This is a genomic window from Aeromicrobium panaciterrae (assembly GCF_039537165.1).
GTDB lineage: Bacteria > Actinomycetota > Actinomycetes > Propionibacteriales > Nocardioidaceae > Aeromicrobium > Aeromicrobium panaciterrae.
Window position 1 is genome coordinate 1,351,803 of sequence record NZ_BAAAZZ010000002.1, and the last position, 56,599, is coordinate 1,408,401.

At 66.4% G+C, this 56,599-nt stretch carries 55 protein-coding genes and 2 tRNA genes (2 of these 57 only partly in view); 33 read left to right on the forward strand and 24 right to left on the reverse strand.

What is annotated here, in order from left to right; all coding sequences use genetic code 11:
* Positions 1–182: the start of a siderophore-interacting protein gene (locus ABD683_RS07440; protein ID WP_344768690.1), read on the reverse strand. 715 nt of this gene lie to the left of the window's left edge; the window shows 182 of its 897 coding nt (coding positions 1–182); its start codon is at positions 180–182; its stop codon lies off the left edge, out of view.
* 73 nt (positions 183–255) lie between these two features.
* Here ABD683_RS07440 and ABD683_RS07445 point away from each other — a divergent pair, with 73 nt between their 5' ends.
* Together ABD683_RS07445 and ABD683_RS07450 are read left to right on the forward strand one after the other, a co-directional pair.
* Complete coding sequence (locus tag ABD683_RS07445; RefSeq protein ID WP_344768693.1) at positions 256–1,374, forward strand: lipid II:glycine glycyltransferase FemX; 1,119 nt, start codon at positions 256–258, stop codon at positions 1,372–1,374.
* Complete coding sequence (locus ABD683_RS07450) at positions 1,371–2,408, forward strand: alanine racemase (RefSeq protein WP_344768695.1); 1,038 nt, start codon at positions 1,371–1,373, stop codon at positions 2,406–2,408. Before ABD683_RS07445 ends, ABD683_RS07450 begins: the two co-directional genes overlap by 4 nt.
* Here the strand turns inward: ABD683_RS07450 and ABD683_RS07455 are convergent, their stop codons facing one another.
* Positions 2,409–4,811 (reverse strand): transglycosylase domain-containing protein, encoded by a 2,403-nt coding sequence (locus ABD683_RS07455; RefSeq protein ID WP_344768697.1) that lies wholly within the window; start codon positions 4,809–4,811, stop codon positions 2,409–2,411.
* Positions 4,812–5,043: 232 nt separating this feature from the next.
* On the opposite strand from ABD683_RS07455, the gene ABD683_RS07460 reads away from it, so the two are divergent.
* A complete protein-coding gene (locus tag ABD683_RS07460; RefSeq protein ID WP_344768699.1) occupies positions 5,044–5,619 on the forward strand; it encodes a PadR family transcriptional regulator in 576 nt (191 codons plus the stop codon).
* A 23-nt stretch (positions 5,620–5,642) separates the two neighbouring features.
* The gene (locus ABD683_RS07465; protein WP_344768701.1) at positions 5,643–6,722 is read left to right on the forward strand and encodes an inositol-3-phosphate synthase; all 1,080 of its coding nucleotides are present in this window, start codon (positions 5,643–5,645) and stop codon (positions 6,720–6,722) included.
* 153 nt (positions 6,723–6,875) lie between these two features.
* On the opposite strand, the gene ABD683_RS07470 is transcribed toward ABD683_RS07465, so the two are convergent.
* Positions 6,876–7,484 carry a TetR/AcrR family transcriptional regulator gene (locus ABD683_RS07470; RefSeq protein WP_344768703.1) on the reverse strand — a complete coding sequence of 203 codons (609 nt, stop codon included), beginning with the start codon at positions 7,482–7,484 and terminating at the stop codon, positions 6,876–6,878.
* Between the two features lie 88 nt (positions 7,485–7,572).
* On the opposite strand from ABD683_RS07470, the gene ABD683_RS07475 reads away from it, so the two are divergent.
* Genes ABD683_RS07475 through ABD683_RS07495 form a run of 5 tightly spaced genes read left to right on the forward strand, consistent with a single transcriptional unit; the run spans position 7,573 to position 12,356 of the window.
* Positions 7,573–8,370, forward strand: coding sequence for an ABC transporter ATP-binding protein (locus ABD683_RS07475; RefSeq protein WP_344768705.1), 798 nt, complete (start codon positions 7,573–7,575; stop codon positions 8,368–8,370).
* Positions 8,370–9,089, forward strand: coding sequence for an ABC transporter ATP-binding protein (locus ABD683_RS07480; protein WP_344768706.1), 720 nt, complete (start codon positions 8,370–8,372; stop codon positions 9,087–9,089). The genes ABD683_RS07475 and ABD683_RS07480 overlap by 1 nt, the downstream gene beginning before the upstream one ends.
* Position 9,090: 1 nt before the next feature.
* Entirely contained in the window at positions 9,091–9,969 is an 879-nt protein-coding gene (locus ABD683_RS07485) for a branched-chain amino acid ABC transporter permease (RefSeq protein ID WP_344768708.1), read from the forward strand.
* Position 9,970: 1 nt separating this feature from the next.
* The gene (locus tag ABD683_RS07490) at positions 9,971–11,077 is read left to right on the forward strand and encodes a branched-chain amino acid ABC transporter permease (RefSeq protein WP_344768710.1); all 1,107 of its coding nucleotides are present in this window, start codon (positions 9,971–9,973) and stop codon (positions 11,075–11,077) included.
* Complete coding sequence (locus ABD683_RS07495; RefSeq protein ID WP_344768712.1) at positions 11,070–12,356, forward strand: ABC transporter substrate-binding protein; 1,287 nt, start codon at positions 11,070–11,072, stop codon at positions 12,354–12,356. The genes ABD683_RS07490 and ABD683_RS07495 overlap by 8 nt, the downstream gene beginning before the upstream one ends.
* Positions 12,357–12,433: 77 nt before the next feature.
* Here the strand turns inward: ABD683_RS07495 and ABD683_RS07500 are convergent, their stop codons facing one another.
* Entirely contained in the window at positions 12,434–13,906 is a 1,473-nt protein-coding gene (locus tag ABD683_RS07500) for a CCA tRNA nucleotidyltransferase (RefSeq protein WP_425548489.1), read from the reverse strand.
* Between the two features lie 6 nt (positions 13,907–13,912).
* Here ABD683_RS07500 and ABD683_RS07505 point away from each other — a divergent pair, with 6 nt between their 5' ends.
* From ABD683_RS07505 to trxA, 5 genes are all read left to right on the forward strand, one after another.
* Positions 13,913–15,979 (forward strand): DUF6049 family protein, encoded by a 2,067-nt coding sequence (locus tag ABD683_RS07505; RefSeq protein WP_344768714.1) that lies wholly within the window; start codon positions 13,913–13,915, stop codon positions 15,977–15,979.
* On the forward strand, positions 15,972–17,606 hold the full coding sequence (gene murJ, locus ABD683_RS07510) for a murein biosynthesis integral membrane protein MurJ (RefSeq protein ID WP_344768716.1): 1,635 nt from the start codon (positions 15,972–15,974) through the stop codon (positions 17,604–17,606). The genes ABD683_RS07505 and murJ overlap by 8 nt, the downstream gene beginning before the upstream one ends.
* A gap of 61 nt (positions 17,607–17,667) precedes the next feature.
* Positions 17,668–19,239 carry a protein kinase domain-containing protein gene (locus ABD683_RS07515; protein ID WP_344768718.1) on the forward strand — a complete coding sequence of 524 codons (1,572 nt, stop codon included), beginning with the start codon at positions 17,668–17,670 and terminating at the stop codon, positions 19,237–19,239.
* Between the two features lie 81 nt (positions 19,240–19,320).
* The gene (gene trxB / locus ABD683_RS07520) at positions 19,321–20,292 is read left to right on the forward strand and encodes a thioredoxin-disulfide reductase (protein ID WP_344768720.1); all 972 of its coding nucleotides are present in this window, start codon (positions 19,321–19,323) and stop codon (positions 20,290–20,292) included.
* A gap of 48 nt (positions 20,293–20,340) precedes the next feature.
* Positions 20,341–20,673, forward strand: coding sequence for a thioredoxin (trxA, locus tag ABD683_RS07525; RefSeq protein ID WP_344768722.1), 333 nt, complete (start codon positions 20,341–20,343; stop codon positions 20,671–20,673).
* A gap of 84 nt (positions 20,674–20,757) precedes the next feature.
* Here the strand turns inward: trxA and ABD683_RS07530 are convergent, their stop codons facing one another.
* From ABD683_RS07530 to rpmH, 8 genes are read right to left on the reverse strand one after another with little or no spacing between them, the layout of a single operon-like run.
* On the reverse strand, positions 20,758–21,648 hold the full coding sequence (locus ABD683_RS07530) for a ParB/RepB/Spo0J family partition protein (RefSeq protein WP_344768724.1): 891 nt from the start codon (positions 21,646–21,648) through the stop codon (positions 20,758–20,760).
* On the reverse strand, positions 21,648–22,595 hold the full coding sequence (locus tag ABD683_RS07535; RefSeq protein WP_344768726.1) for a ParA family protein: 948 nt from the start codon (positions 22,593–22,595) through the stop codon (positions 21,648–21,650). The genes ABD683_RS07530 and ABD683_RS07535 overlap by 1 nt, the downstream gene beginning before the upstream one ends.
* A 43-nt stretch (positions 22,596–22,638) precedes the next feature.
* Complete coding sequence (gene rsmG, locus ABD683_RS07540) at positions 22,639–23,274, reverse strand: 16S rRNA (guanine(527)-N(7))-methyltransferase RsmG (protein WP_344768728.1); 636 nt, start codon at positions 23,272–23,274, stop codon at positions 22,639–22,641.
* 2 nt (positions 23,275–23,276) lie between these two features.
* Entirely contained in the window at positions 23,277–23,750 is a 474-nt protein-coding gene (locus ABD683_RS07545; protein WP_344768730.1) for a Jag family protein, read from the reverse strand.
* The gene (yidC, locus tag ABD683_RS07550; RefSeq protein WP_344768732.1) at positions 23,750–24,790 is read right to left on the reverse strand and encodes a membrane protein insertase YidC; all 1,041 of its coding nucleotides are present in this window, start codon (positions 24,788–24,790) and stop codon (positions 23,750–23,752) included. The genes ABD683_RS07545 and yidC overlap by 1 nt, the downstream gene beginning before the upstream one ends.
* 31 nt (positions 24,791–24,821) lie before the next feature.
* Positions 24,822–25,058, reverse strand: coding sequence for a membrane protein insertion efficiency factor YidD (gene yidD / locus ABD683_RS07555; protein WP_344768734.1), 237 nt, complete (start codon positions 25,056–25,058; stop codon positions 24,822–24,824).
* Positions 25,058–25,393, reverse strand: a complete 336-nt coding sequence (gene rnpA, locus ABD683_RS07560) for a ribonuclease P protein component (RefSeq protein ID WP_344768736.1) — start codon at positions 25,391–25,393, stop codon at positions 25,058–25,060. Before rnpA ends, yidD begins: the two co-directional genes overlap by 1 nt.
* A gap of 4 nt (positions 25,394–25,397) precedes the next feature.
* Positions 25,398–25,535, reverse strand: a complete 138-nt coding sequence (rpmH, locus tag ABD683_RS07565; RefSeq protein WP_309965974.1) for a 50S ribosomal protein L34 — start codon at positions 25,533–25,535, stop codon at positions 25,398–25,400.
* Between the two features lie 350 nt (positions 25,536–25,885).
* Here rpmH and dnaA point away from each other — a divergent pair, with 350 nt between their 5' ends.
* From dnaA to ABD683_RS07590, 5 genes are all read left to right on the forward strand, one after another.
* On the forward strand, positions 25,886–27,343 hold the full coding sequence (dnaA, locus tag ABD683_RS07570) for a chromosomal replication initiator protein DnaA (protein WP_344768740.1): 1,458 nt from the start codon (positions 25,886–25,888) through the stop codon (positions 27,341–27,343).
* 385 nt (positions 27,344–27,728) lie between these two features.
* On the forward strand, positions 27,729–28,871 hold the full coding sequence (dnaN, locus tag ABD683_RS07575; RefSeq protein WP_344768742.1) for a DNA polymerase III subunit beta: 1,143 nt from the start codon (positions 27,729–27,731) through the stop codon (positions 28,869–28,871).
* 25 nt (positions 28,872–28,896) lie between these two features.
* The gene (gene gnd, locus ABD683_RS07580) at positions 28,897–29,802 is read left to right on the forward strand and encodes a phosphogluconate dehydrogenase (NAD(+)-dependent, decarboxylating) (RefSeq protein ID WP_344768743.1); all 906 of its coding nucleotides are present in this window, start codon (positions 28,897–28,899) and stop codon (positions 29,800–29,802) included.
* Between the two features lie 5 nt (positions 29,803–29,807).
* Positions 29,808–30,932, forward strand: coding sequence for a DNA replication/repair protein RecF (gene recF, locus ABD683_RS07585; protein WP_344768744.1), 1,125 nt, complete (start codon positions 29,808–29,810; stop codon positions 30,930–30,932).
* Positions 30,925–31,413 (forward strand): DciA family protein, encoded by a 489-nt coding sequence (locus tag ABD683_RS07590; protein ID WP_344768745.1) that lies wholly within the window; start codon positions 30,925–30,927, stop codon positions 31,411–31,413. Before recF ends, ABD683_RS07590 begins: the two co-directional genes overlap by 8 nt.
* Before the next feature lies 1 nt (position 31,414).
* On the opposite strand, the gene ABD683_RS07595 is transcribed toward ABD683_RS07590, so the two are convergent.
* Positions 31,415–32,209 carry a phosphatase PAP2 family protein gene (locus ABD683_RS07595; RefSeq protein WP_344768747.1) on the reverse strand — a complete coding sequence of 265 codons (795 nt, stop codon included), beginning with the start codon at positions 32,207–32,209 and terminating at the stop codon, positions 31,415–31,417.
* 225 nt (positions 32,210–32,434) lie between these two features.
* Between ABD683_RS07595 and gyrB the strand changes: the two genes are divergently transcribed.
* The 5 genes from gyrB (at position 32,435) to ABD683_RS07620 (ending at position 38,230) form a co-directional block, all read left to right on the forward strand.
* Positions 32,435–34,432: a DNA topoisomerase (ATP-hydrolyzing) subunit B gene (gyrB, locus tag ABD683_RS07600; protein WP_344768749.1), complete on the forward strand. Its 1,998-nt coding sequence runs from the start codon at positions 32,435–32,437 to the stop codon at positions 34,430–34,432.
* A 135-nt stretch (positions 34,433–34,567) separates the two neighbouring features.
* A complete protein-coding gene (gene gyrA, locus ABD683_RS07605; protein WP_344768751.1) occupies positions 34,568–37,117 on the forward strand; it encodes a DNA gyrase subunit A in 2,550 nt (849 codons plus the stop codon).
* Complete coding sequence (locus ABD683_RS07610) at positions 37,114–37,893, forward strand: DUF3566 domain-containing protein (protein ID WP_344768753.1); 780 nt, start codon at positions 37,114–37,116, stop codon at positions 37,891–37,893. The genes gyrA and ABD683_RS07610 overlap by 4 nt, the downstream gene beginning before the upstream one ends.
* Before the next feature lie 54 nt (positions 37,894–37,947).
* Positions 37,948–38,022: transfer RNA gene (locus ABD683_RS07615), tRNA-Ile, on the forward strand.
* Between the two features lie 135 nt (positions 38,023–38,157).
* Positions 38,158–38,230, forward strand: a tRNA-Ala gene (locus tag ABD683_RS07620).
* 206 nt (positions 38,231–38,436) lie between these two features.
* Here ABD683_RS07620 and ABD683_RS07625 read toward each other — a convergent pair.
* Positions 38,437–38,712, reverse strand: coding sequence for a DeoR/GlpR family DNA-binding transcription regulator (locus tag ABD683_RS07625; protein ID WP_344768755.1), 276 nt, complete (start codon positions 38,710–38,712; stop codon positions 38,437–38,439).
* 47 nt (positions 38,713–38,759) lie between these two features.
* Between ABD683_RS07625 and ABD683_RS07630 the strand changes: the two genes are divergently transcribed.
* On the forward strand, positions 38,760–39,155 hold the full coding sequence (locus ABD683_RS07630; RefSeq protein WP_344768757.1) for an alpha/beta fold hydrolase: 396 nt from the start codon (positions 38,760–38,762) through the stop codon (positions 39,153–39,155).
* Here the strand turns inward: ABD683_RS07630 and ABD683_RS07635 are convergent.
* Both ABD683_RS07635 and ABD683_RS07640 read right to left on the reverse strand, forming a co-directional pair.
* Positions 39,152–39,436 (reverse strand): hypothetical protein, encoded by a 285-nt coding sequence (locus ABD683_RS07635; protein WP_344768758.1) that lies wholly within the window; start codon positions 39,434–39,436, stop codon positions 39,152–39,154. The genes ABD683_RS07630 and ABD683_RS07635 overlap by 4 nt on opposite strands.
* A 72-nt stretch (positions 39,437–39,508) precedes the next feature.
* Positions 39,509–40,168, reverse strand: coding sequence for an FMN-dependent NADH-azoreductase (locus ABD683_RS07640; protein ID WP_344768759.1), 660 nt, complete (start codon positions 40,166–40,168; stop codon positions 39,509–39,511).
* 102 nt (positions 40,169–40,270) lie between these two features.
* Here ABD683_RS07640 and ABD683_RS07645 point away from each other — a divergent pair, with 102 nt between their 5' ends.
* Positions 40,271–40,747 (forward strand): MarR family winged helix-turn-helix transcriptional regulator, encoded by a 477-nt coding sequence (locus tag ABD683_RS07645; RefSeq protein ID WP_344768760.1) that lies wholly within the window; start codon positions 40,271–40,273, stop codon positions 40,745–40,747.
* A 12-nt stretch (positions 40,748–40,759) separates the two neighbouring features.
* On the opposite strand, the gene ABD683_RS07650 is transcribed toward ABD683_RS07645, so the two are convergent.
* A complete protein-coding gene (locus tag ABD683_RS07650) occupies positions 40,760–40,969 on the reverse strand; it encodes a dodecin family protein (RefSeq protein ID WP_344768762.1) in 210 nt (69 codons plus the stop codon).
* 112 nt (positions 40,970–41,081) lie between these two features.
* On the opposite strand from ABD683_RS07650, the gene ABD683_RS07655 reads away from it, so the two are divergent.
* Entirely contained in the window at positions 41,082–41,927 is an 846-nt protein-coding gene (locus ABD683_RS07655; protein ID WP_344768764.1) for an oxygenase MpaB family protein, read from the forward strand.
* A gap of 126 nt (positions 41,928–42,053) precedes the next feature.
* On the opposite strand, the gene ABD683_RS07660 is transcribed toward ABD683_RS07655, so the two are convergent.
* From ABD683_RS07660 to ABD683_RS07670, 3 genes are all read right to left on the reverse strand, one after another.
* The gene (locus ABD683_RS07660; protein WP_344768766.1) at positions 42,054–44,741 is read right to left on the reverse strand and encodes a dipeptide ABC transporter ATP-binding protein; all 2,688 of its coding nucleotides are present in this window, start codon (positions 44,739–44,741) and stop codon (positions 42,054–42,056) included.
* Between the two features lies 1 nt (position 44,742).
* Positions 44,743–45,828: an ABC transporter permease gene (locus tag ABD683_RS07665; RefSeq protein ID WP_344768768.1), complete on the reverse strand. Its 1,086-nt coding sequence runs from the start codon at positions 45,826–45,828 to the stop codon at positions 44,743–44,745.
* Positions 45,829–45,899: 71 nt separating this feature from the next.
* A complete protein-coding gene (locus ABD683_RS07670; protein WP_344768769.1) occupies positions 45,900–47,513 on the reverse strand; it encodes an ABC transporter substrate-binding protein in 1,614 nt (537 codons plus the stop codon).
* A 263-nt stretch (positions 47,514–47,776) separates the two neighbouring features.
* Between ABD683_RS07670 and glyA the strand changes: the two genes are divergently transcribed.
* Genes glyA through ABD683_RS07685 form a run of 3 tightly spaced genes read left to right on the forward strand, consistent with a single transcriptional unit; the run spans position 47,777 to position 50,116 of the window.
* On the forward strand, positions 47,777–49,054 hold the full coding sequence (gene glyA / locus ABD683_RS07675) for a serine hydroxymethyltransferase (RefSeq protein ID WP_344768771.1): 1,278 nt from the start codon (positions 47,777–47,779) through the stop codon (positions 49,052–49,054).
* A complete protein-coding gene (locus tag ABD683_RS07680; RefSeq protein WP_344768773.1) occupies positions 49,051–49,776 on the forward strand; it encodes an SURF1 family protein in 726 nt (241 codons plus the stop codon). The genes glyA and ABD683_RS07680 overlap by 4 nt, the downstream gene beginning before the upstream one ends.
* 4 nt (positions 49,777–49,780) lie before the next feature.
* Entirely contained in the window at positions 49,781–50,116 is a 336-nt protein-coding gene (locus tag ABD683_RS07685; protein WP_344768774.1) for a DUF3817 domain-containing protein, read from the forward strand.
* A gap of 17 nt (positions 50,117–50,133) precedes the next feature.
* Here the strand turns inward: ABD683_RS07685 and ABD683_RS07690 are convergent, their stop codons facing one another.
* Positions 50,134–50,907 (reverse strand): enoyl-CoA hydratase/isomerase family protein, encoded by a 774-nt coding sequence (locus ABD683_RS07690; protein WP_344768776.1) that lies wholly within the window; start codon positions 50,905–50,907, stop codon positions 50,134–50,136.
* Between the two features lie 194 nt (positions 50,908–51,101).
* Between ABD683_RS07690 and ABD683_RS07695 the strand changes: the two genes are divergently transcribed.
* Entirely contained in the window at positions 51,102–51,617 is a 516-nt protein-coding gene (locus ABD683_RS07695; RefSeq protein ID WP_425548529.1) for a peptidylprolyl isomerase, read from the forward strand.
* Entirely contained in the window at positions 51,614–52,441 is an 828-nt protein-coding gene (locus tag ABD683_RS07700; protein ID WP_344768780.1) for a rhomboid family intramembrane serine protease, read from the forward strand. Before ABD683_RS07695 ends, ABD683_RS07700 begins: the two co-directional genes overlap by 4 nt.
* Positions 52,442–52,508: 67 nt before the next feature.
* On the opposite strand, the gene ABD683_RS07705 is transcribed toward ABD683_RS07700, so the two are convergent.
* Entirely contained in the window at positions 52,509–52,742 is a 234-nt protein-coding gene (locus ABD683_RS07705) for a cell division protein CrgA (protein ID WP_344768782.1), read from the reverse strand.
* A 94-nt stretch (positions 52,743–52,836) separates the two neighbouring features.
* Between ABD683_RS07705 and ABD683_RS07710 the strand changes: the two genes are divergently transcribed.
* Positions 52,837–53,565: a DUF881 domain-containing protein gene (locus ABD683_RS07710; protein WP_344768784.1), complete on the forward strand. Its 729-nt coding sequence runs from the start codon at positions 52,837–52,839 to the stop codon at positions 53,563–53,565.
* Position 53,566: 1 nt separating this feature from the next.
* Here the strand turns inward: ABD683_RS07710 and pknB are convergent, their stop codons facing one another.
* Both pknB and ABD683_RS07720 read right to left on the reverse strand, forming a co-directional pair.
* Positions 53,567–55,297 (reverse strand): Stk1 family PASTA domain-containing Ser/Thr kinase, encoded by a 1,731-nt coding sequence (pknB, locus tag ABD683_RS07715; protein ID WP_344768785.1) that lies wholly within the window; start codon positions 55,295–55,297, stop codon positions 53,567–53,569.
* Positions 55,298–55,358: 61 nt separating this feature from the next.
* Positions 55,359–56,599 carry the 3' portion of a peptidoglycan D,D-transpeptidase FtsI family protein gene (locus ABD683_RS07720; protein ID WP_344768787.1) on the reverse strand. 229 nt of this gene lie beyond the right edge of the window, so only the last 1,241 of its 1,470 coding nucleotides appear in the window; its start codon lies beyond the right edge, outside the window; its stop codon occupies positions 55,359–55,361.

Sequence of the window (56,599 nt, forward strand, 5' to 3'; positions counted from 1 at the left end):
TCGATCTCGGGCAGCGTCAGCGTCGCGCCCGCGGGCGGGATCAGCACCCGTACGTACTCGTCGGGGATTCCCGTCGACTCATATCCCTCGAGCTGGCCCCCCAACGTGACCGTCACGAGATGAGCAGACAGGCGGGCCGTGCGCAGCACCTCTGCATCGAACGTTTTCACTCCGGAAGCCATGCAAGTTAGGTTACCCTAATCTGGTCGCACCCCAAATCGCGGGTGACTGCGCCCGCGTTGGTAGCGTGGAGCGGTGACGTCATCGCTCCGGGTCAGGTCCATCAGCGCACCCGAGCACCTTGAGTTCGTACGCGGCCGCCCGTCCGTGAGCTTCCTCCAGACACCGGCGTGGGCCACCGTCAAGAACGAGTGGCGCGGCGAATCGATCGGCTGGTTCCGCGGCGACGTCCTCGTCGGCGCGGCGCTGGTGCTCTATCGGAAGCTGCCCAAGCTCGAACGGTTTCTCGCCTATCTCCCGGAGGGCCCGGACATCGACTGGGTCGGCGGAGATCTCACGGACTGGCTGACGCCCATGACGGCCCACCTCAAGAGTCAGGGAGCCTTCGGCATACGCATGGGTCCGCCCGTCGTGACGCGCCGATGGAATGCGTCGACGATCAAGGCCGCCATCGCCGACCCCGTGCTCACGACACTGTCTGACGTGCCAGCCGACGCCAGCGATGACGCGGCGATCGCCGTCGGCAAGGAGCTCAAGCAGCTCGGCTGGAAGGAGCTCGATGCCAGCGGCGGGTTCACCGCGGGGCAGCCGAAGTTCAACTTCCAGATCCCGCTCGCCGATCGCAGCGAGGACGACGTGCTCGCCGGGATGAACCAGCTCTGGCGCCGCAACATCAAGAAGGCGGCCAAGCTCGGCGTCGAGGTGACCACCGGTTCCAGGGCCGACCTTGCGGCGTTCCACGAGATCTACGCCGAGACCGCCCAGCGCGACCACTTCACCCCACGACCGCTCTCGTACTTCGAGCGCATGTGGGATGCCCTCGGCGCAGAGGAGCCCGACCGGCTGGTGCTCTATCTCGCGCACCACGAGGGCGACCTCGTCGCGTCGACCACGATGGTGCGGGTCGGTCAGCACGCGTGGTACTCCTACGGCGCGTCCACCACCGCCAAGCGTGAGGTCCGCGGGTCCAACGCGATCCAGTGGCAGATGATCCGCGATGCGATGGCCGCCGGTGCGACGATCTATGACATGCGCGGCATCACCGAGACGATCGACCCCGACGACTCCCACGCCGGGCTGATCCAGTTCAAGGTCGGGACCGGTGGCGAGGCGGTCGAGTACCTCGGCGAGTGGGACCTCCCGCTCAATCGCGCGCTCTACCTGGGCTTCGTTCAATACATGAAGAGGCGATGACTGTGTCTTTCGAGCTCCGCGTCGATGCTGCGCGTTGGCGCCGCGGCCTCCGTGCGCTGACCGAACATACACCCGGCATCGTCCCGGTCATCAAGGGCAACGGCTACGGATTCGGCCGCGACCTCCTCGCAGCCGAGGCGGCTGACCTGGGCGTCAGCGCGATCGCCGTCGGTACGTACGCCGAGGTGCCCAGTGCGCTCAAGGCGTTCCCGGGCGACGTCATGGTGCTGTCGCCGTGGCGCCCGTTCGACGGCGATGTCGTGTACGACGCGCGCCTGATCCACACCGTAGGACGGGTTGAGGACATCGCCGCTCTTGCGGCTGACCACTCCGACAGCCGGGTGATCATCGAGGGCGAGACCTCGATGTCGCGGCATGGCTTCGACCGCCACGAGCTCGCGGCAGCCGTCGCCGCCCTGGGCGAGCTGCAGGTCGAAGGCTTCGCGATCCACCTGCCAATGACCGGTCACAACCTCGCCGAAGCCGAGAGCTGGGCCGCCGCTCTCGCAGCATCCCAGGTCGAGACCACCACGTTCTTCGTCTCGCACCTCACACCCGACGAGCTCGCCACGATTCGCGAACGTCGGCCGCACCTCGACGTACGGCCACGCATCGGCACGTCGCTGTGGCTCGGCGACCTCGGGGCGCTGTCCGTACGCGCCACCGTGCTCGACCGGCACCAGCTGGCCCGTGGCGAGAAGGTCGGCTACCGCCAGCGATCGATGCCGCGTGACGGCCATCTGCTGATCATCGCGGGAGGCACGAGCCACGGCATCGGACTCGAGGCTCCCAAGGCGTCGGCGGGTGCGATCCAGCGTGGCAAGTCACTCGCCAAGGGCGGTCTGGAGGCGGCGGGATTCTCGCTGTCACCGTTCACGATCGACGGAAAGCAGCGCTGGTTCGCCGAGCCGCCTCACATGCAGGCGAGCATGGTCTTCCTGCCGGCCAGCGCAGCGGTGCCCGAGGTCGGCGACAGCGTCGAGGTGGCGGTGCGGTTCACCACCGCCACGTTCGACGCCGTCACTCTGGACTAGCTAGGACCGGGGTACGGCCAGGACTGGCTCGACCTCGTCGTTCCAGCGCGTTCGCACCCACAGGCCGGCGAGAATCAACGGGATCGCACCCCATCCACCGCCACCGGACTGACCCGGGAGGTCCTTGCAGGGCTTGTTGACCGGGGGTTCCAGCGGCCGCCAGTCACCGCCCGCATCCATGCAGGCCGCAAAGCTGGACTGCGGATCCACCGGTGGGGTCACGGAGCTGCAGTCCGTGCCGTAGGGCTGGTCGCCGGGAATCTCCGGACAGACGTCCTTCGGTGGGTTGATGCAGTGCTTCTTGTCCGGGCTCAGGATTCTGCCCGGGTTGCACGTCGGCGGAGGCGGCGTCACGCACTTCGTCCTGGAGCCGTTGAGCACCTGACCGTTGTCACACTTCGGCGGCGGCTTCTTGTAGGTCGTGCCCTTGGTCGCCTTGATGTTGGCAGGCGGCGGGAACGAGCCGCAGTCGCTCGGGTCGAGTGCCGCGTTCATGAACGCACGGAACGTCATGGCGGGATAGGTGCCGCCATAGAACGGGTTGAGGAAGCCCTGCAGCTGCTCGTTGCCGACGCCGCGGTTGTACATGACTGCGGTGGCCAGCTTCGGCGTGATGCCGGTGAACCACGACGACGAGACGCGTGACGACGTGCCCTGGCCGGCAGTTGCGGTTCCAGTCTTGCCACCGGTCGGACACACCGTACGGCCGCGTGTTCCGGTGCCCTTGTTGACGACGCCTCGCAGGGCGGCGATCGTGTCGGCCGCGACGTCCTCGGGGATCGTCTGCTCGGTCGCCACCTTGTGCTGGTGGAGCGTGCCGCTCTTGTCGGTGACCTTCTCGATGACGTACCAGTCGGCCCTCTTGCCGCTTGCCGCGATCGTCGCGTAGGCGTTGGCCATGTCGACGGGCGAGACCGGAGCGTAGCCGAGCGGCGTGCCCAGCACATCGGGCTTGTAGTTGTCGGCCCAGCGGTCTGAGACGCCCGCCTCCTTGGCCGCCTCGATGACCTTGGCGTTGCCGTCCTTCATCTGCGTCGTCAGGTCGACGAACGCGGTGTTGATCGACTCCTCGGCCGCCTTCTCCAGCGGGACCTTGCCGAACGACCGTCCGCCGCTGTCGCCCTGGTTCTCGATCTCGTCGGAGCCGAAGCGCTGGGGCGAGTCACCGTTGAGCTGGGTCTTGAGGCTGTAGCCGTCCTCCAACGCCGCGATGATCGCGAACACCTTGAACGTCGACCCGGGCTGGGTTCCCTCCGTCGCCCAGTTGAGCTGGCTCTTGAGGTAGTCGGGGCCGCCGTACATCGCGCGGACAGCACCCGTTCCGGGCTGCACCGCGACGACGGCGTTGTGCAGGCCCTTGCCGCCGGGGCTGATTTGCTTGACGGCCTTCACGGCGTCGGCCTGCTGGTCGTAGTCGAACGTCGTGACGATACGGAGACCGCCACCGTCGATCTGGTTGTCGGTGAACTCCAGCGTCTTCATCTTGCGCTTCACCAGATCGAGGAGATAGCCCTTGGTGCCCTTGTAGCGGTTGTTCTCCTTGAGCTTGGCAACCGGCGGAAGCTTGTCCTGCCAGGCGGCGTTCTGCTCGGCGGTGATGGCACCGGCCTTGAGCATGCCGTCCATGACGTAACGGAAGCGCGGCATGATGCGCGACTCGGCACCCTCGGCGTAGGGGTCGTAGAACGACGGGCTGTTGATGATCGTCGCCAGCAGCGCCGACTCGGCGTACTCGAGCTCCGAGGCAGGCTTGTTGAAGTAGGTCTGCGACGCGACCTCGAGGCCATAGGCACCGTTGCCGAAGTAGATCGTGTTGAGGTAGCCCTCGAGGATCTCCTTCTTGCTCAGCTGGTTGTGGATCTTGATCGAGAGGATCGCCTCCTTCACCTTGCGGGTGTAGGAGCGTTCTTGGTTGAGGTAGAGGATCTTGACGTACTGCTGCGTGATGGTCGAGCCACCACCCGTGATCTGTCCGCTGGTCGCGTTGTCGCGGGCCGCGCGGATGATGCCCTTGAAGTCGATGCCGCGGTTGGAGTAGAACGTGCGGTCCTCGGCGGCGATCGCGGCGGCCTGCATCGTGGCCGGCATGTCCTTGAGCGGGATGCTCTCGCGGTCCTGCGTCGCGAACGTACCGATCACGTGCTTGCCGTCGGAGTAGTAGACCTTGGTCGTCTGGGTCTGGAAGTCGGCGTTGGGGTCGGGGATCTTGATCGCCTGGTAGAGGACGAAGAACGTCAGCGCACCCAGGAGGGTCCCGAGGACACCGAGGAACACGATCCACCGAAGGGTCGCGAGATACCAGGGGCCGTGACCACTGATCTTCCAGGTGAATGCCTTGAGCTTGCCGGGCTTGCCGGCGGCCTTCTTGCTGGCCTTCGTCGCTGCTCGCTTGCGTGTTGCCAAGTCTCCGTCAACCTCCGTCGGGACCCCAGGAGCGGATCCGTCATCGACCAAGTGTGCCGAACGTACCTGAGAGATCTCTAATCGGCCGCCGTGGCAAGTGTCGAGCATCACCCTACGGCGTCGAAGGGGACCCATTGGCATGACATGCCGATGCGATGTATCGTTCCGATATAACGTGTCTGAACAAACATCAGGCCAACGCAATTCAAACAGACTGACCTGGAACGAGACGATGACCAAACGCGGCGCGGCACTCGAGGTGGCAGTTCTCGGACTGCTCCACGATGCCCCCATGCACGGATACGAGCTGCGCAAGCAGGTCAACGTCCTGCTCGGCTGGACCCGCGTCCTGTCCTACGGCACCCTCTATCCCTGCCTCAAGGCCCTCGGCAAGTCCGGCTACATCGTGGCCGACGAATCCGGTGACGTGGCAGGACGTGGACGCCGCGGTCGCATCGTCTATCGCCTCACCGCCGAGGGCAAGGAGTTCTTCGCGCAAGCGCTCGAGGAGTCCGGCCCCGCCACGTGGGACGACGAAACTTTCGGCGTACGGTTCGCATTTTTCTCGCGTACCGACTCGCCGACGAGGGTTCGCATCCTCGAGGGGCGGCGCAGCCGTCTCGAGGAGCGTCTCGAGAACGTCCGTACGGCAGCACAGCGCGGACGCGAACGGGTCGACTCCTACACGTTGGAGCTGCAGAAGCACGGGCTCGAATCGGTTGAGCGTGAAGTCAAGTGGCTGACCGAGCTGATCGAGCGCGAACGTTCCGGCGGGTACGACACGACAGAGAACACGACAGAGAAGTGAACACCACTAATGGAGGAGAACCCATGGGTTCGGTACGCGTAGCAATTGTGGGTGTGGGCAACTGCGCCACGTCCCTGATCCAGGGCGTCGAGTACTACAAGAACGCTGATCCCGAGGGCAGTGTCCCCGGGCTGATGCACGTGATGTTTGGCGACTACCACGTCAAGGACATCGAGTTCGTTGCAGCATTCGACGTCGACGCCAAGAAGGTCGGATTCGACCTGTCCGAGGCGACGCAGGCCAGCGAGAACAACACGATCAAGATCGCTGACGTTGCGCCGACCGGTGTCATCGTCCAAAAGGGCAACACGCTCGACGGTCTGGGCAAGTACTACCGCGAGACGATCGAGGAGTCGGACGCTCCGGCAGCCGACATCGTCCAGGTCCTGAAGGACACCAAGGCTGACGTCCTCGTCTCCTACCTTCCGGTTGGTTCGGAAGAGGCTGACAAGTTCTACGCCCAGTGCGCCATCGACGCGAAGGTCGCCTTCGTCAACGCGCTGCCCGTCTTCATCGCTTCCGACCCCGAGTGGGCCAAGAAGTTCGAGGACGCCGGCGTCGCGATCATCGGTGACGACATCAAGAGCCAGGTCGGCGCCACCATCACGCACCGCGTGATGGCCAAGCTGTTCCAGGACCGCGGTGTCGTGCTCGACCGCACCTACCAGCTCAACGTCGGCGGCAACATGGACTTCAAGAACATGCTCGAGCGTGACCGTCTTGAGTCCAAGAAGATCTCCAAGACGCAGGCTGTGACGTCCAACATCGATCACGACCTGGGCGCCAAGAACGTGCACATCGGCCCCTCGGACTACGTCCAGTGGCTCGATGACCGCAAGTGGGCCTACGTCCGCCTTGAGGGTCGCGCGTTCGGTGACGTTCCGCTCAACCTCGAGTACAAGCTCGAGGTCTGGGACTCGCCCAACTCGGCCGGCATCATCATCGACGCCATCCGCGCGGCCAAGATCGCCAAGGACCGTGGCATCGGCGGCGCCCTGCTGTCGGCTTCGTCCTACCTGATGAAGTCGCCGCCGGAGCAGCGTCCCGACGACATCGGTCGCGAGACGCTCGAGGCGTTCATCGCGGGCACTGTCGAGCGCTGATCGCACGTACGCAAGGAAGGACCGGTTCCCACCAGGGAGCCGGTCCTTCTTGGTTGCAATAGGCCCCCAAGGAGGCCGTCCATGGCCGACTGTGAGCGGAGCGCAGGGGCGACGACGACAGGCTCACTCGACCGTTCGTCGCACCACGCGTTCCTAGTCCAGCAGGGCGTGGAGCGTACGGCGCATGATCGCGATGATCTGGCCCGGCTCCAGACCGTAGTCGTCACGCATGATCTGCCAGTTGGGCCAGCTGGTCGCGGTGACCAGCGCGTACTTCAGCTCGTCGCCGCCCTTGGCGATCTCGGAGGCGAAGAGCACTTCGATCTCCGAGCGCAACCGGTCGACGTGGGTCTGCCGGCTCTTCTGGAGCGCCGCCGAGAACGGCTCGCCCAGCACGGCTGATCGTGCCGCGGGCGCGATGTGCTCGAGCCGCGCCGCCCGCTGCGAGCAGAACGCGTCGATGCGCTCGTCCAGCGGTAGCGACGGCTCGACCGTGACCCGCAGCTCCAGGTCAGCGGTGTCCCAGTAGGCCGTCGTCGCCTGGAGCAGCGCCTCGAGATCCTTGAAGTTGGCCCACAACGTACGCACCGAGATGCCGGCCCGGTCGGCGATCAGCTTGCCGGTCGGCTTCAGCACACCCTCGCGCAGCAGGTCAGTGTGCGCCTCGACGATGGCGTCACGGGTGCGCTCACCTCGGGCGATGCGCCCATCGGTGTTGTGCTGCCGCTTGCTCGGCATCGTGCGCGACTCCTCCATGACCACGGGCCCCAGTATGACCCTCCAACCCCAACCCCACGCCCGGTTTGACGCAGCGGTTGACGGCCGCGCAAAAAACATACACTCTGTGTGCATGAATCTGGAGACCCACGTCACACCGGGCCAGGGCGCTCACCTCGAGGTCGACGCCGTGACCGTGCGGTTCGGTGGTCTGACGGCGCTGGAGTCCGTGTCGTTCGAGGTGCCGTCCGGCCAGGTGGTCGGCGTCATCGGCCCCAACGGTGCCGGCAAGACGACCCTTTTCAACGTGATCTGCGGATTCATCCGGCCGCACGCCGGGGACCTCGTGCTCGACGGGTCACCACTTCGCCCATCACCGCAACGCCTCGTGCGCCACGGCATCTCGCGAAGCCTCCAGGGGCTCGGGCTGTTCCCGGGCCTCACGGTGCTGGAGAACGTGCTGACCGGCGCGACCCACACGGCGCGTACGGGCTTCTTCTCCGGCCTGCTCGCGCTGCCCCGAGCCGATCGTGACGAGCGTGAGCTGCGCGAGCGCGCCGAGGCGCTGATCGATGAGCTGGGCCTGGGCGCCCACACGCATGCCTACCCGACGACGCTGCCCTACGCCGTCAGCAAGCGCGCCGCCCTGGCTCGTACGCTCATCAGCCGGCCGCGCCTCCTGCTGCTCGACGAGCCGGCCGGCGGGCTCGGGCACGACGACATCGACTCGCTCGCCGAGCTCATCATCGGAATGCCCGGACGAGGCTGCTCGGTCATGCTCGTCGAGCACCGCGTCGACCTCGTCATGGACGTCTGCGACTCGCTCGTCGTGCTCGACTTCGGCAAGGTCATCGCGCGTGGGGTGCCGGCTGAGGTGCGCAACGATCCCGTCGTCGCCGAGGCCTACCTCGGAGCCGAGGTGCCTGCCTGATGAGCAGCGCCGGGGGGCTGCAGATACGGGGAGTGTCTGCGGGATACGGAGCAGCGCCGGTTCTGAAGGACATCGACCTCGAGGTCGTCCCCGGAACCATCGTGGCGGTGGTTGGCGCCAACGGTGCCGGCAAGACGACCTTGCTGCGAGCCATCTCCGGGATGATCGAGACGACCGGCACGATCAGCTGGGACGGCGCCGACCTGCGAGGCACCCGGGTCGAGGACCTCGTACGACGCGGTATCGCCCACGTGCCCGAGGGCCGCGGAGTCATCACCGAGCTCACAGTCGAGGAGAACCTCCGTCTCGGCCACGTCTGGCGCAAGGACAAGGACGATGCCCGCCGGGCCACCGCCGAGGTCTACCAGCTGTTCGAGCCGCTCGCCCGACGGCGCACGAGCGCAGGTCATCAGCTGTCGGGTGGCGAACGGCAGATGCTGGCCATCGGGCGCGCACTCGTCGCCCGGCCGCGGCTGCTGCTCCTCGACGAACCGTCACTCGGCCTGGCGCCGCGCGTGACCGCCGAGATCATGGCGCTGCTCAAGCACCTGCGGGAGGAGACCGGGCTGGCGGTCCTCCTGGTGGAGCAGAACGTACGAAGCGCCTTCTCGATCGCCGATCAGGGCGTCGTCCTCAACCTCGGCACCGTGGCAGTCAACGCGCCGGCCGACCAGCTCGCCGGCGACGACGAGCTCCGACACGCCTACCTGGGGTTCTGACATGGATCGCTTCATCTTCCTCACGGTCGACGGCCTCACCCGTGGCGTGATCTTCGCATCGTTCGGCCTGGCGCTGGTGCTGATCTTCCGCGGCACCCGACTGGTCAACTTCGCCCAGGGCGCGATGGCGGCCGGCACCCTGTACCTCGCCTACAGCGTCACGCAGGAGACCGGCTCCTACTGGGCCGGGCTGGCGGCCGCGGTTGTCGGCGGGCTGATCCTCGGCGCCCTGATCGAGCGGGTGCTGATGCGCCACATCGACCCCAGCGCCCATCTCAACGCAGTCATTGCCGCGCTTGGGTTGGTGCTGGTCATCCAGGCGGTGCTGGGCATCATCTACGGCAACGACTTCCGGGCCATGAAGCTCCCGTTCAGCCGCAACCCCTATTCGATCGGCGACCAGCCGCTGCTGTCGCCCTACGACATCTTCGTGTTCTGTGTCGTGCTCGCGATCATGATCGGGCTCGCGGTGATGTTCACGCACACCGACATCGGCCTCAAGATGCGGGCGGCGGCGTTCGCGCCCGACATCTCGCGGCTGCTCGGCGTCAACGTCGGTCGCATGCTGACCCTCAGCTGGGCCCTCGCAGCGGCCGTCGGCGGTCTCGCCGCGCTGCTGATCGTGCCGACCGAGTTCGGCGCCAACCCCCACTCCACGGACCTCGTGTTCGTGTACGCGTTCACCGCCGCGGTGATCGGCGGTCTCGACAGTCCGATCGGCACCGTGATCGGCGGCGTCATCGTCGGCCTCGTGCTGTCGTACGTCAGCGGCTACTCCGACAAGGACGTGTCAGCCATCGTCATCCTCGCCATCCTGATCGGCGTCCTGCTCCTGCGGCCCAACGGCCTGTTCGCCTCGGCCGCAGCGAGGAAGGTCTGACATGCAGTTCTTCCGCACCCACACCCTCGCCCGTCACGCCGCGCTCGCGGTCATCGCCCTCGTCGCGCTGGTCCTGCTGACGTACGCGCTGCCGTCGTTCCGCAACTTCCAGCTCGCGACGGTCGGTGCCTACCTCTGCGCCACGGCAGGGCTCACGGTCTTGATCGGGCAGACCGGGCAGCTGTCGCTCGGCCACGGTGCACTCATGGCGACCGGCGCCTACTCGTTCGCGCTGATGGCCAACCAGCTGGGTGAGAACGGCAGCACCGGCTTCCTCCTCGTCATCGTGCCGTTGCTCGTCGCGATCGTCGTCGCCGCGATCGTCGGAGGACTCATCGGTCTCGCCGGCGCGCGGCTCGCCGGGCCCTACCTCGCGGGACTCACGCTCGCGCTGATCATCGCCATCCCGACGATCACCACGACGTGGGACGGCACCCTCGGAGGAGATCAAGGGCTGTCGGTGTACGTCGAACCTGCCCCGGCCTCGCTCGGTGCGTCGTTCCCGCTCGAGCAGTGGCAGGCGTGGATCGCCTGCGCCGCCGCGGTCCTCGTCATGTTCCTGCTGGCCAACCTCGTGCACAGCCGGTTCGGTCGCGCGATGCGGGCCGTGCGCGACGACGAGGTGGCGGCACGGCTCTGCGGCATCGCGGTCGGCCGTACGAAGGTCGTCGCGTTCATCGTCAGTGCCGCGACGGCCGGGCTCGGCGGCGGCATCCTCGCGATGCAGACCCAGTCGGTCTCGCCGGGAGCCTACTCGTTGTCGTTCTCGCTGTTCCTCGTCATGGGGGTGGTCGTCGGTGGTGTGGGACACCTCGCCGGCGCCGTCTGGGGGTCGCTGCTTCTGGTCGCGCTCCCCGACCTCACCAGCTCACTCCTCGACCACGTCGATTTCTCCGCCAGTGCCGCGTCCAAGCTCGACGGCAACCTGGCGCTCCTGATCTTCGGTCTCGTGTTGATCTTCGTGATCGTCACGGCACCGAGGGGACTGCAAGGTCTGGTCGATGTCATCCGGGGCAAGGTTCGCCGCACCCCCGGAGGCCAGGCCCTCGCGACGGTCCCGAGCACCACCACCGCCCACCCCCAAAGTACGGAGTCATCAGATGTCTGAACACATGTCCCGTCTGGCCCGGCCGGTCGCTGCACTCGCAGCCGCCGCGCTCGTCGGGTCACTCGCTGCCTGCAGCGGCAGCGACGACAAGAGTGCCAACGTTCCCGGCGTCACCGACACGACCATCACGGTCGGCACGCACCAGCCGTTGACCGGTCCGGCCGCGGCCGGCTACGCGTCGATCTCGCCGGCGACCAAGGCGTACTTCGACTACGTCAACGACAACGGCGGTGTCTACGGCCGCAAGATCACCTACAAGGTGGAGGACGACGGCTACAACCCCGCCAACACGCAGACCGTCGTACGCAAGCTCGTGCTGCAGGACAAGGTGTTCGCGATCCTCAACGGACTCGGGACCCCGACGCACACCGGTGTGCTCGACTTCCTCAAGACCAACAAGGTCCCCGACCTGTTCGTCGCCTCGGGCAGCCGCAACTGGAACCAGCCCGAGAAGTACCCGACCACGTTCGGCTTCCAGTCCGACTACACGACAGAGACCAAGGTCCAGGCGACGTACGTCAAGCAGAACCTCCCCAACGCCAAGGTCTGCTTCCTCGGCCAGGACGACGACTTCGGCACCGATGCGCTGGCCGGCTGGAAGGCCATCCTGGGCGACGACGCGATCATCGAGGCCGAGACGTACGTGACCAGCAACACCAACATCGCGCCGGCGATCGGCAAGTTCAAGGCCGCCGGATGTGACGTCGTCGGCCTGGCGACGATCCCGGGCTTCACGGCACTCGCAGTGGGTACGGCGGCGCGCCTCAAGTACGCGCCGCAGTTCATCAGCACCTCGGTCGGCGCGGACTATCCGACCGTCGCCGGCGCGCTCGGCGACGCAGCACCTCTGCTGGAGGGCATGCTCGGCACCAACTACTTGCCGACGATCGATGACACCGACAACCCGTGGATCAAGCAGTTCAAGGAGATCAACGACAAGTACAACGGCGGCGCACCCTTCACCGGCAACGTCGTCTACGGCATGTCGGTCGGCTATCTCTTCGTCCAGGCCCTCATCGAGAACGGCAAGGACCTCACGCGTGAGTCGATCGTCGAGACGATCAAGAAGGGTGACCTGACGGGTCCCGGCCTGATGCCCAGCCGTTACTCAGAGGACGACCACACAGGTTATGGCGGAGCACAGATGGCCAAGGTCTCCGGTGGCAAGCAGCTCTACTTCGGCCCGGTCTACACCACGACCGACGCCAAGGACAGCAAGGTCGAGGAATACACCGACGACCCGACGGTGCCCGAGAAGGACACCATCCCCACGAAGTAGTCAGTGAGAGCGGAAGGGCCGGTCTCGGGGCCGGCCCTTCCGTCGCGGGTGCGTGAGGGGCGCGGTTGCAGAGCGACCTATGTCCGCGCGGCCCAGAACGACTTCAGGGCCTCGGTCGCGTCGGCTTCGCTGAGGGGGCCGCGGTCCATACGGAGGTCGAGCAGGAACCGGTAGGCCTCGCCGACCTCGGGACCCGGCGGGATGCCCAGGATCTCCATGATCTGGGCGCCGTCGAGGTCGGGGCGTATCGCGTCGAGCTCCTCGGCCTCGGCCAGCACCGCGATGCGCTGCTCGAGCTCGTCGTACGTCCGCTGCAGGCGCATCGCCTTCTTGGCATTGCGGGTCGTGCAGTCGGCACGCGTGAGGATGTGGAGCCGCTGCAGCTGATCGCCGGCATCGCGGACGTAGCGCCGCACCGCCGAGTCGGTCCACTCACCCGATCCGTAGCCGTGGAACCGCAGGTGCAGCTCGACGAGCTTGGCCACCTGGTCGATCAGGTCGTTGCTGTAGCGCAGCGCACGCATGCGCTTGCGGACGAGCTTGGCGCCGACGACGTCGTGGTGGTGGAACGTGACGGTGCCACCCTCGACGAAGCGTCGGGTCTTGGGCTTGCCGATGTCGTGCAGCAGGGCCGCGAGGCGGATGGCCAGATCGGGCTGGGCCTCCAGGCGTCCCTCGAGCGCGATCGCCTGCTCGAGCACGGTCAGCGAGTGCTCGTAGACGTCCTTGTGGCGGTGGTGCTCGTCGCGCTCGAGGATCAGCGCCGGGAGCTCGGGGAGCATCTGCGCCGCAAGACCCGTCTCGACGAGCAGCCGGAGCCCAGCCACCGGGTGGTCGCCGACCAGGAGCTTGTTGAGCTCGTCACGTACGCGCTCGGCCGACACGATCTCGAGCCGTGCGGCCATGTCCGTCATCGCCGCGACCACATCGGGCGCCGCCGTGAAACCGAGCTGCGACACGAACCGCGCCGCCCGCATCATGCGCAGCGGGTCGTCGCTGAATGACTGCTCCGGCGTGACCGGGGTGCGCAACGTACGCGCGTCGAGATCCGCGAGCCCACCGAACAGGTCGACGAACTCCGCCGACGGCAACCGGATCGCCATGGCGTTGACCGTGAAGTCGCGGCGTGACAGGTCGCCCTCGATCGAGTCGCCGAAGTTGACCTCGGGCTTGCGAGACGTGGCGTCGTACGCGTCGCTGCGGTACGTCGTGATCTCGAGCTGGTGCTCACCCTTGCGCAGGCCGATCGTGCCGAACTCACGGCCGATGTCCCACACCGCGTCGGCCCACTTGCCGACGATCTTCTCGATGTCGTCGGGCCTGGCCGACGTCGTGAAGTCCCAGTCGGTGCCGGGGCGCCCGAGCACGGCATCGCGTACGGGTCCGCCGACGATCGCCAGCTCGTGACCCGCATCGGTGAAGAGCACGCCAAGCTCGGCCAGGAAGGAGTTGTCGGCGAGAACGGCGTCGATCCTGGCCCGGCGATCGGGGGTCAGCTCTGACGTGGGCACGGGGACATACTCTATCGGCCCCCTGACCCCGACTATCATCTTCAGGTGAGCAGCCGTCCTCGTCGCACCTGTGTGGCGATCCTGGCGACGATGATTGCCGCGATGCTCCTCGGCTCACCGGCCCAGGCTGCCGACAAGGATCCCGACCTCACCGTCACGATCACCTCACTGTCGCCCAGCTGGCTCAAGGCCGATGCCAAGATCACGATGCGCGGCACGATCACCAACAACGACGACCACGCCTGGGACGAGGTGCAGGCCTACCTCGTGATCCCGGCGACACCGTTCACCACTCGTGCTCAGCTCGACGACGCGATCGACAACGGCGATGCCTACACCGGCACCCGGGTGATCGAGCCCGGAGCGTTCGACGAGCTCGGCGACCTCGCTCCCAAGCAGACCGTGTCGTTCGAGATCACGGTGCCGTACGGGCAGCTGGGCATCTCGGGTGGCACCGGGGTCTACCCGATCGGCGCACAGGTGCTCGGCACCGACACCGACGGCACCCGTGCCAATGACGCGATCGGCCGGGCCACCACGTTCCTCCCCAACATCCCGTCTGACCAGAAGCCCGTGCCGACCACGCTGGTCTGGCCGCTCCTCATGCCCGACTACCGCGGTGTCGACGGCAACTACCACGATCCCGTCGCGACGCTGGCACTCATCAGCCCCGGCGGCCGGCTCCGCAACGTCCTCGATCTCGCCAGGTCCGTCCCACAGAGCTCGGCGACGGTCCTGATCGATCCCGCGCTGCTGGTCGGCATCGACGACATCGCCAACAAGCGGCACATCGCCAAGGGCGTGGAGCTGACCGAGGACCAGACCGCACTGGCCAAGGCGTTCCTCGACGAGCTGCTGGCGTACCTCCGCTCGCACAACATCTGGATCCTCGACTTCGACCGGCCCGACGTGCTGGCGCTGGCGGCCAACCCCGACCTGCGGCGCGGCCTGGCCGAAGCGGTCGACGCGGCGACGCAGTCGGCGATCACGACCTACCAGATCTCCGGGCGGCGGGTGACCTGGCCGACCAGGCGCGGGGTCACGCCCAGCCTCCTCGCGACCGAGCGACGCGATGGTGAGACGCCGATGATCGTCACGCCGGCTTCCGTGCCGGGCTGGGAACGACGCCTCGGCTCCCTCGTCAGCTACGACTCGACCCGTGGACCGCTGCCCCTCCTGGTCAACGACGTGCTCGACGCCGGCGTACCAGGGGGCACGTCCGTGGTCAGCCTGCGGCAGCGCATCCTCAGCGATGCGGCTCTCGCCGGGCTCCAGCGGGCAATCGACTCAAAGTCGCACGCCGACGCGGTCACGATGGTCGACCCGACATGGGATCCGGGTGCCAATGCCGCCGGCGCCGGGCTCTCCACCGCATTCGGGGCGCCATTCGCCCGCGGCGCGACGCTCGACGACCTGCTCACCCGGCCGCTGGCGACGTACGCCGGCCGGGTGCCGACCACGTCGTCCGTCAAGCCGGTGAGCCGTACGCAGCTCCAGGCCGCTGCCGATCTCGCCGCAACCGGAAAGGCGTTGTCATCGATCGACACCGACGACGAGGACGTCAACGCGACGATCGCCCGACAGGTCGCCGGCATTGTGGGCGTGCGCTGGCGCAAGGACCCGCCGCTCGGCGTCCGGGTCGCCAACAACCTGTCGAGCCGCGCCGACGTCGAGCTCACCAAGATCAAGGTCGAGGGCCCGCCGTCGGTGACCCTGTCGAGCTCGTCCGGCGGATTCCCGCTGACGATCATCAACGACACGGCCGACGACATCCGCGTCGGCGTCCAGCTCGACTCCACCAACCCCGCGCTCGACATCCCGTCGGTCAAGCCGGTCGACATCGCCGCCGGCGAGCGGCACACCATGACGATCAACATCGACCTCGGCCGGCAGAACACGACCCAGCTGACGGCACGAGTCGTCTCCACCGACGGCACCGTGATCGCAGTGTCCGAGGCGTTCAACGTCCGGTCGAGCAAGATCGGCGTCATGCTCTGGGTCGCCATCGGGCTCGCCGGTGTCCTGGTGCTGTTCGCGATGTTCCGCCGCTTCCACCGCCGACGCTCGGTGAGCAAGTCCAGCACGACTGACAGGCCGGTCGACGATGACTGACGCCGGGATCGCCCGCGCCAGCGCCTGGATGGCCCTCGGCACCATCGTCTCGCGCATCACCGGCTTGCTGCGGATGCTCCTGCTGGTCTTCGTGATCGGCAAGTCGCTCGACGCCGACATCTTCGACACGGCCAACACGATCCCCAACGCGCTCTACATCCTGGTCGCCGGCGGCATCTTCAACGTCGTCCTGGTGCCGCAGCTCGTACGCAGCATGAAGAACGACGAGGACGGCGGGGATGCGTACGCCAACCGGGTGATCACCCTCGGGCTGCTGGTCCTGGCCACCGCGACCGCGATCCTGATGATCGCCGTACCCGTGCTCCTGCACGTCTTCTATGACGGTGAGCTGTTCTCCGCCGCCAACGCCGAGCAGCGGCAGTCGGCCCAGCTGCTGATGCTGCTCTGCATGCCGCAGGTGTTCTTCTATGGCGCCTTCGTCCTGGTGGGCCAGGTCCTCAATGCGCGCCAGCGGTTCGGACCCATGATGTGGGCACCGATCGTCAACAATCTTGCAGCGATCGCCGTGCTCATCGTCTATGCGGTCGTCTTCGGGTCGTCCGACGGCACCGACGGGTTCACCACGCCGCAAGCACTCCTGATCGGCCTGGGGTCCACGGTCGCGATCGCCCTGCAGACCGCCGTGCTGGTGCCGTTCCTGCGCCAGGCCGGCTTCCACTTCAGGCCGCGCTTCGACTTCCGCGGTGTCGGCCTGAGCCACACCCTGCGGCTCGCGCTCTGGACCCTGGGCTTCATCGTGGTCAACCAGATCGCCTACATCGTGATCATCCGACTCGGCAACCGGGCGACCCTCGAGGGTGCCGCCAACGGCCAAGAAGCGGCGGGCTCGTACGTCTACGGGCTCGGCTTCCTGGTGAGCCAGGTCCCGCACGGCGTCATCACGGTGTCCCTGGCAACGGCGATCATCCCGATGCTGTCGGGTTTCGCCGCCGATCGTGAGTTCGGCCGCTTCCGGGTCGAGCTGGCTCGTACGGTCCGACTGGCGCTCGTCATCATCGTCCCGCTCGCCGTCGCGGTGGCGTGCCTGGGCCAGCAGGTGTCCACCGTGACCAACCTCGCCGGCAACCTCGACGGTGGGTCGACTGCGATCGGCTGGGCCATCCAGGCATTCGCCATCGGGATGGTCGCGTTCACGGTGCACTACCTGATGCTGCGTGGCTTCTATGCCAACGAGGACACCCGGACCCCGTTCTTCATCCAGGTCGTCATCGCCGCGACCAACATCGTCGCGGCGATCGTCCTGACCTCCATGGTGGAGCCCGCGCGGGTCGCGATGATGCTCGCCTTCGCGTTCGGCATCGCCTATGCAGTGGGATCGATCCTGTCCACGACGCTGCTCGCTCGTACGGTCGGATCGCTCATCGACCGCGAGATGCTGGTGTTCACCGTCAAGCTCATCGCCGCGGCAGGTGTGGCCGCCGTCGCGATGCTTGCCATCGCGCAGGGACTCGACTCCCTGGGCCTCGACCAGTCCAAGCCCTCGGGCGGGCTGCCGACCGCAGTCATCGCGGGTCTCGGCGGAGCTGCCGCGTACGTGCTGGCAGCGCGAGTGCTCCGGATGGACCAGCTCACCTATCTCGTCAAAACCCTGCGCCGCCGGGCCTGATTGCCAACCGGTGCGCCGCTGCGGCCCGTAGCATGGCGGTTGAGCGTAGAAGGGGCTGTTGATGAGCGACAGGCGGCCATTGGCCTCCGGCGACGTCCTCGCGCACCGCTACGAACTCCAGGACCTCGTCAGCGAGAAGCTCGGCTCCACCACGTGGCGGGCCCACGACCAGATCCTCAACCGCAACGTCGGCATCGAGATGCTCTCCAGCGCCGATCCTCGTGCCGAGCACTTCCTCGACGCCGCCCGCGAATCGACCTCCGTCACCGATCCGCGTTTCCTGCGGGTGCTCGATCTGATCGAGGACGAGCAGCGCCACCACCTCGTCGTACGCGAGTGGGCGCGGGCGTTCCCGCTCGACCAGCTGCTCGCACAATCGCCGCTGCCCAACCGCCGCGCCGCCACGGTCGTCGCCGAGGTCGCGGAGGCGCTCGCCCACGCCCACGAGCACGGCGTCTACCACCGGCGGCTCACCCCGCACCAGGTCCTGCTCAAGGAGTCGGGCGCCGTACGCGTCGTCGGGCTCGGCGTCACCACGGCCCTGTCACCTGTCGGCCGCCACGACTCGCTCGCCGACCTGCAGGCGTACGAGCAGCTCGACGTCCAGGCGCTCGGCAAGCTCTTGTATGCCTGCCTGGTGAGCCGATGGCCCGGCGCCCAGGTCGATGGCCTCCGTGCTGCCCCGACCGAGCACGGCCGCCTGCTGCGACCCCGGCAGGTACGCGCCGGCGTCGCCCGCGACGTCGACACCGTCGCCGACCGCATCCTCGGCACACCCCCGCGGCACCATGAGACGCCGCTGCGCAGTGCCGCCGACATCGCCCGTACGCTGCGGCTCTCGGGCGAGGACCCAGAGGTGCGCGACGACCAGCCCAGCCTGTCGGGCATCTCCTCGCCCGACCTGCTCCGCCTTGATCCTGTCATCAGGCCGGCGGGCCCACCGCCGGGCCTCGAGCCGCCGCGACGCCGGCCCAAGGCCTACGAGCCCGCGCCTCCCACGACGATGGAGCGCAACGTCGAGCGCGCCCGCCGAGCCGCCAAGGGCGATCGCGGCCTGGTGCTCCTCGGTGTCGGTGTCGTGCTCCTGATCGCGACGGTCCTGGCATTCCTGGTCGGACGCACGACCAGCAACGACCGTTCCGATGCCATCGACGACTCCTCGCCGGTCCGGCTCCTCCCGGTCCAGCGGATCGCCGACTTCGACCCCTTGGGCGACGACGGCGAGGAGAACCCCAAGCAGGCTCGTCTCGCTGCGGACGGCAATCCCGCGACCGGTTGGCGTACGTCCACCTATCTCGGCTCGCCACTGCTGGGCGGTGTCAAGGACGGCGTTGGCCTCGTCCTCGACCTCGGTGGACCCCGCGAGGTCGACAGCGTGCGGATCCAGATGCAGGGTGCACCCACCGACCTGTCGATCTTCGTCGCCTCGCCCGATGCGAGCGGACCGCCCACCAGACTCAAGGGCCTGACCCAGGTGGCGATCCTCGATCGAGCCGGCCTCGACTCCACCCTGACGCTCCAGTCCGGGGAGGTCACGCGCTACCTCGTCGTGTGGCTGAGACGGCTTCCCGAGGTGGCCACGGGCTCCTTCCGCGGCGAGGTCAGGGAAGTCGTCGTACGTGGTCGGTCCTAGGTCCCGTCGAGCCGCCCAGCACAAGGAATATGGGCGGCCTAGGATTCGTTGTGTCAGTGACTTCGATTCAAAGGCAACGGCATGACCGACGTACGCAATCTGATCATCATCGGCTCGGGACCTTCGGGCTACACAGCCGCGATCTACGCTGCCCGCGCCAACCTCAACCCCCTCGTGTTCGAGGGCTCGGTGACGGCCGGCGGCGCCCTGATGAACACCACCGACGTCGAGAACTTCCCCGGCTTCGAGGACGGCATCATGGGCCCCGAGCTCATGGACAAGCTCCGGGCCCAGGCCGAGCGCTTCGGCGCCGAGCTGATCGCCGATGACGTCACGGCCGTCGACCTGACCGGAGACGTCAAGACCGTGAGCCTGGCGGACGGCACGACCTATGAGGCCAAGGCCATCGTCCTCTCGATGGGCTCGGGCTACCGCAAGCTCGAGATCGAGGGCGAGGACCGGCTGTCCGGTCACGGCGTCAGCTGGTGTGCGACGTGTGATGGCTTCTTCTTCCGCGAGCAGAACATCGTGGTCGTCGGCGGAGGCGACTCGGCACTCGAGGAAGCGACGTTCCTCACCCGCTTCGCCAGCAAGGTCACTCTGGTCCACCGACGCGACGAGCTGCGGGCCAGCAAGATCATGCAGGACCGTGCACTGGCCAACGACAAGATCGAGTTCGCCTGGAACTCCGAGGTGGCCGAGCTGCACGGCGAGGACAAGCTTGAGGGCATCACGTTGCGCGACACCGTCACAGGTGACCTCCGCAGGATCGATGCGACCGGCCTCTTCATCGCGATCGGCCACGACCCGCGCTCGGAGCTGCTCAAGGGCCAGGTCGAGCTCGACGACGAGGGTTACGTGTTGGTCAAGCCCGGCACCACCGAGACCAACATCCGCGGCGTGTTCGCCTCCGGTGACCTGGTCGACCACACCTACCGCCAGGCCGTGACGGCTGCAGGTACGGGCTGCGCTGCATCGCTCGACGCCGAGCGCTACCTCGCCGACATCGAGCACGCTGGCCAGCCGGCACCCGCTGCCGCGTTGACGGAATAACTGTCAGCGCCCGACGTTTAACTACCTACAGACCTGAAGGAGCACACCATGGCAGACAGCACCCTCTCGGCCGTCACCGACGCCGACTTCGACGAGCTCGTCCTCAAGGCCGACGGACCCGTTCTCGTCGACTTCTGGGCCAGCTGGTGCGGCCCGTGCCGCCAGCTCGCACCGATCCTCGAGGAGATCGCCGCGGAGAAGGGCGAGAAGCTGACGATCCTCAAGATGGACGCCGACGCCAACCCGGTCACCCCGGCGCAATACCGCGTCACCGGCCTTCCCACGATGAACCTCTACTACAAGGGTGAAGTCGTCCGTTCGCTGGTGGGCGTACGTCCCAAGTCCGCGATCCTCAGCGAGCTCGAAGAGCACACCGCCTGATCTGCAGCACACAGAAGGGCCCGGTTCCCCTCGGGGATCCGGGCCCTTCTTCATGTCGCCAAGTCACTATGTCGACAAAGACACTTATTTACTCTTGGGGTCCATGAGGTTGACGATGCGCTCGAGGTCCTCGAGTGTCGCGAACTCCACCGTGATGCGACCCTTTGACCGGCCGAGGTCGACCTTCACCCTGGTGTCGTAGGCCTCCGAGAGGCGCTCGGCGAGGTCGGCGAGCTTGGGTGCCGAGATGGTCGGCTTGGCCTTCCGGGCCTCCTTGGAGGCCTTCGGGCCTACCGCCACGATCTCTTCCAGTGCGCGGACGGACAGACCCTCGGCAACGACACGAGTCGCCAGCCGATCCTGGATCTCGGTGTTGTCGATGCCGACGAGGGCGCGGGCATGGCCAGCCGACAGGACGCCTGCGGCGACCCGACGCTGGACCGCCGGCGTCAGCTTCAGCAGCCGGATCGTGTTGCTGATCTGGGGACGCGAACGGCCGATGCGGCTGGCAAGCTCGTCATGCGTGCACCCGAAGTCCTCGAGCAGCTGCTGGTAGGCCGATGCCTCTTCCAAGGGGTTGAGGTTGGACCGGTGGAGGTTCTCCAGGAGGGCGTCCCGGAGGAGGTCCTCGTCGGATGTGTCGCGGACGATCGCACCGATGGTCTTCTTGCCGGCCAGGCCATGGGCGCGCCAACGACGCTCGCCCATGATCAGCTCGTAGCGGTCCTTGCCCACCTGTCGTACGACGACCGGCTGGAGGAGACCGACCTCCTTGATGGAGTGGACCAGCTCCTCCATGTCATCCTCGTCGAACACCTCACGGGGCTGCCGTGGGTTGGGGACGACCTGGTCGAGAGGGAGCTCGGCGAACCGCGCACCATCGACCTCCTGGAGACCGGAGGCCTCCGCGTCCTCAGGCCCGGAGGGGATGAGTGCCTCGAGCCCGCGTCCAAGTCCTCGACGTGTGGCTGCCATCAGCTGCTCTCCTGCGATCCGGCCACCGCGATCTCACGCGCAGCCTCGAGGTAGGACAGTGCACCGGATGACGCGCTGTCATAGGTCAGCACCGACTGCTGATAGCTCGGTGCTTCGGAGATCCGCACCGACCTGGGGATCGACGTCTTGAGGACCTTCTCGTTGAAGTAGGCGCGCACCTCGTCGGCCACGCCGGACGACAGCCGGGTACGGGCGTCGTACATCGTCAGAAGGATCGTGGTGATCTCGAGCCGGGGGTTGAGGTGCGACCGGATGAGCTCGATGTTGCGAACCAGCTGACCGAGGCCCTCCAGGGCGTAGTACTCGCACTGGATGGGGATGAGCACCTCACGGCCGGCCACCATGGCATTGACCGTCAGCAGACCGAGTGAAGGTGGGCAGTCAATCAGCACGTAGTCGATGCGGTCGCCAGCGTCGTCACAGTCCTTGAGGTAGGCCTGGAGCCCGCGGTCGAGCCGCGACTCACGAGCGACCAGTGAGACCAGCTCAATCTCGGCACCGGCCAGGTCGATCGATGCCGGCAGAACCGTGAGACCGTCGATGTCGGGACATGGACGTACGAGCTCGTCGAGATCGGTGCCATCGACGATCGCCTCGTAGACACCAGGAGTGCCTTCCTGGTGCGGGATGTTGAGCGCCGTCGAAGAGTTGCCTTGCGGGTCGAGGTCGATGACCAGGACACGCAGACCGCGCATGGCCAACGCCGCCGCGATGTTGACGGTGGTCGTCGTCTTGCCGACTCCACCCTTCTGGTTGGCGACGACGAACACCCGGGTGTCCTTCGGCTTCTCGAAGCGCGGCGTGGACGACACGCGTTGGGCCAGCTCGACGTGCTGCTGCGCCTCGGCTGCGAGTGGCGTCGAGGCGTCGGGACTGGGTACGGGCGTGGCGCCGTACGACGCGGCCGATGGTGCGGGGGAGTTCACATCGCTCCTTCGGTGGTTTCACGTGAAACATGACCCAGCTCGTTCACTTGGTCACCTCCACCACGGTCGTGGGGTTGTCGTGTTCCCCGTACGTCGAGACCACGATAGTCGTCGCGCCCAGACGATGGAGGGTTGCCGTCGCAGCCTTCACTTCCTGCTCCGCCGTGCGACCCTTGAGGGCGAGCAGCACACCGCCTTTGCGGACGAGCGGGAGGCACCACCGGCCCAGCTTGTCGAGTGGCGCCACGGCTCGCGCCGTCACCACCTCATACGTCTCCTTGACGTCCTCGGCGCGAGCGCGCAGCACGGTGACGTTGTCGAGCCCAAGAGCGGTGACGGCCTCGTCCAGGAACGACGTCCGACGAAGCAGCGGCTCGATCAGGGTCACGTGCAGGTCGGGGCGACCGATCGCCCACACCAACCCGGGCAGACCCGCACCCGTACCCACATCGGCGACCGTGGCACCTTGCGGCACTCGTGGCAGCACGACGGCCGAGTTGAGGATGTGACGATCCCACAGGCGGGGGACCTCACGCGGGCCGATCAGTCCACGTACGACACCGTCGGTCGCGAGCAGATCCGCATACGCCTCGGCGACCGGGAGCTGTGACGAGAACACCCCCGCCGCGGACGACGGGGGTGTTTCACGTGAAACATCGGGGCGCTCGTCAGAGCTCATGCTCAGTCCGAGGCCGGAAGCACGACGACGTGGCGATGAGGCTCCACACCGTCAGATGAGCTGTTGAGGCCAGCGGCCGCGACAGCATCGTGCACGACCTTGCGCTCGAACGGCGTCATGGCGCTCAGGGCCACCGAGGGCTCGCCCGCCTTGACCTTCTCGATGGCACCCTCGGCGATGCCGATGAGCTCAGTACGACGTGCGGCACGGAAACCGGCGACGTCGAGCATCAGCCGGCTGCGCTCACCTGTCTCGCGATAGACCGCGAGGCGAGTCAGCTCCTGGAGGGCGTCGAGCACCTCGCCGTCACGGCCCACGAGGTGGTCGAGGTTGCCCCCGACGATCTCGACAGCAGCGCGGTCACCGTCCACATCCATGTCGATGTCGCCATCAAGGTCGGCGATGTCGAGCAGCTCTTCGAGGAAGTCGGCGGCGATGTCGCCTTCCTTCTCGAGGCTCTTGGCGAGTTCACTCATCAGATGTCCTTCTCGGGATCCTTGGCCGTGATGTCCGGCTTCTTCTTTGGCTGTTGTGGACCAGACTTCGGTCCGCCGCGCTGCTTGGGCGTCGGCTTGGGTGCCGGCGCCTTCTTGCGCTCGGCACGCGGCTGGTTCTTGGGCTGTACGCGCGGGGCCGGCTTCGGGGCAGCCTCCTCGGCCGCCTTCTTCAGCGGGTCCTCGACGACGATGCGTCCTCGTGCCTTGTCGCGCTCCTGCTTGGCAGCGAACGCCGGCGTACCCGGAGCAGGGTTGCGGCGGATGACATAGAACTGCTGGCCCATGGTCCAGAGGTTGGAGGTCGTCCAGTAGATGAGGACACCGAGCGGGAACGCCACGCCGCCCACCGCGAACACCACGGGGAGCACGTAGAGCAGCATCTTCTGCTGCTGGGCGTACGGACCGCTCATCGCATCGGCCGGCATGTTCTTGGACATCAGCTGACGCTGCGTCGTGAACTGCGTGATGCACATGGCGACGACCAGGGTCATCGTCAGGATGCGCGTCTCGGTCAGGTCGGTCTTCATGAACGTGTCGGCGATCTTGGCGCCGAGCAGCTTCGCATTCTCGAGGGACGCGGCGTCCTTGACGCTGAGGAAGCCCTTGGGTGTGCCGTGCGCGGCGCGGTCGATCGTGCGGAACAGCGCGAAGAAGATCGGCATCTGCAGGATCAGGGGGAGGCAGGAGGCGAACGGGTTGGTGCCCGTCTCCTTCCAGAGCTTCATCTGCTCCTGGGTCAGCTTCTCGCGGTCGTGGGCGTACTTCTTCTGCAGCTCCTTGATCTGGGGCTGCAGCAGCTGCATGTTGCGGCTCGACTTGATCTGACGCACGAACAGCGGGATCAGCGCGGCACGGATCGTGATCGTCAGGCCGACGATCGCGAGGGCCCAGGTCCAGCCCGAGTTCTCGGACAGGCCGAGGGTGGAGAACACCTTGTGCCAGAACAGCAGCACCGCGGAGACGGCGTAGTAGAGCGGCGTCATGATGGCCGATCCGATGTCGCCTAGGAAGCCGAACATTGTTCTCCTCTGTGATGTTCAGGTCGTGCTGTTAACGATGTGACTGAGGGACCGGGTCGTACCCGCCCGCGGCCCAAGGGTGGCACCGCATGACGCGACGCGCAGCCAGGTAAACCCCTCGGATCGCACCATGAGTCTCCACGGCTTGCAAAGCGTAGGCCGAGCACGTCGGATGGTAGCGGCACACCTGGCCGTACAACGGACTGATGGCAAAGCGGTAGGCCTTGAGGAACCCGATGATCGCCCACTTCAACGGCGAGGTCTTCATCAGCTCGCTCCACCACGGGCCAACGCCGCGTCAAGGTGCTCGGCGAGGGTTGCCGATCCGGCGTCGGTTGCCGCAGGCAACGCTCGCACCACGACCCGTGATCCCTCGGGAAGCCGGTCAAGACGCTCACGCATGAGGTGCCGGAGCTGACGCTTGACCCGATTGCGGTCGACGGCGGATCCGACGGCCTTGCTCACGACGAAACCGACGGACGTCTGTCCGCCGGCTCCCGGAACGACATGTGTGACAAGGGTGGGTTGTACGCCTTTGGCACCACGACGGATCGTGTGCCGGAAGTCCTCCCCGGTGCGCATGCGTTGAGCGCGCGCGAGCAACGACTCAGGCAGACAGCTTGGCGCGGCCCTTGCGGCGGCGATCGGCGAGGATCGCGCGACCTGCACGGGTACGCATGCGAAGGCGGAAGCCGTGCTTCTTGGAGCGACGACGGTTGTTCGGCTGGAAAGTACGCTTGCTCATGAGTTCCTCACGGGGGATTGGGCCGGTCAACGGCCACCGCTCGCCCACGACGCGAAAGACTCTTCGTGGGCACACGGCAGTCGTCGTTTAGCACGACTAGTCCACGGTACGCGGTGCTCTCTGGGACGGTCAAACTGATGCCCATACGCCACCTCAGCCCCAAGGTCCACGCGACACGCCGAGAACCTTCGTCAAGCTGGGGAAATCCGCTTGTATGCGCTCGGCAAGGCTGCTAGCGTCACCGCGGTATCGACTTTTCCACAAGGCCCCTCACGGGCCCTTGTACATTCACAACCTGTGGAAAACCATGTGGATCGCATACGTGAAAAGACTCTGTCGGGAGGCATTGGATGAGCGACGGCCCGGAGCCCACTCCCGAGGAGCACCTCGACACGGTGTGGAAGCAGGCCGTCGACACTCTCTCTCCCGGCGCCAAGGTGTGGGTCTACTCCGCCAAGCCGCTCAGCCTGCACGACAACATCATGATCGTCGCGGTCCAGGACGACCTGACACGTGCCCAGCTCGAGTCGCGCGTACGCCCTGCGCTCGAGCACGCCATCAGCATGGCGCTCAACCAGGAGACCCGGCTCATCGTCACGATCGAGCCGGCGGCCTTGGATCGCCTGAGTCAACAAGACGACATGTCGACAAACTCGCAGCCCGAGGCGTCGGTGGCCGAGGACGACTCCGACGACGAGGACGACCAGCACGAGTTCGTACCCAGCTGGGCTGAGCGCACCACGGCGCCGCCACGTATCGGCACGATGGCGGAGGCCCGGCTCAACCCGCGCTATCTCTTCGAGAACTTCGTCATCGGCTCGTCCAACCGCTTCGCCCACGCCGCCGCGGTCGCCGTGGCCGAGGCCCCCGGCAAGGCCTACAACCCGCTGGTCATCCACGGCGAGTCAGGCCTGGGCAAGACGCACCTGCTTCACGCCATCGGCCACTACGTCCTCAACCTCTACCCGTCGTCGCGGGTGCGTTACGTCAGCAGCGAAGAGTTCGTCAACGACGTCATCAATGCCATCGGCGAAAACCGTACGTCCGCCCTGCGACGCAAGTACCGCGAGATCGACGTGCTCCTGGTCGATGACATCCAGTTCATCGAGCGCAAGGAAGCCACGCAGACCGAGTTCTTCCACACGTTCAACGCCCTGCACAACGAGAACAAGCAGATCGTGATGACGTCCGATCGGCCGCCCAAGAACCTCACGACGCTCGATGACCGACTGCGCAACCGCTTCGAGTGGGGACTCACCACCGAGACCCTGCCGCCAGATCTCGAGACCCGCATCGCGATCCTCCGCAAGAAGGCCGCCAACGAAAAGCTCACCGCGCCCGCAGATGTCCTCGAGTTCATCGCCAGCAAGGTGCAGACCAACATCCGTGAGCTCGAGGGTGCCTTGATCCGTGCCACCGCGTTCGCCAACCTCAACGGCACGACGGTCGACCTCCAGCTCGCGCAGATCGTGCTCAAGGACCTCATCGCCGAAGGTGAGGAGCCCGACATCTCCGTCGGCATGATCATGGCGCAGACGGCTGCCTACTCCGAGTTCTCGATCGACGACCTGTGCAGCGCCAACCGCAGCCGCAACCTGGTGCTCGCACGACAGATCGCGATGTACCTCTGCCGCGAGCTCACCGAGATGTCACTGCCCAAGATCGGTCAGGAGTTCGGCAATCGCGACCACACCACCGTGATGCACGCCGATCGCAAGATCCGCAAGCTGATGGCCGAGAAGCATGCCGTCTACAACCAGGTCACGGAGCTCACTGCTCGTATCAAGCAGCAGGCCCGCCAATCATGACGAGTGAATGGCCCGCACGGACCATTCACATCTGGGGAAGAGTCTGTGGGAAAACCCCCACACCTCGTGGACATCTGGAGTCCCAGTGTGAACACCATGTGAACGGCGGGCGGATGTTCACAACCACCTGTAGTTTCACCCCTTCGTACGACACAGGTTGTCCACCGGTCGAAACACTGGCTGACCTGCGCAATGACAAGTTGTCCACCGAATCCACAGACGCTACTACGACGACTACCCTTATATATCTCGACAAGACCAGTGGAAGTCACGTCACACCACATGTGTGGACGACCAGATCAGTCCTTCCCCTGGCTACCTCCACGCCCAGGTTGCGTGGCAGGATTCATCCCCACGGCTCCCGTCCTCGGAAAGGCCCCACCACGTGAAGTTCCGCATCGACCGCGACACACTCGCGGACGCCGTCGCTTGGACGGCGCGCAGCCTGCCCAACCGTCCGAGCGTGCCCGTGCTGGCAGGTCTGCTCATCGAAACTGCCGCAGACGGACTCACGCTTTCGGGCTTCGACTACGAGACGTCGACGCGTGCGACCCTGCCCGCCGAGGTCACGGCCGACGGCCGTGCTCTGGTCTCTGGCCGTCTCCTCGCCGAAATCGTCAAGTCGCTCCCCGCGAAGCCTATGGAGATCGCCCTCGAAGGCACCAAGGTCCAGGTCGTGTGCGGCAACGCCCGCTTCAGCCTGCAGACCATGCCGGTCGAGGAATATCCACAGCTTCCCGAGATGCCGACGGCCTCCGGCACGATCAAGGCCGACGACTTCGCCACGGCGGTCGCACAGGCCAGCGCAGCAGCAGGACGTGACGAGATGTTGCCCTTGCTGACCGGCGTACGCCTGGAGCTCGAGGGCTCGACCATCTCGCTGATGGCGACCGATCGCTTCCGTGCCAGCCTGCGCGACCTGCAGTGGTATCCCGAGCAGGCCGACATCTCGGCCCAGGCGCTGGTTCCGGCTCGCGTTCTCGGCGAGACCGCCCGTGCGTTGACCGCCGGCGGCGACATCACGATCGCGGTGTCCTCCGGTGACGCCGGCGACGGACTCATCGGGTTCGAGGGCGTCGTCGGCAACGGCACACGCCGTACGACCACTCGACTCCTCGAGGGTGACTTCCCCCGCGTACGCCAGCTCTTCCAGGCCACACCCGAGACCGTCGCGTATGTCGACACCCAGCAGTTCGTCGACTCGGTCAAGCGTGTGGCCCTGGTCGCGGAGCGCAACACGCCCGTACGCCTGAGCTTCTCCGAGGGACAGCTGCTCCTCGAGGCCGGCAGCGGGGAGGAGGCGCAGGCGTCGGAGTCGCTCGAGGCGACGATCAACGGTGCGGACATCTCGATCGGCTTCAACCCGACCTACCTGCTCGAGGGACTCGCCGTGATGTCGGATCCCGTCGTGCACCTGTCGTTCACGCAGCACACCAAGCCCGCAGCGATCTCGGGCGTCCAGGAGATCGGCGCCGATCCCGACGCCGCCTTCCGCTACCTGATCATGCCCGTACGCTTGCAGAACTGAACCACACTCTTTGGGAGCGCTCGACATGGAAATCGGACTCGTCGGACTCGGCAAGATGGGTGGCAACATGCGCACCCGCCTGCGCAACGGCAAGGTCGGCGTCGTCGGCTACGACCGCAATCCCGATGTCACCGACGTCGGATCGCTGGCCGAGATGGTCGACAAGCTTGAGTCGCCCAAGGTCGTCTGGGTCATGGTGCCCGCCGGCGACATCACCCGCGCCACCGTGACCGAGCTGCTCGAGCTTCTGGACGAGGGTGACGTCATCATCGACGGCGGCAACTCTCGCTGGACCGATGACGAGATCCACGCGGGCCTCGCGGCCGAGAAGGGCATCGGCTACATCGACTGCGGTGTCAGCGGCGGCATCTGGGGCCTCGAGAACGGCTACGCACTCATGGCCGGCGGTGACAAGGCCGACATCGCCAAGGTCATGCCGGTCTTCGATGCGCTGAAGCCCGAGGGTGACTCCGGCTTCGTGCACGCCGGCCGCGTAGGAGCGGGCCACTTCTCCAAGATGGTCCACAACGGCATCGAGTACGCCATGATGCAGGCCTACGCCGAGGGCTACGAGCTCCTCGAGAAGGTCGACATGGTCGACAACGTCACCGCGGTGTTCGACTCGTGGCGCCAGGGCACCGTCGTACGTTCGTGGCTGCTCGACCTCCTGGTCAAGGCACTCGAAGAGGACCCGGGACTCTCAAAAATTCGCGGCTACGCCGAGGACTCCGGCGAAGGTCGGTGGACTGTCGAGGCAGCGATCGACAACGCCGTGCCGATGCACACCATCGCAGCGTCCCTGTTCGCTCGATTCACCTCGCGCCAGGATGAGTCGCCGGCCATGCAGGCGGTCGCCGCGATGCGCAACCAGTTCGGTGGCCACGCGGTGCAGGCTGCTGCTGAAGCAGGGCACGACCCCAAGGACGCCTAGCTCGCATGCACGTTGCCCGGCTGTCCTTGCATGACTTCCGGTCGTACGCCACCGTCGAGATCGAGCTTGAACCGGGCGCCACGGCGTTCATCGGTGCCAACGGTCAGGGCAAGACCAATCTGGTCGAGGCGATCGACTACCTCTCACGCCTGGAGTCGCACCGCGTCTCCAGCGACACCCCACTCGTACGCGCTGGTGCCGATCAGGCCGTGATCCGCGCCGACGTCGTCAAGGGTGACCGTACGGCGCTGCTCGAGCTCGAGATCACGCCCGGCAAGGCCAATCGCGCCCGCATCAACCGCGGAGCCCTGCCCCGGACGCGTGAGCTGGTCGGCGTGCTCCGCACCGTGATGTTCTCGCCCGACGACCTCGACCTGGTCAAGGGTGACCCCTCGGATCGCAGAAAATTTCTCGACTCGCTCCTGGTCCTGAGGACCCCACGTCTCACCGGCGTCCGCGCGGATTACGAGCGCGTCCTCAAGCAGCGCAACACGCTCCTCAAGTCAGCCGGCCGTCGCCGCGATGCCGACCTGTCGACCTTGGACATCTGGGACGAGAACCTCGCCCGTACAGGTTCTGAGCTCGTCGCCGAGAGGCTCAGGCTGCTCGACGAGCTCGCTCCGTTCCTCGCGGACGCGTACGTACGCGTGGCCGCCGAGGCCGCGCCCGACCGACGCCACGTCACCGCGACCTACAAGCCGTCCCTCGCGCTGCCGGCCGGACTGCGCGATGCCTCGACGATTCACGACGCGATCCTCGAGGAGGTTGCGCGTCGCCGCGGCGACGAGATCGATCGCGGCATCAGTCTGGTCGGTCCACACCGTGACGAGGTCGCGCTGATGATCGGTACGTTGCCCGCGAAGGGCTACTCGAGTCATGGTGAGTCATGGTCGTTGGCGCTCGCGCTCCGACTGGCGTCGTTCGAGCTGCTCCGCAGGGATGACGACGACCCGGTGCTGATCCTGGACGACGTGTTCGCCGAGCTCGACCAAGGCCGGCGCCAACAGCTCGCCGAGCTGGTCGGCGATGCCGAGCAGGTGCTCGTCACCGGCGCAGTGGCCGATGACGTGCCTGATGCGCTCAAAGGTCACCGTTTTCGAGTCGCCGGCGGGGAGGTTGTCCGTGACTGAGTCAGAGGAGCCGGACGCCTTGCGCCTCGCCCGTGAGATCGCCAACAGCTACAAGACGTCGAAGCCGGCAGGCCAGTCCCCGAAGCGGCGGACCCGTCCGGCCAAACCGGCCCGGCCCAAGCGCGATGAACCCAGTGCGCTCGGCGATGTGCTCGGCGAGCTCGTCGACGACCAGGGCTGGACCGAGAAGCTTGCGGCCCAGCGGGTGTTCACGGACTGGCCCAAGATCGTCGGACCCGAGGTGGCCCAGCATTCGGAGGTCATCGCCTTCGAGGATGGCGAGGTCGAAGTACGTACCGACTCCACGGCGTGGGCGACCCAGCTCCGCATGTTGGCGCCACGCATCGTGGCCAAGCTCAACCAGGAGTTCGGTGACGGATCGGTGATCCGGATCGTCGTACGCGGACCGCAGGCACCCTCGTGGAAGAAGGGCATCCGCAGCGTCAAGGGTGCGCGCGGCCCCCGCGACACCTACGGCTGAGCTATTCGGACGGCGACACGGCAGCCGCAGCGACGACGAAGGCCGCGGTCACGGCGGTCACCGTGCCGAGCACGAGCGACGCCTGGGTGAAGCCGACCCATCCGTACGCTGGGCGTACTCCGACCGCGACCAGGAAGGCGAGCCCGCCCACACATCCCGCCACCGCGGCGATGAACGTGCCCCTCACCGGATGACGCGGGCCGTGGATGACTGCGGCAACCAACGCGGTCCAGATCAGGCTGACCGCGAGTGCCGCCATGACATCAGCTGGTCGGTGCCACCCTGCGACGATCGTCGAAGCACCGGTGAGCGTCGTGGCGAAACCGCCGGCAAGCGCGACGAGGGGTCGGAGCACACCGGGCGCGACCAGCAGCGCGGCGCCGACAGCGCTCGCGACGACCGTCGTGTGCCCGCTGGGCAGGCTGTTGAGCGTGCCCAACCCGAAGTCGGGACGATCGAGGACCGTCTCCTTGAGAACCTGTGTGGTCAGGTTCGCCCCGAGCAGCACCGCAGCGGCAGCGGCGCCGATGCGTGGTCGACCACGCATCAGTGCAACGACGGCACACCCGACGGCGACCGCGAGGATCGCACCGATCGACACGTACCCGAGGACGCTGAGCAAGGTGAGCTGGGCATCTCGCCCTGCGACGACGGTCCGCATCGCCGAGTCGTCCCAGTCCTGACCCTGCCCGGAGCGGAGCGCGACTCGTACCAGGAGTGCCGCGAGCGCACCCGCGACGAGCACCGTGGCGACGGCGGCGGGCGCCGTGTCACGACGGGAGGCGGTCATGGACATGCCAATACGATGCCCGATGGATCCCAGCCTCTCCCGGCCAGGTGACACCCGTGCAGGTGAGAGCGATTTTGGCCGGTACGCCCCTATCCCGGCTCGGACGGGGACCTCCGACGTCGTCACAGCGGCGCTTATGTGGCTCTGAAGGCCACCTGAGCCTCAAGAAACCCGTGCCGAAACCTGTGACTAGACGCTGGGAGGCCCGTAATGGGCCCGTATACTGATTGAGTGACTCAAACTCCAGATCCTGAAGCAACATATGACGCCAGCAACATCCAGGTGCTCGAGGGACTGGAGGCCGTACGCAAGCGGCCCGGCATGTACATCGGCTCCACGGGCGAGCGCGGCCTGCACCACCTGGTCTACGAGGTCGTCGACAACTCGGTCGACGAGGCCCTCGCCGGATACGCCTCCCACATCGCGGTGACCCTCCAGCCGGACGGCGGAGTCAAGGTCGTCGACGACGGTCGAGGCATCCCGGTCGACGAGCACCCGACGGAGAAGATGCCGGCCGTGACGCTGGTTCTCACGTCGCTGCACGCCGGCGGCAAGTTCGGCGGTGGTGGCTACAAGGTGTCGGGCGGACTGCACGGCGTCGGCGTCTCGGTCGTCAATGCGCTGTCGACCAAGCTTCACGTCGAGGTCAAGCGTGACGGCTACGTCTGGACGCAGTCGTTCACGTACGGCGAGCCGGACGCGCCACTCAAGCGTGGCGCCAAGACCACCGAGACCGGCACGACCACCGTGTTCTATGCCAGCGACACGATCTTCGAGACCACCGACTACTCCTACGAGACGCTCAAGACGCGATTCCGGGAGATGGCGTTCCTCAACAAGGGGCTCGAGCTGGTCCTGCGCGACGACCGCGAGAGGCACGACGACGACGAGTCCGAGGACTCGGAATTTGATGGGCAGGAGCGCGACGCCCGCTTCCGCTACGACAAGGGACTCGTCGACTACGTCGAGCACATCAACGTCGGCAGCAAGGCACCGATCCACCGCGACGTCATCGCGTTCGAGTCCGAGGACGAGGCCAAGGGCCTCTCGCTCGAGGTCGCGATGCAGTGGAACGACAGCTTCGTCGAGTCGGTGCACACGTTCGCCAACACGATCAACACGCACGAGGGCGGCACGCACGAAGAAGGCTTCCGCGCGGCACTCACCGCGACGGTCAACAAGTTCGCGACGACGCAGGGCCTGATCAAGAAGGCCACCGACAACCTCTCCGGCGAGGACATCCGCGAAGGTCTGACGGCGATCGTCTCGATCAAGCTCGAGGAGCCCCAGTTCGAGGGCCAGACCAAGACCAAGCTCGGCAACAGCGAAGCCAAGTCTTACGTCCAGTCGGTCCTCAACGACGAGCTCGGTGCCTGGTTCGAGCAGCACCCGGCTGAAGGCAAGACCATCGTCCGCAAGTCGATCGATGCAGCGACGGCCCGCATGGCCGCCCGCAAGGCGCGCGACCTGGCCCGCAACCGCAAGGGACTGCTCGGCGGCGGCGGTCTTCCCGGCAAGCTCGCCGACTGCTCGTCGCGCGAACCCGCCGAGTGCGAGGTCTTCATCGTCGAGGGCAACTCGGCTGGCGGCTCGGCCAAGGGTGGTCGTGACCCTCGTACGCAGGCGATCCTCCCGTTGCGCGGCAAGATCCTCAACGTCGAGAAGGCCCGCATCGACAAGATCCTCCAGAACGCCGAGGTCCAGGCGATCATCTCGGCGCTCGGCACCGGGGTGCACGAGGACTTCGACATGGCCAAGCTCCGCTATCACAAGATCGTGCTGATGGCCGATGCCGACGTCGACGGCCAGCACATCTCGACGTTGCTGCTGACCCTGCTGTTCCGGTTCATGAAGCCGCTGATCGATGCCGGCCACGTCTACCTCGCGCAGCCGCCGCTCTACAAGATCAAGTGGAGCAATTCCGCCGACGAGCTGGCCTACTCGGACCGGGAGCGCGATGCACTCCTGGAGTCGGGCGCAGCCGAGGGCAAGCGCCTCCCCAAGGAGGTCGGCCAGCAGATCCAGCGCTACAAGGGTCTCGGTGAGATGAACGACAGCGAGTTGTGGGACACCACGATGGATCCGGCCAACCGCATCCTGCGCCAGGTGACGCTCGAGGACGCCGCGATGGCCGACGAGATGTTCACGATCCTCATGGGTGAGGACGTCGAGCAGCGACGGGCCTTCATCCAGCGCAACGCCAAAGACGTACGTTTTTTGGATATCTAGCTTCTCGACATCTGATCTGACAGGGACTCTTCGTGACTGAGACCGCACCCGAACACCACAGGATTGAACGCGTCGAGCCTGAGCTTGAGACGCAGACGTACGTTTTCTCGACATCTGATCTGACAGGGATCCTCCATGACTGACACCACTCCTCCCGAGCACGACCGGATCGAAGGCGTCGAGCTGCAGGACGAGATGCAGCGGTCCTACATCGACTACGCCATGAGCGTGATCGTGTCGCGCGCCCTGCCCGACGTCCGCGACGGTCTCAAGCCGGTGCACCGCCGCGTCCTCTACGCGATGTATGACGGCGGCTACCGGCCCGACCGCGGGTTCTCCAAGTGCTCGCGCATCGTCGGTGACGTCATGGGTCAATACCACCCGCACGGTGACACCGCGATCTACGACACGCTCGTACGACTGGCTCAGCCGTGGGTCATGCGCGCTCCGATGATCGACGGGCAGGGCAACTTCGGCTCGCCGGGTGATGACGGCGCTGCCGCGATGCGTTACACCGAGTGTCGGCTCGCTCCCATCGCGATGGAGATGGTGCGTGACATCGACAAGAACACCGTCGACTTCCGCCCCAACTACGACGGTCGCTCGCAGGAGCCGACGGTTCTCCCGGCCCGCATCCCCAACCTGTTGGTCAACGGCTCGGCCGGCATCGCGGTCGGCATGGCCACCAACATCCCGCCGCACAACCTGGTCGAGGTCGCGGCCGGTGCCCAGTGGGCGCTGGAGAACCCCGAGGCCAGCAAGGAAGAGCTGCTCGACGCCCTGCTTGAGCGCATCAAGGGCCCCGACTTCCCGTCGGATGCGTTGATCGTCGGCACCAAGGGCATCGAGGACATGTATCGCACGGGCCGCGGCTCGGTGATGATGCGCGCGATCGTCTCGATCGAGGAAGACACCAAGGGCCGCATCCAGCTCGTCGTCACGGGTCTGCCCTATCAGGTCAACCCCGACAACCTCATGCGCAAGATCGCCGACCTGGTCAACACCGGCCGCATCCAGGGCATCTCCGACCTGCGCGACGAGACCTCGTCGCGCGTCGGCCGCCGCATCGTGATCGAGATCCGCAAGGACGCCGTTGCCCGCGTCGTGCTCAACAACCTCTACAAGCACACCGAGCTGCAGACCAACTTCAGCGCCAACATGCTGGCCCTGGTAGACGACGTCCCGCGTACGTTGACGCTCGACCAGTTCGTCAGCCACTGGATCAATCACCAGATCGAAGTCATCCAGCGCCGTACCCAGTACCTCTTGGACGACGCGGAGGCTCGAGCGCACATCTTCCGCGGCTACGCCAAGGCCCTCGATGCGCTCGACGAGGTCATCGCCCTGATCCGTCGCAGCCCCACGGTCGACGAGGCTCGCGCCGGACTCATCAAGCTGCTCACGATCGATGAGCTGCAGGCCAACGCGATCCTCGAGATGCAGCTGCGTCGCCTCGCGGCACTCGAGCGTCAGAAGATCATGGACACCCTCGCCGAGCTCGAGGAACAGATCGCCGACTACAAGGACATCCTGGCCAAGCCTGAGCGTCAGCGTCAGATCGTCTCCGAGGAGCTCGCTGCGATCGTCGACAAGTTCGGCACCGACCGCCGTTCACAGATCATCCCCGCCGACGGCGACCTGTCCGACGAGGACCTCATCCCCGATGAGGAGGTCGTCGTCACGATCACCAAGGGCGGCTACGCCAAGCGCACCAAGACCGACCTCTACCGCGTGCAGAATCGCGGCGGCAAGGGCGTACGCGGGGCTCAGCTCCGCGGCGACGACATGGTCGACCACATGTTCTCGACGACCAGCCACCACTGGATCCTGTTCTTCACCACGGCCGGACGCGTCTACCGGGCCAAGGCATACCAGCTTCCTGAAGCAGGTCGTGACGCCAAGGGCGGACACGTCGCCGGACTCCTGTCGTTCCAGCCCGACGAGCAGATCGCCCAGGTGCTGGCGATCCGCGACTACGAGTCGGCGCCCTACCTCGTGCTCGCGACTCGGCGCGGCCTGGTCAAGAAGACGCGCCTGGCCGACTACAACAGCCCACGGCAGGCCGGTGTCATCGCGATCAACTTCCGTGAGGACGACGACGAGCTGATCGGCGCCGAGCTGGTCAACCCCGAGGATGACCTGCTGCTGATCTCCCGCAAGGCACAGTCGATCCGGTTCCGTGCCGATGACGAGCAGCTGCGGCCGATGGGACGTGCGACGTCAGGTGTCACCGGAATGAAGTTCCGTGACGGCGACGCGATGCTCTCGATGACGGTCATCCGTCATGAGCACGCCGACCAGGACAATGTCGCCGAGGAGGACCAGCTCTACGTCTTCACGGTGACCGACGGTGGATTCGCCAAGAAGACACGCATTGACGCTTACCGCCTCCAAGGTCGCGGCGGCCTGGGCATCAAGGCCATGCAGATCACCGACACGCGCGGTGAGCTCGTGGGCGGTCTGGTGCTCAAGGACAGCGACGACGTCATCAGTGTCACGGCAGGCGGACAGGTCACCCGGAGCCTCGTTGCGGGTGTGCCTGTGATGGGACGTGACACGATGGGGGTGAGTTTCGTCAAGTTCAAGGGGGAGGACCGCGTGGTGACCATCGCACGCAATGCCGAGCTTCCGTCGGACGAGTCCTCAGTAGAGGAGCCGTCGACCGACGAGGAGCAGGGCGAGTGAACGAAGACAGCCAGCTGCCGGACAACGCTCCGGGCTCTGGTGCGGGGGACGCTGCAACGTCGCAGGAGATCCCGCGACTGCCCAAACCCACCAAGAGTCCCGCCAAGAAGTCAGCAAGGAAGGCACCCTCGAAGGTCGGGGCCAGCTCGGCAACCGTGACTGACAAGGGTCGCGCCAGGGACATCCCGTTGCCGGATGCCCAGGTCGAGCAGGAGCCTGAGACCGACGAGACCCCCAAGACCTCAGGGCCTCGCCGCATCGAACCTGTCGATCCCGGCCGCCCACTCACGGCGGCCGACTATGCTCGTACGACGAAGTCCGCTCCTGACAGCACCGCAGTGATTCCAGCGGTCAAGGACGAGCCGAAGGTGGTCGAGCAGGTGGCATCCACCGCGACGAGCAGTGCCTCAGGTCGTCAGGCCAGCCTTCGGCTCAACCATGTCGAGCCGTGGTCGGTCGCGCGGATCACGTTTGCCATCTCGGTCGCAATGATGATCGTCGGCGTCGTCGCGATGACGATCTTCTGGATCGTGCTCAACCTCGTCGGTGTGTGGGACCAGGTCAACGAAGCCGTCACGTCGGTGCTCAGTGACGACTCGTCGAGCTTCAACATCACCGACTACCTCGGCTTCTGGCGCCTGATCGGCCTCACCTTGGTGCTGTCGGCGATCAACGTCGTCCTGATGACGGCACTGGCGACGATCGGTGCCCATCTCTACAACCTCGCGGCCCAGGTTCTTGGTGGCGTCGAGGTCACGTTCAGCGAGGAGCGCTAGGCCCTCCCGATTCGGTCTTGGTCCGGGTCGTACGGTAATGTTCATCGCTGTTGCGGGCGTATAGCTCAGCTTGGTTAGAGCGCATCCCTGATAAGGATGAGGTCCGAGGTTCAAGTCCTCGTACGCCCACTCGACGGAAGGTCAGTATGAAGAAGTTCATCGCCCTCGGGCTCGCCGCAGCCGGCGTGTTCTGGGTCATCGGCCAGTCGAAGAGGTCACCCGCGACCGACCACTGGGCGGCTGCGAGCGACAAGGTCTAGCCACGGGGCCGTGGCGCAATTGGTAGCGCACCTGCTTTGCAAGCAGGGGGTTAGGGGTTCGAGTCCCCTCGGCTCCACAAGACATGAACCCCCACCAACCGGTCGTCGGTAGGTGGGGGTTCGTCGTTGATTGGTGGGGGTTCATGTCTTGTGAATCAAGCGAGTGACTCGAGTCGTGCCCCACCAACGCAGTGCCCCAATGCGGCGAAGCCGTCACGAGGGCGCTGCCACACAAGGGATCCCCTCGGCGTCCGGGGAGACGTCAATTCCTGCTCGAAGAGAATCAGTCCGTCGAGGCAGTCAGAACGTCGAGGCCAGCCCTTTGCAGCGCGTCATGCATTGCGGTGCTGATCGTGTCGGTGATGACCCCAGTGAAGGCGTCGAGGTCCGACACCTTGAACGGAGCGACGCGCCCATGCTTGGAACTGTCAGCCATGACGTAGGCCCGTGACGCGTTGCGGAGTACGACCCGTCTCGACACAATCTCGTCGGGGTAGTAGTCGGTGAGCCCAGCCTCGGCGTCGAGGCCACCTGATCCCAGGAAAGCGAGGTCGGGCACGCGTGCTTGGAACGACTCGGCGTACGCCGTGGGTCGCCACTCGAGTGATGGGCCGAGCGATCAGGGACCGCCTTGGCGCACACAACACGATCAAGGCAACGGGCGAGCCGGGCGAGCTCGCGGCGATGACGTTCACGGGCGAGGCCGCCGGTTTCGCAGCTTGCACCAGCGACGCCTGGATCAACGAGGCATCACCCGGTGCGTTCGCGACGATTGCGCTGCACCGCCCCGCCACCCGGGCCAAGCAGCTCAGCGTCCCGGTCTGGGTCGGCCTCGGCGAGCGGGACATCACCGTCTCACGCAAGGCGATCGAACGACTGGCCACAAAGGCGCCGAACGTAGAACTACATCGTTACGACATCGCGCACTTCGAGCCGTTCCACGGCAGCGATCCAGCGCTGATCGCTGCGGACCAGGCTGAGTGGTTCAGCCGGACGTTCTAGAACGACGCGCCACCTGAGGTGGTGACGTCCGGGTCCTTGTCACCCTTGACCTTGCTGACCACCTTCGAGCTGGCGTCGCCGGCGACATCGGCGATCTTGGAGCCGACATCGGACGCCGTGCTCTTGACCGCCTGCTCGACGTTGCCGGCCGCGTCCTGCACGACCGGCCTGTTCCAGAGCTTCGTCGCCTGGCCCTTGATCTGCTCGTAGCGTTCACGTCCCGCTCGTGAGCCGAGGACATATCCCACCGCGCCGATGGCGAGGACCGAAAGCTTCTTCACGCTGACCACTCCTTGGTTGGCTCAGACCGGACGTACCCCGTGGCGGGATGTTCACACATCCCGCCACGACGGTCAGGCTGCTGGGCGGAGCTTGAGCGTCACAGAGCGACCATTCTTGCGAGCGGTGTCGTGCGACTCGGCGAGCTGCTCGCGGGCGAGGTCGCGGAGGTCGGCCATCTGGGGCGTGACCTCGGCGAGTGTCAGCTCGGTCTCGATGACGTCGAGGTCGAGCCCCCACACATCCTCGAGGATGCGACGCATCCAACCGGTCGCGTGATCCCAGCCCTCCCGAGGGGTGCCCGCGCCATACCCGCCACCGCGGGCGGTGACGAGGAATGCCGGCCGACCGGCCAGGGCCTGTGTCGAACCAGGCGCAAAGCGGGGATCGGTGAGTACGAGGTCGAGCCAGGTCTTGAAGTGCTGGGAGACGCCGAAGTTGTACATCGGCACGGCGAACACCAGCACGTCAGCGTCGGCGAGCTCGTCGGCGAGCTCCGCCGCGGCGGCGAGGGCGACCCGTTGTTCGGGCGAACGATCCTCTTCGGGTGTGTAGCCGGCGAAGGCGGCGACTGACCACAGGCCGCTGGCGACGGGGTCGGCGCCGAGGTCACGGCGGATGACCGCCGGGTCACCGAGCTCCTCGGCGATGGTTGACTCGAGGGTGTCGGCGACAGCCCGGGTGACCGAGCCTTCACGGCGAATGCTGGCGTCCAGTCGGAAGACGGTGCTCATCTGCAGCTCCTAGTAGATAGTCTGTCTAACAGATCATATGCAATCACGATCATCTGTCAAAGTGATGATCGGTACAGTCCATCTGCTCGCTACACTTGCCGCATGGCGGAAATGGCGCAGGCACCCACCGAGGAGACGGCCGACTTCGGTCGCGCTCTCGGATCGCTGCTGCGCAACTACCTCGAGACCGCCCGCACGGCTGTCGAGGGTCTCCCTGGAGGTGCCCGCGGCTACCAAGTCATGTCGATCGCGGCCGCCGATGCCTGCAGCAACCAGGCCGCGGTTGCCGAACAGCTCGGCATCGACCGGACCGTGATGACCTACCTGGTGGACGACCTCGAGAAGGCCGGCCTGGCCGAACGCCGCCCGGATCCCGCGGATCGCCGGGCGCGACAGGTCGTGCTGACGGCCAAGGGCAAGAAGGCCCACGGAGCCGCCGCCAGCCGCATTGCCGACGTCGAACGTACGGTCCTCGGATCGCTCTCCGATGACGAGGCCGAGACGTTCAGGGCGCTGTTGTCCCGCGTCGTCGCCGGTGGTCCGGTCGTCGACGCGTGCGCCGCGCCGCCAGAGTGCTGACGTCGTGTGTCCTTACTGGTCGTCGAGGACGAACGTCACTTCCATCGCGACCTGGTAGGCGGTGATCTTGCCGTCGCGGACCTCGACCTTCTGGTCCTTGACCCACGCACCGGTGACGTTGCGCAGCGTCTCGTTGGCGCGGGTGATGCCGACGGCCACGGCATCGTCAAAGCTCTTCTCCGAACGTGCGCTGAGGTTGGTGATGCGAGCGACTGAGCCCATGACAACTCCTTGATGGGGGATGTCTCCCCACAGTCGCACCCGGCACGCACTTCGGCAACGTGTGCACGGGAGGGCACGTCGCTGGCCATCCACTTCGGGCTACCTTCGGGGTATGAATCCCGCCGAGTCCGTACGCCGCCGCGTTGGCGCGACGATCTTCCACCGCGTCGCGGGTGACGAGGGGCCGCAACGGCGAGACCGGATCCACCGCACCGAAGGTCCGCGGCGCTACGGTCCGGACTCGGCGATCCACCGCGTGCACAGCGACGCGTCGATGTTCGTCGGTGGCCTGCGAGCCCTGCTGCTGCAGTCGCTGCACCCACTGGCGATGGCGGCGGTGGATGCACACTCGGGCTATCGCGGTGACCCGTGGGGGCGGTTGCAGCGCACCAGCACATTCCTCGCCGAGACGACGTTCGGCACGATCGAGGATGCCGATCGGGCGATTGCCGTCGTACGAGCGGTGCACGAGCGCGTACGCGGGACGACGCGCGACGGCCGACCGTATGCCGCATCCGATCCGCACCTGATCCGCTGGGTCCATGTTGCTGAAATCGACAGCTTCCTGCGGGCGCACGATCGCTACGGCGCGAAGCCGCTGGATGCGGCGGGCCGCGACGCGTATGTCGCCGAGACCGCCTACGTCGCCCGCGCCCTCGGCGCCGAGCAGGTGCCGGAGACCGTCGCCGAGCTCGACGAGGTGATGGCGTCCTACCGGTCGGAGCTGGCAGGAACGCCGGAGGCGAGGGCGGCGGCGCGCTTCATCCTCGTGCACCCACCGGTGCCACTGGCATTGCGCGCGCCCTACACCTTGATGTCGGCTGCAGCGATCGGCTTGATGCCGCGCTGGACCCGGTGGCCGCTGCGGCTGCCGTACCTCCCGGTCACCGAGGCGACCGCCGTACGGGCCAGCGGTGAGCTCGTCACCGCTGGCATCCGTTGGGCCATCAGACCGTGATCAGCTGATGTCGGTGAGCAGGTGGCGAACATTTCCGCGGCTGCACCATTGTCAAAGCGGGCCGTGCTTCATTGCTGACGATCGCGGCATCCGATTTGAGCTCGATGAAATCACGTGTCGGTCGAACTACGAGATGTCCGTCAAGAGATGTCCTCTGGCTTCTCGACGGCGACGCTGCTCGTCCGGATCAGGCACGGGCACCGCAGCGATGAGTCGCTTGGTGTATTCCTCCTGCGGGTTGCCGAGCACCTGCTGACGCGCGCCGATCTCGACCAGCTTGCCGTCCTGCATCACCGCGACCCGGTTGGCGAGGGTGTCGACGACTGCAAGGTCGTGGCTGATGAACAGGCACGCGAACTGCAGGCGCTGCTGGAGCTCGGTGAACAGCTCGAGCACGCGCGCCTGCACCGACACGTCGAGCGCGGACGTCGGCTCGTCCGCGATGAGCAGGTCGGGGTCGAGCGCGAGCGCACGGGCCAGGCTGACGCGCTGGCGCTGACCACCGGACAGCTCGTGCGGGAAGCGCCCGACGTACGAACCGCCGAGCTCGACGCTGTCGAGCAGGGATCGCACCTTCGCGTCGATCTCCTTCTGCGTCATCTGGGTCTGCACGTGGAGCGGCTCGGCGATGCATTGGCCGATCGACATGCGCGGATTGAGTGACGAGGCGGGATCCTGGAACACGAAGCCGAACCGTGAGCGGTAGGGGCGCAGCTCGCGATCGGAGAGACCGGAGATCCGGTTGCCCGACACGTCGATGGTTCCTGAGGTCGGCTGCTGCAGGCCGACCGCCGTACGTCCGATCGTCGACTTGCCCGAGCCCGACTCGCCGACCAGCCCGAGCACCTCTCCCTTGCGGATGTCGAGCGAGACGTGGTCGACGGCGCGGAACGACGGCTCGCCGAACCCACCGGGAAACTCGACGACGAGGTCGTCGACCTTGAGCACGAGCTCGTTGTCATCGACCGGACCAGGACCTGCTGTTCCATCAAGTGCCGCGCGACCGAGGTGCGGAACGGCATCGAGCAGCGCCCGTGTGTAGGGGTGCTGTGGCGTGGCGAACAGCTGGCGCGCCGGGGCCTGCTCGACGATGTTGCCGCGGTACATCACGACGACGCGGTCAGCCATGTCGGCGACGACGCCCATGTTGTGGGTGATCAGGATGATCGCCGTGCCGAGACGGTCGCGCAGCGACAGCAGCAGCTCGAGGATCGCCGCTTGAACCGTGACGTCGAGAGCCGTGGTGGGCTCGTCGGCGATGATCACGTCCGGATCGCAGGCGATGGCCATCGCGATGACGACGCGCTGCTTCTGGCCGCCGGAGAGCTGGTGCGGGTAGTAGTCGACGCGACGCTCGGGATCGGGCATGCCGACCATCTCGAGCAGCTCGACCGCACGCGTGCGGGCGTCCTTCTTGGAGATCTCGCGGTGCGCCTGGATGCCCTCGATGATCTGCCAGCCCACCGTGTAGACCGGGTTGAGCGCGGTCGACGGCTCCTGGAACACCATCGAGACCTGGTCACCACGGACCGGGCGGATGTCGTGGTTGGACATGCCGAGCAGCTCGCGGTCGCCCAGACGCGCCGAACCGGTGACGGCAGCCGTCGACGGCAGGAGGCCGAGCACGGCACGGGAGCTGACGGACTTGCCAGAGCCGGACTCGCCGACCACGGCGACGACCTCGCCTGGAGCGACGTCGAACGAGATGCCGTTGACTGCGTGGATCTGGCCGGCGTCCGTACGGAACGTCACCGCCAGGTCTGACAGCGACAGGGCCGCGACGCGTTTGTCGCCGGCCTCGGCGCCTCGGACCTCGACCGAGGGCTCGATGTCGCCCGTGAGCTCCTCGAACTCGTGGGTGATCTCGGCCTCGTCGGCCGAGGTGGTGTCTGCACCACGCGTACGCAGCAGCGGGTTGAGGATGTCGTTGAGGCTCTCGCCGACGAGCGTCACGCCGAGCACGACCAGGACGATCGCCGTGCCGGGGAACACGCTGGTCCACCAGATGCCGTTGGAGGCATCGGGCAGCGCCTTGTTGAGGTCGAAGCCCCATTCGGCGGCGGCCGACGGCTCGATGCCGAAGCCCAGGAAGCCCAGGCCCGCAAGCGTCAGGATCGCCTCGGAGGCGTTGAGCGTGCCGATCACCGGCAGGTTCTGGGCGACGTTGGAGAAGATGTGACGGCCGAGAATACGTGGCGTACGTACGCCGACGACTCGTGCCGAGTCGACGTACGGCTCGACCTTGACCGCGAGCGTGGCGCTGCGGATCACGCGAAAGTACTGGGGGACGAACACCACCGTGATCGATATCGCCGCCGCCAGGATGCCGGACGCGGCACCGCTGGAGCCACCTGTCAGGGCGATCGAGACGACGATGGCGAGCAGCAGCGAGGGGAATGCGTAGAGCGCGTCCATGATCAGCACGAGGACCCGGTCGAGCCAGCCGCCGAGGAATCCCGAGAGCAGGCCGAGGGGCACGCCGATCAGGCTGGACAGCACGACGGCGAGGAGGATGACCTCGAGCGCGGTCCGGGTGCCGAAGATGACGCGCGACAGCACGTCGGTGCCGCCCACGGTCGTGCCGAACCAGTGCGCCGCCGACGGTGCCTGCTGCGTGCCGAAGAGGACGCCGTCGGCGCGGTCGTCGTTGAACCCGTACGGGGCGAGCAACGGCGCGAAGATCGCGATGAGGATGAACGCTCCCACGATGCCGAATCCGAGGAGCAGCATGAAGCGCTGCAGCCCGTGGGACTGCCGGACGATCGCCGGGACACCCTTCGACAAGTTCAGGGACCGGAGGTTCAGGGCGGCCATGTCAGAACCTCACTCGGGGGTCGACGATCGCGACGATCGCATCGATCAAGAGGCTCGCGACGCAGACGATGATGGCGATGGCAGTCACAATGCCTTGGACCGCAAGGAAGTCTCTCGCCTTGAGGTACTGCGTCAGCTCATAACCGATGCCCTTCCACTCGAAGGTCGTCTCGGTGAGGACCGCGCCGGCGAGCAGCAGGGCGATCTGCATGCCCATGACGGTGACGACCGGGACGAGGGCGTTGCGGAACGCGTGCTTGCGTACGACTCGCCGCTCTGAGATGCCACGGGCTCGGGCCGCCGTCACGTAGTCCATGCGCAACGTCTGGAGGAGGTTGATGCGGACCAGGCGGAGGAAGACGCCGCCGGTCAGGAGTCCGAGCGCGATCGCGGGCAGGACCGCGTACTGCAGGACCTCGAGGATGATCTTGGGGTCACCCCAGAGGAGCGCGTCGACGATCATGATGTTGGTGTGCGGGTGCACGTTGTCGAGCGTCAGCTCGGTCTGGGTCGAGGAGCGACCCGACGACGGCCAGCCGAACGGCGTGAAGGCGAGCTTGAGGAGAAGGCCGACGAAGAACACCGGCGCCGCATAGATCAGGATCGCGAAGAGTCGGAGCACGACGTCGGGGAGGCGGTCGCGGTAGCGGGCAGCCAGGCGACCCAGGGGCACGCCGACACCGAACGCGACCAGCAGGGCCCAGAACGACAGCTCAAGGGTCGCTGCGCCGTAGTGCGTCAGGATTCCCGAGATCTCGCGATGGTCGGTCAGTGTCGTGCCGAAGTCACCGTGCAGCAGGCCGGTGATGTACTCCCAGTACTGCGTCAGCATGGGCCGGTCGAGTCCTGCGGCGTGCTTGCGCTCGGCGATCTGCTCGGCATTGAGTCGACCGCCCTGGGCGGCGGTCACGGGGTCTCCGATGACGCGCATCAGGAGGAACACCATCGTCACGAGCACCCACAGCATCGGGATGATCAGGGCGAAACGCACCAGCATGTAGCGGACGAGCGGGCTCAGCGGACCTCGACGCCCCGAGGATGACTCGGGGGCGGGCGGCTCGAGCGGCGCGAGGACTTCGGCGGACATGAGTTCCTCTCAACGTGTTTCTTGAAACATACGGAAGGGGCGGGCCCAGTGGACCCGCCCCTCCGAGCTGACTACTTCGACAGCGAAGTGAAGCGGAACTTGAACGCCGGATCCAGCGTCTCTTCGAGTCCCTTCACGTCGGTGCCACCAACCGCAACCTGCGCTCCGGTGAGCAGCGGCAGGATCGGGATCTGGTCGGCAACCAGGTCCTGGATCTTCTTCAACGTCGCAACGCGTGAGTCCTTGTCGGAATCGGTGGCCTCGGACTTCAGCAGTGCCGTCATCTCGGGGACCGGGTTGTCGGAGTCCGAGAAGTTGTAGTGCGACTGCAGGAAGTTGTTCGGAGCGAAGAACGGCGTGACGTAGTTGTCAGCGTCCGGGAAGTCCGGGAACCATCCGAGCTGGAAGATCGGGTAGGCATCCTTGACGCGCTCCTTCGAGTACGTGACGTACTCGGTCGACTGGAGGTCGACCTTGAACAGACCCGAGTCCTCGAGCTGACGCTTGACCGCGTTGTACTCCTCGGTCGACGAGGAACCGTAGTGGTCGGTGTTGTACTGCAGCTTGATGTCGACCGGGGTCGTGACACCGGCGTCGTCGAGGAACTTCTTGGCAGCGGCCTTGTCGGGCTTGTCGCCGTACTTGTCCTTGAACGACTCCACGGCGCCGACCTGTCCGTCCGGGACGGCCGAGTATGCCGGCGTGTAGGTGTCCTTGTAGACCTGTGTCGACAGCTCCTCGCGGTCGATCGAGGACGCCATCGCCTTGCGGATGGCGAGCTTCTGGGCGGCGTCCTTGCCGGGCATCGTCTTCATGTTGAAGACGATGTAGCGGAGCTCGCCACCTGCGCCCGTGTGGACCTTGACCTTGTCGTCCTTGCTGAGGCTCGCGATGTCGGTCGGGGTGAGCGAACGCCATGCGACGTCGATCTTGCCGTTCTGGACGTCGAGCTTGAGGTTGTTGGCGTCGGCGTACGTCGTCAGCGTGATCGACTTCGTCTTGGGCTTGTTGTAGGCACCGTCGTAGTCGGCGTTCGCCTTGAACTCAGCGATCTGGCCCTTGGTGTACTTGCCGATCGTGTAGGGACCGGAGAAGCCCTGAGCCTTGACCGCAGCGTCATCGTCGAGGACCTTGTCGGCCGGGTAGGTCTCTTCGTCGACGATGGGTCCGGCCGAGGTCACGAGGATCTGGCCGAACGTCTGGTCGTTGGGTGAGTTGAGCGTGAAGGTGACGGTCTTGTCGTCCGTGGCAGCCACCGACTTCATGTTGCCCAGCAGCGAGGCGGGACCGTTGGGGTCGTTGATCTTCACGATGCGGTTGAACGAGAAGGCGACATCGCTTGCCGTGAGCGCGTGGCCGTTGGCGAACTTCAGTCCGTCCTTGATGGTGCAGACGTACTCGGTCGGCTGGGCGAAGTCACACTTCGACGCGGCGTCCGGAGTCAGCGTGGTGCTGCCGGCCGGGAAGTTGAGGAGGTACTGATAGACCTGCGTCTGCACGGTCAGCGAGCCGTTGTCGTACGAGCCGGCGGGGTCGATCGAGACGACCTTGTCGGTCGTGCCGACGACGAGGGATGAGCCGGAGCCGGCGTTGTCATCGTCCTTGCTCTGACCACACGCGGCCAGCGCGAGTCCTGCAAGGGCGGTGACCGCGACGAGCGCGGTTCCGCGTCGGAAGTTCTTCATTGCTCTCCTACATGTTCGAGCCGCGACCTGCGCAGCGAAGTTGTCCGGATGGTGGACCGAGCCTTTCGCACGCTACCTCTCCGGACCATGGGGGAGACTCTCACCAAGATTGCATTTTGGTTACTCTGCAGGGTTCCTGTGCGCACCAGGTCGAGAGGCCGGGGTGGACCATCCGTCGTGTTCGGTTGACAAGGACCGGTTGGCGGCGATCAGCAACCCAGCCACGGAGATCCTGCAGTTCGGCAGGTCGTAGTCTTGTCCGCATGAGCCACAACGATCATCTCGCCGACTTCGACCCCGACATCGCGGCCCTTCTCGACCTCGAGCTGCACCGCCAGCAGTCGACGCTCGAGATGATCGCGTCGGAGAACTTCGCACCCGTCGCCTCGCTCGAGGCGCAGGGCAGCGTCCTGACCAACAAGTACGCCGAGGGCTATCCCGGCAAGCGCTACTACGGTGGCTGCGAGTTCATCGACCAGGTCGAGACGATCGCGATCGACCGGCTCAAGGAGCTGTTCGGCGCTGCGTACGCCAACGTACAGCCGCACTCCGGCGCCCAGGCCAATGCGGCCGCGCTGCACGCCATCGCGACGGTCGGCGACACGATCCTCGGGCTCGACCTCGCCAACGGCGGACACCTGACACACGGCATGAAGCTCAACTTCTCCGGCAAGCTCTACCGCCCGGTCGCCTACCACGTGGTCCCCGAGACGGGCCTGGTCGACATGGACGAGGTAGGCGCGCTGGCCCACGAGCACCACCCGACCGTGATCATCGCCGGCTGGTCGGCCTATCCCCGCCAGCTCGACTTCGCGTTGTTCCGGGAGATCGCCGACGAGGTCGGCGCCAAGCTGTGGGTCGACATGGCTCACTTCGCCGGACTCGTCGCGGCCGGCCTGCACCCCAGCCCGTTGCCGCACTCGCACATCGTCACGACGACGACGCACAAGACGCTCGGCGGTCCCCGCGGCGGTGCGATCCTCACCAACGACGAAGAGATCGCCAAGAAGATGCGTTCGGCGGTGTTCCCCGGACAGCAGGGCGGCCCCCTCGAGCACGTCATCGCCGCCAAGGCCGTCGCGTTCAAGATGGCGCTCGAGCCGGAGTTCAAGGAGCGCCAGCAGCGTACGATCGAGGGCGCCAAGATCCTCGCCGAACGCCTCGTCGCCGGTGACATGACGGCCGCGGGAGTCAACGTGCTGACGGGCGGCACCGACGTCCACCTCGTGCTGGTCGACCTGCGTGACTCCGAGCTCGACGGCCAGCAGGCCGAGGACCGGCTCCACGAGGTCGGCATCACGGTCAACCGCAACGCCGTGCCCAACGACCCGCGTCCGCCGATGGTCACGTCGGGCCTGCGCATCGGTACTCCTGCCCTGGCCACGCGCGGCTTCGGTGCCGAGGAGTTCACCGAGGTCGCCGAGATCATCGCCGCGGCGCTGCTGCCGGGCGAGGTCGACATCGAGGGGCTGCGCAAGCGCGTCACGGTCCTGGCTGAGCGTTTCCCGCTCTACCCGGACGTCAAGCCCTTCACCTCGTGAGCCTTCGGCTCTGGCTTCGGCCGGGGTTGCTGGGACTGCACGCGTTCGCCGCACTGGCCATCGCGTTCTGCATCGTCATGGGACTGTGGCAGCTGGGGGTCTACGACTCCCGCAAGGAGCACGAGCGCGCCGACACCCAGTCCGTCCCGAGGGTGGCGTTCGAGGGCCTGTGGGGCGCCGATGAACCGTTCGAGGGCCGACTCAACCATCGGCCCGTCACGATCGAGGGGTCGTTCGCGCCGGCCGACCAGCAGGTGTGGGTTCGCGGCAAGGTGCAGGACGGACGTGCCGGCGCGTGGCTGCTCTCCCCGGTGGTCGTCGACGACGCCGCGATCCTGGTGGTGCGCGGCTGGGCGCCGTCGGTCACCGACTTCCCGCCCGTGCCGGAGGGCACCGTCTCGATCGAGGCCGTGCTCGAGCCCGGTGAGAGCGGCGGTGCCCCGTTCGACCCCAAGACCCGGGAGATCGGATCCGTACGCATCCCGGCGCTGACGAACGAGCTGCCCCATGACCTCTATTCCGGATTCGCGATCAGCACCTCCACCTCGGCCGCCGGAGGACTCGCGCTGGCGGAGACACCGTCGGTCGACGTGCCGTGGACGACGGGCCTGCGCAACCTCGCGTACGCGCTGCAGTGGTGGGTGTTCGGTGCGTTCGCCCTGTTCATGTGGTGGCGGATGTCGACCGAGAGCGTGGCCGCTGCGAGGGCGAAGGTAGCCTGACGCCGTGAAAACTGCGCTCCTCCGTTACCGCACCATGGCCAACATCGTCGGCGTCCTGCTGATCGTGCTGATCCTGGTCGGCGTGCCGTTGAAGTACCTCGCCTCGGACGGCTCAGGACTGCAGGACGCGGGTGAGTGGATCACGACCTACCTCGGCATCGCCCACGGCTGGCTCTACATGATCTTCCTGGTCATGGCGGCGCTGCTGGCCCGCAAGGCGCGCTGGACGATCCCGTTCACGATCACGACGCTGCTCGCCGGCACGATCCCGGTCGTCAGCTTCTGGGCCGAGCACCGTGCGACGAAGGCCGTACGCGCAGCTCATCCCGAAACCGCCTGACGGTTTTCGCAGCCCGGTCAGCGACCCGTGAACGTGGCGTTGCCGGGACCGTCGTTGAGGAATGACTCCATGCCGTGTTGCAGGTCCTCGGTGTCGAACAGCGCGGCCGCGATCGCCGTCGTGTGAGCGTTGGCCTGGGGCACGCCGCCGGCCTCGAAGTGCCGCAGGATGTCCTTGGCTGCGCCGAACGCCCGGGTCGGCCCGACGGCGATCGACTCGACCAGCGCCATCACGGCGTCGTCGAACCCGTCGACCGGGAGCACGCGGTTGACCACGTTCCACCGCTCGAGTGTCGCGGCGTCATACAGCTCGCCGGTGAAGACCAGCTCCTTGGCGCGGCCCACGCCGGCCCGGCCGGCGAGTCGCTGCGTGCCACCCATCGTCGGGGTGAGACCGATGACCCGCTCGACCAGCCCGAACCTGGCCTGGTCCGACGCGATGATCAGGTCGGATGCCAGAGCCACCTCGAACGCCCAGGTCAGCGTGAGCGCGTGCGCCGCGAAGAACGTCGGGATCGGCAGCGCTGCGACGCGGTCGGGCAGCTCGATCATCCGGTCGTACAGCGTCTTGGTGTCCTCGAGCGTCTTCTGCGCGTGGAACTGCGAGACGTCGACACCGCCGGAGACGGTCTTGCCCTCGGCACGGATGAGCAGCGCCCGCGGCAGGGAGGCTTCGACCTCGTCGAGGGCGCGGTCGAAGTCGGCGTGCATCTCGACCGAGTAGAGGTTGACCGGAGGCGTGTTGAACGTCAGGACCGCGATCTCGCCGACCTGTTTGACCGTGACCGCCATCAGCGGGCGCCGGGATCGTAGGAGCCGCCCTTGTCGGCGACCGCATTGCGGTAGGCGACGACGGCGGCAGCGGCGACGGCGAGCAAAAGGAGCTTCTTGAGCATGAGCCCCAACCTATCGGGCCGATCTTGGGACGTCATGAAACGATGGTCAGGATCACACCGAGAGGAATACCCCCTGTGGCATCGAAGCTGATGGCAACATTCAAGACCAACCACGGCGACATCGTGGTTGAGCTCTTCCCCAACCACGCGCCCAAGACCGTCGAGAACTTTGTGGGTCTCGCCGAGGGCACCAAGGAATGGATCGACCCCGAGACGGGCCAGGTCTCCACCAAGCCGTTGTACGACAACCTGATCTTCCACCGCATCATCCCCGACTTCATGCTCCAGGGCGGCGACCCGCTCGGCTCCGGCATGGGTGGCCCCGGCTACCAGTTCGAGGACGAGTTCCACCCCGACCTGCAGTTCGACCGCCCCTACTTGCTGGCCATGGCTAACGCCGGGCCGGGCACGAACGGTTCGCAGTTCTTCATCACGGTCATCCCGACGGCTTGGCTCAACCGCAAGCACACGATCTTCGGTGAGGTCGCCGACGATGCGAGCCGTGCCGTGGTCGACGCGATCGCCGTCGTCGAGCGCGACCGCTTCGACCGCCCCATCGAGCCCGTGACGCTCGAGAAGGTTGAGATCGCGCGCGTCGACGCATGAGCCAACCGGCGCAGGCCTACCGCTGCTATCGCCACCCTGACCGCGATGCCTACATCGCGTGTCAGCGGTGCGAGCGGATGATCTGCCCCGCATGCATGCGTGACGCCTCGGTCGGGTTCCAGTGCCCGTCCTGCGTGACCGAGGGAGCCAAGTCCGTACGAGCGCCGCGCACCATCGCCGGTGGTGCGATCTCGGCCAACGTCGGCGTGGTCAGCTTCGTGCTGATCGCGTTGAACGTGGTGGCCTACATCGCCCAGCTGGCTACGGACAACACGACCGGATCGGTGTTCCAGCGCGGCGCGATGCAGTCGTACGCCGTGGCCGACGGCGACTACTGGCGGCTGCTCACGGCGGCGTTCCTGCACGGCAGCATCCTGCACATCGCGTTCAACATGTACGCGCTCTACCTCTTCGGGCCGTTCGTGGAGAAGGCGCTCGGCACGGTCCGGTTCATCGCTGCCTATCTCACGACGGCGATCGCCTCGTCGGTGTTCGTCTATTGGCTCGAGAAGCCCGAGATCGCGACGATCGGTGCGTCCGGCGCAGTCTTCGGGCTGTTCGGCATGGCGCTGCTGCTGCTGGTGCGGGCTAAGCAGGACGTCACGACGCTCCTGGTCCTGCTGGCTATCAACGCCGTCATCAGCCTGCAGGGCAACATCAGCTGGCAGGGGCACCTGGGCGGATTCGTCGCCGGGTGCATCCTCGGCGCGGCGTTTGCGTACGCACCGCGTGACCGCAAGCAGCTGGTCCAGGGACTCGTCTTCGTCGCCGTGTGGATCGCGATCGTCGGTGCCGTGGTGATCCGTACGGGTCAGCTCACATGACACCGATGTGATTTACCCACATCTGTGCACACAGGTGTGGATAACTACACGCGTGTAATTAAGGTGCCTACTCCCACTTCATGGCGAAGCCGAAGGCCGCCACGATGAAGCCCATGCCGATGACGAGGTTCCATTGGCCCAGGTCGGAGTAGAACGGGATCTCGGTGTTGCCGTCGCTGATCGTGTAGAACACGACGATCCAGATGAGGCCGACGACCGCGGAGATGACCATGGCCGGTCCCGCCCAGCGGTTGCCGATTTTGGTGGGCTTGGGTGCCTTGGGTGCTTTGTCTCTGGCCACGACGTACTCCGGACGATTGCTGCGGAACGGGATCCGCATCGATGGGTGCTCTCAGATAGCGTAGTTGGCGACGGTGCAACAAGGGAGTTCAGGTATGGCCAAGGCGGGCAGGCACGAGCGCCAGAGCTGGACCTTTGCCGTCCTCGCCATCTGTGTGATTGCCGGCTTCCTGTTCGTCGCGGCATCGGTCAACGCCGACGGCACCGACCTGCGTCCCGCCGGCGGCGACGTCGGATCGCTGCTCAAGGAGCGATCCGATCGCATCGCCGACCGCCGCGATGACGCCCGCAAGCTGCGCAAGGACATCGACGCGCTCTCGGCGGAGGTCTCCGGTGCAGCCCTGGACGACTACCGCAAGAAGGCGACCAAGCTCGAGCAGCCAACCGGCCTGACCGCGCTCGACGGACCCGGCATCCGGGTCACGCTGACGGACGCCCCCAAGAGCGTCAAGCCCGAAGATGTGGCAGACAATCTCCTGGTCGTGCACCAGCAGGACATCCAGGCCTTCGTCAACGCGCTCTGGGCCGGGGGGGCCGAGGCGATCTCGATTCAGGGGCAGCGGCTGATCTCGACGACCGGCATCAAGTGCGTCGGCAACACCGTCGTCCTCGACGGAGTCCCCTATTCCCCGCCCTACGTCATCGAGGCGATCGGCGACGGGACGAGGATGAACGAGGAGATCTCGCGGTCACCCGAGACGACCAGCTATCGCCTGTACGTACAGGTCTACAAGCTCGGCCTCGAGATCGAGACCGTCGACGACATCACCATCAAGGCCTACAGCGGCCCGGTCAGCCTCCGCTACGCCCGCGCCCAGTCCTGAGCTAAGGACCAGGTGGCGGGAGCGCGGGGTTGGTCGACACGGTGATCGTGATCGTCGTACCCGGGGAGACCACGGTTCCCTCGGGCTTGTCCTGCGAGGCGACCGTGTTCTGCTCCACCGTCGAGGCGGGGTCCTCGACGACGTTGGCCTTGAGGCCGGCATCCTCGAGCTTGGCGATCGCCTCTTCCTTGGTCAGGCCGACGACGTTCGGGACGGTGGACTGTCCCTTGGAGACCAGCAGCGTGACGGTGCTGCCGAAATCGGCGGTCTCGCCGGCCGGCGGGTTGCTGTTGATGACCTTGTCCTTGGCCAGCTCGCTGTCGGTCTCGCTTTTCTTGACCTTGAGCCCCTTGCTCTCCAGGAGCTTCTTGGCGTCGTCGTACGAGTAGCCGTCGAGCGACGGGATCGTGACCTGCTCGGGTCCGGAGCTGACGATCAGCGTGATCGTGGAGGCTTCCTTGACCTTCTCGCCCGCGGGCGGGTCGGTCGCGATGACGAGCCCTTCCTTGAGCTTGTTGTCGGGACGCGTCTCGTTCTGGGTGTCGACCTTGAACCCGTCGTTGGTCAACGCCCGGGTGGCCTGCTCGACCGGCATTCCGGTCACGTCGGTCACCGCGACCTGCGGGATCTCCGGCGGTGGCTCGGTCCACTTGTAGATGCCGTACGCGAGCGCGGCCAGCAGCAGGACGGCCACGATGCCGATGCCCCACCACTTGCCGTTGCCTTCGCCGCCGTTGTCCTCGGGCGGGAGGGCGCGACGGGCGCCGCCCGCACCTGCTGTGGACGCGGGTGGGAGTGACGGAGCGGCGGGGGCGACCTGTGTCGCTGCACCGGCCGCCACGGTGGCGGCGGTCGGGGCATCGACGTGCAGGCCGGCGATGGCGCGGTCGATGTCCTTGCGCATGTCGGCGGCGCTCTGGTAGCGGTCCTCGACCCGCTTGGCGAGCGACTTGGCGACGATGTGATCGACCGTCGTGCTCACGTCGGGGTTGAGCTGTGACGGAGGACGGGCCTCCTCACGTACGTGCTGGTAGGCCACCGACACGGGGCTGTCGCCGACGAACGGCGGGCGTCCGGTGAGGAGCTCGTACAGCAGGCAGCCGGTGGAGTAGATGTCGCTGCGGGCGTCAACGGTCTCGCCGCGGGCCTGCTCGGGCGAGAGGTATTGTGCCGTGCCGATCACGGCGGCGGTCTGCGTCATGGCCGAGGAGGTGTCGGCGATGGCCCGGGCGATGCCAAAGTCCATGACCTTGACCTGGCCCGACGGCGTCAGCATGACGTTGGCGGGCTTGATGTCACGATGGATGATGCCGTTGCGGTGGCTGTAGTCGAGGGCGCTGAGCACGTCAGCGGTGATCGAGAGGGCCCGCTCGGGCAGGATCTTGCGACCGTCCTGGGCGCCACGCATGATGTCGCGGAGCGTCTGACCCTCGATGTATTCCATGACGATGTAGGGCACGTGGTTGCCGTGCTTGTCGAGTGACTCACCCGTGTCGTAGACCGCGCCGATCGACGGATGGTTGAGCGCCGCCGTGGACTGCGCCTCCTTGCGGAACCGCGCCTGGAACGTGTCATCGGCCGCGAGGTCGGATCGCAGCTGCTTGACGGCGACCGTACGGCCGAGGCGCAGGTCGCGGCCCACTCGTACGTCGGCCATGCCGCCGCGCCCGAGGAGACCACCGAGCTCATAGCGCTCGCCGAGGCGGATTGGCTCGTCGACGGATTCGGTCATGATGTCAGTCTCTCAATAGTCGTGGTCGAAGTGTGAACTAGGGCGTGTCTGGCGGACCAGCTCATCTGCCGAGCACCGCCTCGATGACGGAGCGCGCGATCGGTCCGGCCAGGCGGCCACCTGAGATCTCGTCACGACCCACGTCGGTCGACTCGACCAGCACTGCGACGGCGACCTTGGGGTCGTTGGCGGGGGCGAACGCGACGAACCAGGCGTACGGCGGGCGGTCCGGCGTCGACTGGGCAGTGCCGGTCTTGCCGCCGACCTCGACGCCGGCGATCCGGGCCGATGTCGCGGTGCCACGCTCGACCGTGCTGATCAGCATCTGTCGCAGCTTGGCCGCGTTGGAGGGGGTCATGGCCTGGCTGATGCGCTCGGGCTTGGCCTGCTCGAGGACGCTGAGGTTGGGCGATCGCACGCTCTTGACGACGTACGGCTTCATCACGTTGCCGTCGTTGGCGACAGCACCTGCGACCATCGCCATCTGCAGCGGCGACGCGGCGACCTCGAACTGGCCGATGCCCGACAATGCGAGCTCGGTGCGCTCCAGCGCGGTGTCGGCCGGTGCGAAGCGGCTGGCGCTCGACGGGAGGTCGCTCAGCGGTGTCGTGCCGAAGCCGAACTTGGCGGCCTGCTCGGCGAGCTTCTCCTGGCCGATCTTGCCGGCGAGGTCGCCGAAGCTGACGTTGCAGGAGACGTTGAGCGCGCGCTCGAAGGTGATCGAGTTGCCGCCGCAGTTGCCGCCGCCTTCGTTGGGGAGCGTGAACGAGGTGCCCGGGAAGGTCAGTCGGGTGCCACCCTTGACCTTGTCGCTGGGGTTGAGTCCGAGGTTCTCCAGCGCGGCGGCGGCTGTGACGAGCTTGAACGTCGACCCGGGAGGCAGGACCTCCTGCGCCGCACGGTTGCGCATCGGGCGGTCCTTGTCGGTGGTCAGGTCTTCCCAGGCCTTCTGCACCTCGGTGAAGTTGTGACTCGCCAGGCGGTTGGGGTCGTACGACGGCTGCGTCACCATCGCGAGGACGGCACCGGTCTGCGGGTCGATCGCCGCGACCGCCCCCTTGGTGTCCGTGCCGAGCGCTTCGAGCCCGCTGGCGGCGGTCTTCTGCGCGAGGGGGTCGATCGTCAGCTCGACGCTGCCGCCCTTGGGCTGCTTGTTGGAGACCAGGTCGACGACGCGGTTGACGAAGAGTCGGTTGTCGCTGCCCGAGAGCACGCCGTTCTCGGTGTTCTCCATGGAGCCGCGGCCGTAGATGTAGGAGAAGTAGCCGGTGATCGGCGCGTACAGCTTGGGCTCGGGGTAGC

Coding starts and splice junctions, on each gene's coding strand:
- ABD683_RS07450 (WP_344768695.1), top strand. CDS start 1,371: ATGACTGTGTCTTTCGAGCTCCGCGTCGATGCTGCGCGTTGGCGCCGC.
- ABD683_RS07460 (WP_344768699.1), top strand. CDS start 5,044: ATGACCAAACGCGGCGCGGCACTCGAGGTGGCAGTTCTCGGACTGCTC.
- ABD683_RS07465 (WP_344768701.1), top strand. CDS start 5,643: ATGGGTTCGGTACGCGTAGCAATTGTGGGTGTGGGCAACTGCGCCACG.
- ABD683_RS07475 (WP_344768705.1), top strand. CDS start 7,573: ATGAATCTGGAGACCCACGTCACACCGGGCCAGGGCGCTCACCTCGAG.
- ABD683_RS07480 (WP_344768706.1), top strand. CDS start 8,370: ATGAGCAGCGCCGGGGGGCTGCAGATACGGGGAGTGTCTGCGGGATAC.
- ABD683_RS07485 (WP_344768708.1), top strand. CDS start 9,091: ATGGATCGCTTCATCTTCCTCACGGTCGACGGCCTCACCCGTGGCGTG.
- ABD683_RS07490 (WP_344768710.1), top strand. CDS start 9,971: ATGCAGTTCTTCCGCACCCACACCCTCGCCCGTCACGCCGCGCTCGCG.
- ABD683_RS07495 (WP_344768712.1), top strand. CDS start 11,070: ATGTCTGAACACATGTCCCGTCTGGCCCGGCCGGTCGCTGCACTCGCA.
- ABD683_RS07500 (WP_425548489.1), bottom strand. CDS start 13,906: ATGATAGTCGGGGTCAGGGGGCCGATAGAGTATGTCCCCGTGCCCACG.
- murJ (WP_344768716.1), top strand. CDS start 15,972: ATGACTGACGCCGGGATCGCCCGCGCCAGCGCCTGGATGGCCCTCGGC.
- ABD683_RS07515 (WP_344768718.1), top strand. CDS start 17,668: ATGAGCGACAGGCGGCCATTGGCCTCCGGCGACGTCCTCGCGCACCGC.
- trxB (WP_344768720.1), top strand. CDS start 19,321: ATGACCGACGTACGCAATCTGATCATCATCGGCTCGGGACCTTCGGGC.
- trxA (WP_344768722.1), top strand. CDS start 20,341: ATGGCAGACAGCACCCTCTCGGCCGTCACCGACGCCGACTTCGACGAG.
- ABD683_RS07530 (WP_344768724.1), bottom strand. CDS start 21,648: ATGGCAGCCACACGTCGAGGACTTGGACGCGGGCTCGAGGCACTCATC.
- rsmG (WP_344768728.1), bottom strand. CDS start 23,274: ATGAGCTCTGACGAGCGCCCCGATGTTTCACGTGAAACACCCCCGTCG.
- ABD683_RS07545 (WP_344768730.1), bottom strand. CDS start 23,750: ATGAGTGAACTCGCCAAGAGCCTCGAGAAGGAAGGCGACATCGCCGCC.
- yidC (WP_344768732.1), bottom strand. CDS start 24,790: ATGTTCGGCTTCCTAGGCGACATCGGATCGGCCATCATGACGCCGCTC.
- yidD (WP_344768734.1), bottom strand. CDS start 25,058: ATGAAGACCTCGCCGTTGAAGTGGGCGATCATCGGGTTCCTCAAGGCC.
- rpmH (WP_309965974.1), bottom strand. CDS start 25,535: ATGAGCAAGCGTACTTTCCAGCCGAACAACCGTCGTCGCTCCAAGAAG.
- dnaA (WP_344768740.1), top strand. CDS start 25,886: ATGAGCGACGGCCCGGAGCCCACTCCCGAGGAGCACCTCGACACGGTG.
- gnd (WP_344768743.1), top strand. CDS start 28,897: ATGGAAATCGGACTCGTCGGACTCGGCAAGATGGGTGGCAACATGCGC.
- recF (WP_344768744.1), top strand. CDS start 29,808: ATGCACGTTGCCCGGCTGTCCTTGCATGACTTCCGGTCGTACGCCACC.
- ABD683_RS07595 (WP_344768747.1), bottom strand. CDS start 32,209: ATGTCCATGACCGCCTCCCGTCGTGACACGGCGCCCGCCGCCGTCGCC.
- gyrA (WP_344768751.1), top strand. CDS start 34,568: ATGACTGACACCACTCCTCCCGAGCACGACCGGATCGAAGGCGTCGAG.
- ABD683_RS07630 (WP_344768757.1), top strand. CDS start 38,760: ATGGGCCGAGCGATCAGGGACCGCCTTGGCGCACACAACACGATCAAG.
- ABD683_RS07640 (WP_344768759.1), bottom strand. CDS start 40,168: ATGAGCACCGTCTTCCGACTGGACGCCAGCATTCGCCGTGAAGGCTCG.
- ABD683_RS07645 (WP_344768760.1), top strand. CDS start 40,271: ATGGCGGAAATGGCGCAGGCACCCACCGAGGAGACGGCCGACTTCGGT.
- ABD683_RS07650 (WP_344768762.1), bottom strand. CDS start 40,969: ATGGGCTCAGTCGCTCGCATCACCAACCTCAGCGCACGTTCGGAGAAG.
- ABD683_RS07655 (WP_344768764.1), top strand. CDS start 41,082: ATGAATCCCGCCGAGTCCGTACGCCGCCGCGTTGGCGCGACGATCTTC.
- ABD683_RS07660 (WP_344768766.1), bottom strand. CDS start 44,741: ATGGCCGCCCTGAACCTCCGGTCCCTGAACTTGTCGAAGGGTGTCCCG.
- ABD683_RS07665 (WP_344768768.1), bottom strand. CDS start 45,828: ATGTCCGCCGAAGTCCTCGCGCCGCTCGAGCCGCCCGCCCCCGAGTCA.
- ABD683_RS07670 (WP_344768769.1), bottom strand. CDS start 47,513: ATGAAGAACTTCCGACGCGGAACCGCGCTCGTCGCGGTCACCGCCCTT.
- glyA (WP_344768771.1), top strand. CDS start 47,777: ATGAGCCACAACGATCATCTCGCCGACTTCGACCCCGACATCGCGGCC.
- ABD683_RS07690 (WP_344768776.1), bottom strand. CDS start 50,907: ATGGCGGTCACGGTCAAACAGGTCGGCGAGATCGCGGTCCTGACGTTC.
- ABD683_RS07695 (WP_425548529.1), top strand. CDS start 51,102: ATGGCAACATTCAAGACCAACCACGGCGACATCGTGGTTGAGCTCTTC.
- ABD683_RS07700 (WP_344768780.1), top strand. CDS start 51,614: ATGAGCCAACCGGCGCAGGCCTACCGCTGCTATCGCCACCCTGACCGC.
- ABD683_RS07710 (WP_344768784.1), top strand. CDS start 52,837: ATGGCCAAGGCGGGCAGGCACGAGCGCCAGAGCTGGACCTTTGCCGTC.
- pknB (WP_344768785.1), bottom strand. CDS start 55,297: ATGACCGAATCCGTCGACGAGCCAATCCGCCTCGGCGAGCGCTATGAG.